This window comes from Providencia xihuensis (assembly GCF_041953405.1).
GTDB classification, from domain to species: domain Bacteria; phylum Pseudomonadota; class Gammaproteobacteria; order Enterobacterales; family Enterobacteriaceae; genus Providencia; species Providencia vermicola.
This window is the reverse complement of the sequence record NZ_CP169565.1, coordinates 2,479,873-2,537,543: the sequence shown is the minus strand read 5'-3', so window position 1 is coordinate 2,537,543 and position 57,671 is coordinate 2,479,873. Positions and strand designations below refer to the sequence as shown.

Here is a 57,671-nt window from a genome sequence, read left to right as displayed (position 1 = left end):
GATAAAGGCAGCGAATAACCGCTGCCTTTTATGTTCGATAACCTAATTCCGCTCAGTTGAACACAGAGGGAAGATTATTCGACTTCTAAGATACGGCAAGTATTAGTGCTTCCTACTGTACCCATCAGGTCACCTTGGGTCACGAGGACGATATCTCCACTCATTAAATAGCCGTTATCACGTAAGCGAGTGACGGCCTCAGCTGCAGCTTCAATACCATCAGTGTGTGTGCTACAGAAAACAGGGGTAACGCCGCGATACAATGAGCACTGGTTCAGTGTTTTTTCGTGACGTGACATAGCGAAAATAGGTAAGCCAGAACTGATGCGGGACATCATACGGGCGGTACGACCTGATTCAGTCATCGCAATAATTGCTTTTACCCCTTTCAGATGGTTAGCTGCGTACATCGTTGACATCGCGATGGCTTCTTCAGGGCTGCTAAATTCAGCATCTAAACGGTGTTTAGACACATTTAAACCAGGCATTTTTTCTGCGCCAAAACAAACTTGTGCCATGGCGGCAACGGTTTCTGCTGGGTACTGACCCGCGGCGGTTTCTGCGGATAACATCACCGCATCCGTGCCATCTAACACTGCATTCGCCACATCCATGACTTCTGCGCGTGTTGGCATTGGGTTTGTTATCATTGACTCCATCATTTGGGTTGCAGTGATAACGACACGGTTTAATTGACGTGAACGGCGGATTAGCTTTTTCTGGACAGCAACGAGTTCAGGATCACCAATTTCCACGCCTAAGTCACCACGAGCGACCATAACAACGTCAGAGGCAAGGATAACTTCATCCATAACTTGGTCATTTGCAACGGCTTCTGCACGCTCAACTTTCGCTACGATTTGGCATTCACAACCTGCGTCACGCGCTAAACGACGCGCATAATCTAAATCTTCCCCTGAACGTGGGAAAGAAACTGCTAAGTAGTCGACATTAATTTTAGCGGCAGTTTTGATATCTTCTTTATCTTTGTCTGTTAACGCTTCAGCAGAAAGGCCACCACCTAATTTATTGATACCTTTATTATTTGATAATTGGCCGCCAACGGTTACTTCCGTAAAGACTTGCAAACCTTGTACTTCACGGACTTTTAATTGAACACGCCCATCATCAAGTAGCAGGATATCACCAGGAACGACATCAGCAGGTAACCCTTTATAGTCGATGCCGACTTTTTGCTGGTCACCTTCACCTTTGCCTAAGTTTGCATCAAGAATGAATTTATCACCGATATTTAAGAATACTTTACCGTCTTTAAACGTAGAAACACGAATTTTAGGACCTTGCAAATCACCGAGGATCGCAACATGGCGACCTAAACGAGCGGCAATTTCACGCACTTTGTTAGCACGTAGCTGATGGTCTTCTGGAGTTCCGTGGGAGAAGTTAAGGCGAACAACATTGGCACCTGCATTGATAATTTTTTCGAGGTTATTATCACGATCAGTAGCTGGACCAAGAGTTGTAACAATTTTAGTTCTTCTAAGCCGTCTAGACATGTATGACTCCGTTGACCTGTAATGGTGTTGATAAAAGAGTGAAACCATTTCACTCCATTTCGAAACCTGTTTACTGCAAATAGGGATGCTGACACGAGCACAGCTATTATATACTGCAAATTTCTTAATGCTATCAGGTCTGTAAAACTATTAAAGTCCGATGAGCACAGAAAGACATTTTATCCTGTCAGTTTTAGCTTTAGACGTTATCAAACCGCGAATCGCGTAAGGCTTCTTTGACACGCTTCAAGTTATCTCTAAATTTTTCACCTCTTCTTAACGTAAATCCAGTTGTTAATACATCAACAACAGCAAGTTGCGCCATTCGAGAAACCATCGGCATGTATATATCAGTATCTTCAGGGACATCAATAATGATAGATAATGAAGCGGCTTGTGCCAGAGGGGCATTTTCTGAAGTGATAGCGATGACCGTTGCATCATTTTGTCGGGCTAATTGAGCCATCTCAACAAGGGCTTTTGTTCTCCCAGTATGGGAAATGAGCACAATGACGTCCCCTTCAGTACTATTCATACAGCTCATACGTTGCATGACAATATCATCAAAATACATGACAGGAATATTAAAGCGAAAAAACTTATTCATTGCATCGTGAGCGACGGCAGCGGATGCGCCGAAGCCAAAAAAACTAATTTTTCGTGCTTGGGTGAGTAAGTCAACAGCTCGATTAATTGCGCCGATGTCAAGCGTATGTTTCACATGATCAAGACCTGCCATCGCGGATTCAAAAATTTTGTGTGTATAGGTGTTTACTGTATCCGTTTCTTCTACATGTCGATTAACGTAGGGGGTGCCATTAGCCAAGTTTTGGGCGAGGCGAAGTTTGAAATCGGGAAACCCTTTGGTATCCATCTTCCGGCAAAATCGGTTAACTGTAGGTTCACTGACATCAGCTAATTGAGCAAGGGTTGCGATACTCAGATGAATAGCGCGCTGTGGCATCCCTAAAATCACTTCAGCCACTTTTTTCTCCGATTTGCTTAAAAAATCGAGGCTGGTTTTCATTTGTTCTAAAATATTCATAATAGCAAAAGCGCCTATTTCATCAAAAGGAGAAATTTTTCTGCCATCACGCTATGTTATGTTTCATTATAAGCTGGCTGTCGTGAGGCAATCACTTAGAGTGAAAATATACTATGTGCGGTAAGTAGGCTATCTGAATGCAGGTGATAAATGGCAGCTTTTTTGTAAACTTTGAAGCGTATCTAATTTTCACCTCAGTAAGTTGACCTCATTTTTTGTCATTTTATTACGGAAGCTGGCTCCTTTCAGTTTTCGTGTTAGTTTTACGGGTAGGATGACATAAAGTGTATAATGGCAGTTAAGAACAATGATATGCTGCTTTTTTCAGCATAAAAACTGTGATCAGTATCATGAAGATTTACTGAGCACTAGCAACAGGGTACATTAGCGGAATTAGGGCTAATTTTAACAAAATTACAATAAGGCCTATCCTAGTTAGGTCTTAGATTCCGCAAATTGAGGAGAACCAATATGGCGGTACATAATGCTGCTCAAGCTTGTGACTTAATTATTTTCGGTACCAAGGGAGATCTCGCGCGTCGTAAGCTGCTTCCTTCTTTATATCAGTTGGAAAAGGCGGGTTACATCCACCCTGACACACGAATTATCGGCGTAGGCCGTGCAGATTGGACACAAGCTGATTATGTCGAATTCGTTAAAGAAGCGTTAGACAAATTCTTAAAAGAAGAACTCGATTCAGCATTGTGGGAAAAACTCAGTGCCCGCTTAGATTTCTGTAATTTAGACGTTAACGAAACAGACAGTTTTGTGCGTTTAGCGGATATGCTAAAGCAAGATTCACACCCAGCTATTCATTACTTTGCCATGCCACCAAGCACATTCGGTGCAATGTGCCAAGGTCTTGGTCACGCAAAATTAAACAAAAAACCAAACCGTGTCGTGATGGAAAAACCATTAGGTACTGATTTGGAATCTTCTCAAGAAATCAATAATGAAGTAGCGAAATACTTTGACGAAAGCCAAGTTTATCGTATTGACCACTATTTAGGCAAAGAAACAGTTTTAAACCTGTTAGCGCTGCGTTTTGCAAACTCGTTGTTTATCAACAACTGGGATAATCGTACGATTGACCATGTGCAAATTACTGTTGCAGAAGAAGTTGGGATTGAAGGCCGTTGGGGCTATTTTGACCAAGCAGGTCAAATGCGCGATATGATTCAAAACCACTTACTGCAAATTCTGACGATGATTGCCATGTCGCCACCTGCCGATTTAACCACTGACCGTATTCGTGATGAAAAAGTCAAAGTGTTGCGTTCATTACGCCGTATTGACCATACCAATGTGCGTGAAAAAGCAGTGCGTGGGCAATACACCTCTGGTTTTGTTCAAGGTAAAAAAGTCCCTGGCTACCTCGAGGAAGAGGGGGCTAACAAGCAGAGTATGACGGAGTCATTCGTTGCGCTACGTGTGGATATCGACGATTGGCGTTGGGCGGGTGTGCCTTTCTATTTACGTACAGGTAAGCGCCTACCAGCAAAATGTTCAGAAGTGGTTGTGTACTTTAAAAAGCCTGCACTGAATATTTTCTCTGAAAGCTATCAAGATTTACCACAAAACAAACTGACTATCCGTTTGCAGCCAGATGAAGGGATTGATATCGAAATTATGAATAAGGCTCCAGGCCTTGATCATAAACACCGTTTGCAAACCACTAAATTGGACTTAAGTTTCTCTGAAACCTTTAATCAAACTCATCTAGCCGATGCCTATGAGCGTCTACTGCTTGAAGCAATGCGTGGTATCCAAGCGTTATTCGTACGTCGTGATGAAGTTGAAGAAGCATGGAAATTTGTTGATTCTATCATGGATGCATGGGCAATGGATAACGAAGCACCAAAACCATATCAAGCGGGAACCTGGGGGCCAATTGCTTCTGTTGCAATGATTGCTCGCGATGGCCGTTCTTGGAATGAATTTGAATAATTATAGGTAAAACAGTTATTCATTGCAGTTAAGCCTCATCTTGAAGTGACCCAATAAATTGGTCATCTTACAGGTGGGGCTTTTTTTTTGCATAAAAATCGACTTAATAAGGCACTATCATTGGGGTGTGGGTGATAGGGTCAGGCGTAATTAAACAATTGACATCAAATACTTGCTTAATTAATTGAGCGTTGACGATATCTTGAGGCTTGCCTTGGGCAACAATCGAGCCTTTTACCATGACCACGAGGTTGTCTGCATAACGGCAAGCCTGATTGAGGTCATGCAGTACGGTGACAATAGTACGGCCTTGTTGCTGGTTTAAACGCTGAAAAATATTGAGTAACTCTATTTGATAAGCAATATCAAGGTAGGTAGTTGGCTCATCTAACAGGATAATTTCTGTTTGCTGGGCGAGGATCATCGCAACCCAAACGCGCTGGCGTTGCCCTCCGGACAACGATTCGACAGGGGTATCAGCAAATTCAGTAATACCAGTCAGTTGCATCGCTTCAGTAACCGCGAGTTTATCTTCATTACGCCACTGGTGCATTAAGCTTTGATGAGGAAAGCGGCCTCTAGCCACTAAGTCCATGGCAGTGATACCTGATGGCGCTTGCATTGTTTGTGGTAACAAGGCTATTTGTTGAGCTAATGTTTTAGTCGAATAGGTTGACAATGGTTGCTGGTCAAGGGAAACATAGCCGGAGCGTGGCGTTAACAAACGGCATAAACTGCGCAGTAAAGTGGATTTACCACACCCATTAGGCCCAATGATGACAGTCACTTGGTTATCAGGGATTATTAATGATATATCATGGCAAATAGGGACGTCATGATAACCGAGCGTTAATGCATGGGTTTGTAACCGACTATTATTATTCATATAATTTCATTGTGCTATTAAAATAAGAGGTGCGTTTTACCTACACCTCTATTTGTTGACGTTAAAAGTAATTTTAGAAACGCAGTTCCATTGTTGCACCTAACATTCTAGGGCGTTGATAAATCGCGGTTTCAATGTTGTTATCTGGGATCAAAATACGTTTATCCGAGTCAAACAGGTTTTGGGCAAATACCGTCGCACGTCCCCACTTAAAGTCATAGCCTAATTGTAGGTTTGCAACCCAAAATGAGTCTATTTTGGATGTTTCATTGTTATTAGCTTGCGAGAAGTAATCACCAGAGAACTGCACATTACCACTGATATCAATGGATGGAGTTAATTGGTATTTTGCACCTACATTTGCAGTGTAATTAGGGGCGCGGGCGAGTTCTTTACCTTCGATTCCACTATTACCAAAGTCTTTAATATTGGTTCGCAATAAACCGAGTCCGGTATTGAGTTCTAATGATTCAACGGGCTGATAGGCAACGCTAAATTCGGCACCATAGGTTTCGACTTTCTTTGCATTACGAATCGTGGTCGAATTGGGCCCTAAATAAAAGGGTAATTGCATATCCTTGTAATCGTTGTAGAACAGGTTGGTCATGATTGATAGCTTGTTATCCAATAAGCTATTACGACCATACAAACTATAGTTCCACACGTATTCAGGGGAATATGTATAGGTGACGATTGGTTTTCCAAGGGTTACCCCTGCACCACCCCCGTTATAACCTCGTCCAATTGCGAACCCAACCGTCTGGTTTTGAGCGGGTTTCCATGCAAAATCGGCTTTGGGTAAGAAGGTGTTATAGGTTTCATCGAAGTCGATATATACCGCGGGGCTTCCACCTTTACGAGTATGCTGCTCTCGTTCAAATCGCCCTGATAAAGTAATATCAACTTCGGGAACTACTGCATAGGTGACAGACCCATAAGCGGAAGCAGTTTCTGTTTTATCATCAAAGTAACTGCCACCAAATAAATCGACAAACTCATCTTGTTTACCATGGAAATAGCGCACACCGACGATCCCATTGAGAATGTCGTTATCGGTTTTAAATCGCAGCATTGGTTCTAATTCAAATTCTTTGGCATCAATGTCTGCGCGCGGTGTTGGTGCTTTTGTTCGACGGTGGGTAGTGAACCCCGTATAGATTAGCGTATTTTCCCACGTTAAATTTTCATTGGCTTCCCATGAGGTATTCCAAATACCGCTGGTGGTTTTGCGCTCGATAACAGGTCGGAAACGAGAAGGGGCTTCTGGTGCTAAATTTTTCGCCATATTAGCTTCATTTTGTGGCGAACGGCTATCCATATGTGAGAATGTTAATTTACTTTTAAATTCAGGCATATCGAGGGGTTCGTATAATAATTTGCTACGAACGGTGGTTGACTCAATATCACGTGGATTACCGACGGGAGAGTAGCTATCCATTTTGGTAAAGCTTTCACGCTCTTGCTTTTCTACCGTAAAACGAAAAGCGAGTTTATCATCAATTAACGGCCCAGAAACCATGGCGGCAGTTTGTTGAAAACCTTGTTGGCCGAGGCCCCCTTTTACTGCACCTTCCCAATAAAATGTCGGGTCTAAAGTTTTGACTAAAATAGCCCCTGCAATGGCATTTCGCCCTTGTACGTAGCTTTGTGGGTCACGGAAAATTTCAACGCTGTCAACATCCCATAAAGACTGTGCACCATATCCAAATTCATTGTAAGTAAAGGAACGGCCATCGACAGAAAAATTAACTCGTGGCCGCGTGCCGGCAAGGAAGGCAATTGCACCCTGTGCAGGGCCTGAGCCGTCCACGCCTCGAATAGCGGGTAAGGCATTGCTGTTTCCGGTATCAACGATATTGGGTGTCATCTGCAACAGCGTATTGACATCGGCATTGGGGATAGCTTCAATTTGTTTAAAATCATACACAGTGACACTGGAACCAGTGTCATATATTGATTTATTCAGTTTTTCCCCTGTCACAATTAGTACGTCACTGTGGTTTTCACGCTTTTTATTGCTTTGCGAAGTCGATTCGGTATCAGCTGCATACGCTTGTGGAATAGCGACCCAAAGGGTACTAAATAAAGCAGCTTGTACCATCGTTGTTATTGATTTTCTTTTTATATTAATAGCTGGAACATCAGACATTAATCTTTTCCTTCATGCTATGAGCATGTAATAAGACGATTGATGAGATGCATTCACTACTTGCCAGTGACGAAAAATGAACTATTACCATTCCTAATAGCCCATTGAAATAGAAATAAAATTACGTAGTTTATTATTGTTAGTTTTATTATATATAATGATTATCATTACATAAACATAATAATAATCATTAATACTTAAAGATGTGAGCTGCGTGTTAATAACCAAAGCAAATATAACCCTCCAATGATCCCAGTCATTAATCCAACGGGTAGGGTTAAACCAAAAGGGAGTTGCTGAGAAAGGGTATCTGCACAAATTAGCAGCACAGCGCCCATCATGGCAGAACCGATAATAGGCAGTTGGCCTGAGTGGCTTAAACGGGTAATAAGTTGAGGGGCGGCTAAGGCAACAAAGGCAATTGGACCTGCACAGGCCGTAGCGACGGAGGCGAGCAGGACAGCACTGAAAATCATCATCCATCTTACCCGTGCGACATTGACACCAAGTTGCTGTGCCATATCATCACCCATTTCCATTAATGTGAGTGATTTTGCGTGTACCATAATGAAAGGTAACAAAATCAATAGGCCGATAAAAACAGGGTAAACATGTAGCCATGTGCGTGCATTTAACGAGCCAGCAAGCCACAGATTCGCAATCGTGGCATTATCAATATTGCCTTTCACTAATAATAACGCATTAAAAGCATGCAATATTGCCCCGACACCAATACCGGTTAGGATCAGTGTATAGCCTGACATCTTTCCCTGTTTTAGGGATAAAACATAGACGACTAAAGCAGTGGTTAATCCGCCAAAGATAGTTGAAAAGGCAATGGCAGGGACGCTGCCATTGAAAATGATAATTTGTAACAATGCGCCCGTTGCAGCCCCTGTTGTGAAGCCAATAACGTCGGGTGAACCTAAAACATTACGTGATATAGATTGAAATATCGCCCCGGAAACCCCAAGTGCAGCACCGACGCCGATAGCGGTTAATAACCTAGGTAAGCGAATATCCATGACGATTTTTTGTTGGATGGTGCCCTGTTCTTCACCCATTAAAATATTGATAAGGTTCGGTAACGCAATAGAGAATTTGCCTGTTGTGACAGCCCAAAATGAAAGCATAGTTATGATCAACAGTAATAAACCACATATCACCGTGTCTCTGGTGGAAATTACCCAAGAATAGCGGCGAAAATGCAGGGTTTTGAAGTTATTTTTGTTTTTCATAGCGTAATAATCCGCCAGCGTCTAACCAGATAAATAAAGAAAGGCCCGCCAATTAAAGAGATCATGATACCAGCACTGATTTCCCCAGGTGTGCCAATGATTCGGCCAGTACAATCGGCAATGAGCAGAATGGTCGCACCGAGTAACATTGACATTGGCAATATACGTCGGTAGTCACTACCAACCAGAGAGCGAGCAAAGTGAGGCGCAGTCAGTCCCAAAAAACTAATTGGCCCAACGGCAGCCGTTGCGCTCCCAGCGAGTAATACGATGGCTACGGCAGAAAGAAGCCAGACTCGGTTTTGGTTTGCGCCAAGAGAATGGCTTAGGTCATTACCTAAAATGACCACATCCAATGCTCTCGTCAGGGATAAGGCAATCGCACAACCTATCAAAACCAGACCGCTGATCGGAAAAAGGACATCAAAACCCCGACCTTGCAATGAACCGACAACCCAGTGGCGAAATTGGTCAAATACCTGTTCATCACTATTTACGGTCACCATGTGCGTGATAGCGAGCAAAACAATCGAGAGAGCAACACCGGACAACACCATCCGAATGGGGTTCAAGCCTTGGCGGACTCCGGCTAAAAGATACACAATTACGCCTGCGATACCCGCACCCAGTAGACCGAACCACATATAAATTGTCACATCGGTGATACCTGTGAATGCGATAACCAGAACGATAGCAACCATTGCCCCTGCGTTAATGCCAAACAGGCCCGGATCAGCTAAAGGGTTACGTGTTATTGCTTGCATTAGTGTCCCCGCGGCACCAAGAGCAATACCAATGACAATCGCAAGTAAGGTTCTAGGAAAACGCAGGTAGCGAACTAGCAAGTGTTCACTACTTGTGTTATCAAACTGAGTGAAAGCTTGCCAAGTCGTTGAAATAGCAACAGAACGGCTACCAACACCAAGGCTAATAATGGAAAAAGTGACTAATAATAAGCAGCAAATAACCACTGGCCATTTTAGGGAAGTTCGCGTTAATGGCATATCAGGACTCATGCTTTTTAAAACGTGCAACAATGTCATTAATTATTTCTTGCGCACTGTAATAATCAACACGGAATGAATTTGCACCTAGGCCATAAACTTGCTTATTTTTGACTGCATTGAGATTGGCGAGGATCGGGTCTGCCATAAAGTTTTGCGCTTCTTTATCGGTTCCACGTAATAAAAAAGTGGTTGGCGCATTCAGTTGGGTCAGGTGCTCATATTGTGCCCAAACAAAGTCAGAGACAGGTTTATCTTTCGGCTGCCATTCAGAAGGCGCACTTTCAATGCTAAACCCAAGTTGCTGCAGTAAGATGGCGTGAGGACTAGTTTTTAGCGAAACGGGGTTAACTGTTCCTGGGCCAAAATAGGCAATAATATTTGCTTCGCCATCAGGAAGCTGTAATTGGCTTTTACTTTCTTCGATAAATTTATCGAAACCCTCTAAGAGGTCGGTGGCGGCTTTTTCTTGCCCTGTAGCTTGCCCTAATTGCAGGGCAAGACTCTCCCAACCTTGTTTGCCATAATCTAATACAATCGTTGGTGCAATTTGTTGAAATTGTGAAACTTGTGGGTAAACAGTATCACCGCCATTTATGGACACGACAATTAAATCAGGTGCGACAGCATAGGCCATTTCCAAGTCCACACTGCCAGCAGACCATAACTTTTCAACGCCTTTTTGTTTTGCAATAGCGTCCCATTGTGCAAAAAATTGCCCGTTTGCCGTGGTGGAACTCGCTATCACTGGCGCATCAATGGCGAGCAATGTACCAGTGATTGAAACAGAGGCGGATAAAATACGCGTTGGTTTACTTTTTATTTCGACCATAGAACCATCCACACTGGTAAAGGTTCTAGGCCATGACTGGCTATCAGCGCCGACAAGGGCGGTTGCCGAAACGATGCTTGAAACACTCAGGGTAGAGAATAGTGTGATAGCGCAGACAAATGTTTTTAACATGGCAGTTTTCCAAACAAAACAGGCTGTTATTAATAGATTAAATATTGTTGTTAATGATAATCATAACCAATATCATTAACAACAAGTATTGAAGTGATCATTAAGGGAAAATGCGAGTGAGAACACAAAAAACGATTTGTATTGGCCTATCACTGTCACCAACTTGGGTAAGTACCCAAAGTGCCAAACAAGATCCTAACCAACGAGAAGCTATTCTGAACCCCAGTTATTATATTGCGCTATCCAAACGCGCAGAGGCGGCAAAACTGGATTTTTTATTTCGACCAGATGCCCAGTTTTTGAATATCGATAAAGGAAACCAAGCCCCAGCTTTTGGCGGAATAGACCCATCTTTATTGATAGCATCAATTGCGCATGCAACAAATCACATTGGTTTTGTTTCCACGATTTCGGCCTTATTTTACCCACCTTATATTGCTGCGAGACAGTTACAGTCTCTAAACTGGATAACTAATGGTCGAGTAGGTTGGAATATTGTCACTGCGCTCAAAGGTCAGCAAAATTTTGGCTTGAAAACGTTACCGGATTCAGAGGAGCGCTATGAAATTGCCAAAGAATTTACGGCTGTTGTTGAAGCTCTATGGGCAAGCCATCCCAATAGCCAACCAGATCAATATCAATCCAGTGAAAGTCGCTACAGCGGTTCATCTATCCAACAAATTAACCACCAAGGGCGCTATTTTAATGTGGAAGGCCCACTGAATATTCCTGCTTATTCGCAGCCTATTCCCTATTTTCAAGCGGGAGCATCACCTGCAGGGCGTGATTTTGCCGCTGCTGTTGCGGATGGTATTTTTGCCGCCACACCGGATATTGACTGTGCAATAGAATTTTATCAGGACATTCAGCGTCGTGTTGTAAGTGCAGGGCGGGAACCTAATGCGGTTAAGGTATTACCAGGTTTGAGTTTTTATTTAGCCGACAGTCGGGAAGAAGCTTATCGTTTGTTTGAACAAACTCACGCCAATGCGGACTCACGAACTAAATTCCGTTATATAGAATCATTAATTAATTTAGACCTAAGCCAGCTACCAATTGACACCGTGATCACGCCCGAAATGCTACCTGAAGGTACCGAAGCGCCATATAGCCAAACGCATGCTCAGTTATTAAGGCGTTATATTTGCCAGCACCAACCTACGATCCAAATGCTGTTATCCGCTCCAGAGGTCAATGGCTCTTCACATTGGCGGGTGATTGGTACGGTGAGTGATTTAGTTGATGAAATTGAGAGGTGGACAGACAAACAAGCTTGCGATGGTTTTATCGCTTTGCCATGTGGTTCAGAACAATCATTAACGTTATTTCTCGAACAAGTGGTCCCTAAATTAGTCGAAAAAGGGATATTCAGGGCAAATTACCAACAACAAACGTTATGGGAGCGCTTACAAAGTGTCGGGTGATGAAACCAATAGGCCTCAGATGAGGCCTATTGAGCATTACAATACGAGTTCACTGCGGCCAGTAGCAGCCATGTGGATAATCGCTTGTTCTATGCGTAAGCAGGCCATTTTTGCGGCGTCAGGAACGGATAACCCAGCTAATAGCTGCGCTGTAAGTTCTGCACCAAACAAATCACCCGTCCCTTTTGGTGTGACAGGGTAACGTTTGTGGCGGATCACTGCGACATCCCCTTTGGTGACACAAACGACCTCAATATTATCTTCATCGGGTTGGAAAGCACTGGTGATGATTACCCATTGTGTGTTCCCTTGCAATAAACTACGTGCAGCGGCTATTGCATCATCCAAGGTATCAACGTGTTTGCCACTTAAGGTCATGAGTTCGAATTTATTTGGAATAATCCCTGTCGCTAAAGGGATAACGTGATCACGATAAACTTCGGCAATTTCAGGGGGAATATAAAACCCGCTATCCTCATCGCCCATCACAGGGTCAACAATAACTGGCAGGTTTGGGAACGTTTCACGAACGCGAGCTAGCCAGTTAGCTAAGTCTTGTGCTTTCTCAGGTGAGCCCAAGTAGCCTGTTAAAATGGCCCTAACGGAATCTAAACTGCCGCGTTCAACAAAGCCGTTTAAATAGCCACGAAACCATTCACCGGGTAATTCGCCGCCATAACAAGTGGCATAATGAGGGGTATTGCTAAGAACAACAGTTGGAACCGCCGCGACGCGCAACCCTTGTTTTGTCAGTGCAGGGACGGCGATGCTGTTACCGACACTGCCATAAATCACTTGTGATTGAATGGATACAACATCATAAGGTAATGGTGTTGAATCCACGGCATTTTGAAAACTGTTAGAGGTAAGACTAAAGGTGCTCATGACGCTCTCTTAGATGTATGTCAATCATATAGCTACTATAAGAAGCTTGTTCAACTAGGTTGTCAATGTTAAAGATCAAATAGCACGGTGATGTAGTAATGAGAGAAGAAAAAGTGGTGAAATTATAATTTTTCATCAAAAAATTTCGATGGGAAATTTACCACAAACGCTTGGTTATTCGCCTGCTAGTCATTAATTCAAGGGTTAATTAGCATATTAATGAATAATTATGCATATTTTTATTCAATACAAAATGTGTTTATATTCATTGACTTAATAAAAATGGCATGCTAAAAATAGTGTGTAATCAACTATCAACATGAGGGTTCGGAGTAAATTGGGTGGATGTCCGCCTGATGAAAAGAATAAGATATCATGCTTAGCTCAACTAGCGGCAAGATCAGCAAGTCCCAAAAAAGAACGACACACAGGCTTTTCCTTTCAGCTATCCTTTCCAGTGAACACTACTGGTGTGGTGCATTATAGCGTCTCTCTCGATTATTCATTTCGCTGAATAAATTCAGCATCGTATTGTTTTTATTTGAATTTTCAACAACTGCGTTAACGCTTTTTGTTTGCATGATCTGTACAAAAAACAGGCTATGACGCGGCTGTACATAGAGAGATATTATAATGATTTATTGGATATTTTTAATATTAGCTATCGTAACTGAAGTTATTGGTACCTTATCAATGAAGCACGCCAGTGTGAGCGGCGATTTCACTGGCATGGTGGTCATGTACGTGATGATAGCCACTTCTTACATTCTTCTCGCCATCGCAGTGAAAAAAGTTGCATTAGGTGTTGCCTACGCTCTTTGGGAAGGTATCGGTATTTTGTTCATTACCACTTTTAGTGTTATGTGGTTTGGTGAAACATTATCACCTATGAAAATAGGTGGGTTGGTATTATTGATCACTGGTATTGGCCTGATTAAATCAGGAACCAAAAAAGCGACAGTTCGTGGATCGGCTCAAAAAGTAAAACAGGCCACTCAACATGCGGTCAACGCAGCTAAATCAAGTGCCTTAGTTGGACGCGAAGCTAAGTCGGAGGCGTAATATGGCCAGTCATTTTGAATGGTGGCATGCAGCGTTTTTGATCTTAGCGGTGATATTGGAAATTATAGCGAATATCTTGTTAAAAATGTCGAATGGCTTTAAACGATATTGGCTAGGGATACTCTCGCTGTTGGCCGTACTTGGGGCATTTAGCTCTCTTGCACAAGCAGTAAAAGGTATCGAGCTATCCATCGCTTATGCGCTCTGGGGAGCTTTCGGGATCATCGCGACAGTAGCAGCAGGGTGGATACTGTTTAATCAACGCCTGAATTATAAAGGCTGGGGTGGAATAGTGTTACTGTTGTTAGGAATGGTGTTGATTAAGATGTCTTAATGCGCGTCATATTTTGTGTTGTAGCATTGTTGGCTGCACTTGCTAACCCAAGTCACATACTATTGTATGCTCCTTGGGATTAGCGCGATTGCCGCTTAGCGACACCACAAACTATTTAGCGCATGAATGTGTGTAAATGTATCGCTGTTCGCACGGCGGATCTAACAAAAAAGGGCTAACCAAAAATGGTAGCCCTTTTTTCTATGAAGAAATTGACTTAGTCAATTGCCGCAACAACTTTGATTTCAACCTTGTACTCGGGTTTCATCAACAGAGCTTGAACAGTGCAACGAACGGGGGCGCTACCTGCAACAACCCATGCGTCCCATGCTTGGTTCATACCCGCAAAATCGGCTTTATCCGCTAGGAAAATAGTGGCATCTAGAATTTTACTTTTATCAGAGCCGACACGCTCTAACATCACATCAATCGCGGCAAGTGTGTTAGCGGTTTGAGCGATAATATCGGCATCCAAATTTTCGGGAACACTGGTGTAATAAATCACATTATTGTGAATAACAGCTTCCGACCAACGATTATCGGGGTCAATACGTTTAATAGTCATAATTATTCCTTATTATTTATTCTGTTCAAGAATAACAGCTTGCGAGCGGGATGAAAATCGCTTGATCACTGAAACTACAATTAGAACAGCACAGAGCCATAACTCATGGTAAAGTGAGCGTCTTATTTTTGCTAATGAATAGGTTTCTGTAGTGCGCGACGACTTTTCCTCTGACGGCTTTTTGGCTAAAACAATTTCAGGCTTTCAACCTCGCGCTGCACAAGTGACAATGTCTAATGCAGTCACTGAAGCTATTGAACAACAACAGGTTTTAGTTGCAGAAGCAGGGACTGGAACAGGGAAAACGTACGCGTATTTAGTGCCTGCGCTAAGAAGTGGCAAAAAAGTGATTGTTTCTACGGGCTCAAAAGCACTGCAAGACCAACTTTATCATCGTGACCTGCCAACCATTATTAATGCCATGAATTACACTGGGCGTACGGCTTTACTTAAAGGGCGCTCGAACTACTTGTGTTTAGAACGATTAGACCAGCAATCATTAGGTGGCGGGAGTTTAGAACCTGAAATTCTATCAGCCGTTGTGCGATTACGCAGTTGGTCTATCGAATCTGAGCTAGGTGATACCAGTACTTGCCATGACATTGCAGAAGACAGCCCTGTATGGCCTTTAGTGACTAGCACCAATGATAACTGCCTTGGCAGTGACTGCCCGCGTTATCAAGAATGCTTTGTGTTAAAAGCGCGTCGTAAAGCCTTAGAGGCGGATGTTGTGGTCGTTAACCATCACCTGTTTATGGCTGATCGCGTTGTTAAAGACACAGGTTTTGGCGAGTTGATCCCAGAAGCTGAAGTAATGATTTTCGACGAAGCCCACCAAATTCCTGATATTGCTAGTCAATATTTTGGCCAGCAGCTGAGTAGCCGCCAATTACTCGACCTTGCTCGCGATATGATAATGGCCTATCGCACGGAACTAAAAGACCAGGTTCAACTGCAAAAAAGTGCCGATAGGCTTACACAGAGTACTTTAGATTTCCGTTTAAATCTGGGGGAAAACAGTTTCCGTGGAAATCTGCGTGATTTGTTAAAGTTAAATGAAGTCCAACGAGCTCTAACACTACTCGATGATTCCTTGGAACTTTGCTATGAAGTAATCAAAACCTCGCTAGGACGTTCCCAAAGTTTAGACTCTATCTTTGAACGTGTTACCGTTTATCGTAATCGTTTGAATCGATTAAAAGATGTCACAATTCCAGGTTACAGTTATTGGTTTGAAAGTTATGGGCGTCACTTTTTATTGGCGTTAACGCCACTTACCGTTGCAGATAAATTCAGCGAAATGATAGCGGGTACGCCAGCGAGCTGGGTATTTACCTCTGCCACGCTGTCTGTGAATGAAAAATTGAGCCACTTTACTGACCGTTTAGGGCTCACTAAAGCGAAAACGTTGTTGTTAGCCAGCCCCTTTGATTACGAAAGCCAAACGATGTTGTGTGTCCCGCGTTTTTTACCTGAACCAAATCAACGGGGAATTGCACAGAAACTAGCAACAATGTTGCGGCCACTTATCGAGAAAAATCAGGGGCGCTGTTTTTTCCTCTGTACGTCTCACTTAATGATGCGAGAGCTGGCTGAGGAATTTAAAGCCTCGTTGACTTTACCCGTTATGGTGCAAGGCGAGAGCAGTAAAAACAAACTACTTGCACAGTTTATTGCGGCAGGCAATGCAGTCTTAGTCGCAACGAGTAGCTTCTGGGAAGGTGTCGATGTGCGCGGCGATGAGTTAACCTGTGTGATTATCGATAAACTGCCTTTTACTGCGCCTGATGACCCACTTTTAAGGGCTCGTATTGAGGATTGTGAGCTAAGAGGTGGTGATCCGTTTGCGGATGTGCAGTTACCAGATGCGGTGATCACGTTAAAACAAGGGGTGGGGCGTTTAATTCGTGATACCAGTGACTACGGTGTGATAGTGATTTGTGATAATCGCTTAGTAACGCGCCCTTATGGTGAAGTGTTTTTGCGTAGCTTACCGCCTTCGCCACGAACACGCAGTCTAACCAAAGCGATAAATTTTCTAGCAGAAAAAAGCGCGCTAGCAGCCGAGAAATAACTGTGTTTTTCTGCGATCCTATCGGCGGTTTATGCTACTATAAGCCGCATCTTTCAATTGAAATCTGTTAATTTGCCGGAGTTTAGGCATGTCGAGTCGTATTCTTGCTGTCGATACAGCAACTGAAGCCTGTTCCGTCGCACTATTATGTGGTGACGATATTATCTCACGTTTTGCTATTTCGCCTCGTGAACACACGCAAAAAGTTTTACCAATGGTAGAAGAAGTGTTAACTGAAGCGGGAGTCACTCTTAATCAACTGGATGCGTTAGCTTTTGGTCGCGGGCCAGGTAGTTTTACTGGAGTACGTATTGGGGTAGGTATCGCTCAAGGCTTAGCATTAGGGGCTGATTTACCAATGATTGGCGTGTCATCATTGATGGCGTTGGCGCAAGGTGTATTCCGCACAACCCGTCAATCAAACGTGCTGGTGGCGATAGATGCCCGTATGTCTGAAATCTATTGCGCGCAATATTCACGTACTGCTGAAGGTGTTTGGCAAGGCGAAGAAACGGAAGCTGTCTTATTACCTGATGATTTTAAACGTAAGTTTGCGGGTATTTCAGGGCAATGGAGTTATGCAGGCACAGGCTGGGAAGCATATCCATCCTTACTCAGTGGTGATGAACCCATTAAGAACAGCCAAATAACATTGCCTGATGCTCAAGACATGTTACCGATTGCAGCACAATTATGGCTTCAAGGTAAAACTATTGCTGTTGAAAATGTGGAACCGACCTATTTGCGTAATGAAGTGACGTGGAAAAAACTGCCAGGTCGTGAATGAGTCTAACAACGACATGATCAAAATAATAGGCTATTTTTTTAACAGATAGCCTTTTTTAATGCATAAAAAACACATCGAATCATTCATAAAGATAGGTTATGATTAATAAGTATCCTATTTATATCTATCCAATTTAACATATCGTGTCTTCTTTGCTACAGACTATTTTAAACCGTATGACCTGAATTTATACTGTTGCTAATCGGAGGTAGTCTATGAACATTGAATTGAACTGCCGTAATGTACTGAAAGGCCTTTTTGTTGCCAGTGTATTAACACTAACTGGGTGCGTTTCTATACCTGCATCAATCCAAGGGTCAGTTCAAAACCCCGCTGATAGCTTAACATCCATTCAAAATGCCCCTGAAATGTATATTGGTCAGGAAGCACGCTTTGGCGGTAAAGTCCTCGCAGTAGCGAATGAGCCTACACGGACACGTTTAGAAATTGCGGTGATGGCACTGAGCAAATACGATGCAGCACCAGAACTCAATGCGCCTTCAGTTGGGCGTATCTATGCCTATATTAACGGTTTTCGTGAGCCAAGTGACTTTACGAACCGCTATGTCACTGTTGTTGGGAAAGTGACGGGAGAGCAGCAAGGGAAAGTTGGGCAAGTTCCTTATAAATATGTCACCCTTGATGTTACAGGTTTTCAACGCTGGAATGTCGCACAAAGTGTGATGATCCCGCCATCAGGTCCATGGGGTTATGGTTATTATGGCGATCCGTACTACTATAACCACCCATGGGGTTATGGTTACGGCTACCCAGGTGGCCCCGCACAAGTCCATACTTATCTCACTGAATAACCAAGATATTCCCAAAGCTGGCATAGGGGTACAATATGCCAGCTTAATTCCCCCTTCAGGAAAAATAATAATAACGATGTGATAAATATAGTTGTTATTGTTGGCATTTCAGGTTTTCTCTTCAATAATGCACTTTATCTGTGGGAGAAAGATCTGTGTGTCCGCGAGAGAGAAAATGCAAAAAGTCTTCGTTGCTGGCGCAACAGGGTACTTAGGCCAGTACCTTGTTTGTGAATTGAAGCGCCAAGGGTATTGGGTTAGAGCATTAGTGAGAAATACAGGTCAGGTAAATTTAGTGGCGGCAGCGGATGATATCGTTGTAGGTCAAGTGACTGAGCCGACAACATAATGCATGATCCCTTTCGTTTATTATTTGTTTGGTGTTATCTATCGATTAGCATTAGATATAAATACGTAAAAAGTGATTCAAATAATATTTTATTCCTTATTCACCTATAATTCTGCGCTTACAAGCTGAATTGATTGCAGAATTTTCTGAACACACCTCCAAAATTTGCCAATATCAGTGTATAATTAGGCATAACTTATGCAGATTTACATCTGATTAACGAAATTTAAGAAAGCAGGGCGGCGTATGTCGCCTTGTTTTTTCTTGAAGGAACAAAATTTATTTAGTGATAGACCTCTCAACCTTGACATTGTCTGTTTTTCAAACTGGTACAATGAGTTAATAATTTGTTAAAGGAGATGTTGGGTATAATAACTTCACTAAATTTAGGAGCAACATTTTGGAAAAAATCTGGCTAAAAAATTACCCTGCTGATGTGCCGGAAGAAATCAATCCTGATCGCTTCGCTTCTTTAGCAGAGTTACTGGAAAACGCAGTTTCCCAATATGCCGATCAGCCTGCATTCATTAATATGGGGGCAGTGATGACGTATCGGAAATTAGAAGAAAGAAGCCGCGCTTTTGCTGCCTACTTACAAAATGGGCTTGGTCTTAAAAAGGGTGACCGCGTTGCCTTAATGATGCCTAACTTATTACAATACCCAATTGCTTTATTTGGAATATTGCGTGCGGGTATGGTTGTTGTGAATGTTAATCCACTCTATACCCCTAGGGAGTTAGAACACCAGCTTAATGATAGCGGCACAACTGCGATTGTGATTGTCTCGAACTTCGCCTCTACTCTTGAAAAGATCGTTTATAACACCAAAGTTAAACACGTGATTTTAACCCGTATGGGGGATCAACTTTCACGGCCGAAAGCGACGATTGTGGATTTTGTCGTTAAATACGTAAAACGCTTAGTACCAAAATACAATTTACCCGATGCCATCTCGTTCCGTCGTGCTATGCATTACGGTTATCGGATGCAATATATTAAACCCAATATTGCAGGCAGTGATTTAGCCTTCTTGCAATATACTGGGGGAACTACAGGGGTGGCTAAAGGGGCGATGCTAACTCATCGCAATATGTTAGCAAATCTAGAACAAGCAAGAGCGGCGTATGGTCCTGTATTGAAATTTGGTGCGGAATTCGTGGTGACTGCATTACCGCTGTACCATGTTTTTGCTCTTACAGTAAATTGCTTGCTTTTCATCAATGTGGGTGGAGTTAATTTATTAATCACCAATCCGCGGGACGTACCTGATACAGTCAAACAGCTTGGTCGTTATCCTATCACATCAATTACTGGGGTTAATACACTCTTTAATGCTTGGATCCATAATGAAGAGTTTCAAAAGTTGGACTTCTCGCGCTTAAGATTATCGGTCGGCGGTGGAATGCCAGTGCAAAAGGCTGTGGCTGAAAAATGGCAAAAGCTGACAGGTAAACATCTTCTTGAAGGTTATGGCTTAACAGAATGTTCTCCGCTAGTTACGGGGAATCCATATAATCTCACGGCATATAGTGGTAGTATTGGCTTACCCGTTCCATCCACGGATGTGAAATTTCTTAATGATGAAGGTCAAGAGGTTCCGCTGGGTGAGCCTGGCGAAATGTGGGTAAAAGGCCCTCAGGTGATGAAAGGTTATTGGAATCGTCCTGACTCTACCGCTGAGGCGATAATTGATGGCTGGATAGCCACGGGCGACATCGCAGAAATGGATAGTGAAGGTTATATCCGCATTGTTGATCGTAAAAAAGATATGATCATCGTGTCGGGTTTTAATGTTTATCCAAATGAAATTGAAGATGTTATTGCAACTCACCCTGACGTCATTGAATGTGCGGCGATTGGCGTACCAAGTGAAAGCACAGGGGAAGCAGTGAAAGTTTTCGTTGTCACGAAAAATGCGAATTTGACGGGGGATGAACTAAAAACATTTTGCCGTCGCTCATTAACGGCGTATAAAGTCCCTAAAATATTTGAGTTTCGTGATGAATTGCCTAAATCAAACGTTGGGAAAATTCTCCGTAAAGATTTGCGTGATGAAGAAAAATTGAAAAGAAATAAGTCACCTGCTTAAAAGTGATTTAGAATGTATAAACATAACGAATAGATGACGCCGGTTTATACCGGCGTCTCTGTAATGAAAATAGAAAAAGAGAAACTTGTTTTGAATTATCGTTTAGTGACCACAGATAGCGAACTAGCCCAAATATGCCAAGACGCCAGTGATGCACCCTGGCTTGCATTGGATACCGAGTTTGTTCGTACAAGAACATATTATCCTCAATTAGGTTTGCTACAGTTGTATGATGGGAAGCAAGTTTCATTGATTGACCCACTCTCAATATCTGATTTCAGCCCTTTTAAAGCGCTGTTAACTGATCCAAATCAGCTTAAATTCTTGCACGCAGGGAGTGAAGACCTTGAAGTGTTTATGCATGATTTTGACTGCGTACCCGAACCGATGATTGATACCCAAGTGGTTGCAGCTTTTCTGGGCTATCCAATTTCATGTGGGTTTGCTTCATTGGTCGCAGAACATCTTGGCATTGAGCTGGACAAAAGTGAATCACGGACAGATTGGTTAGCGCGGCCGCTAAGTGAGAAACAATGTGACTATGCAACCGCGGATGTGCTGTATTTACTGCCATTAGCTGAAATTCTTATGCAGAAGGTCACGGAGTCAGGGTATTTAGAAGATGCTAAAGACGAATGCCAGCGTGTGGTTGCCCGTCGCCAAAAACTGCTGAAACCCGAAAGAGCCTACTTAAACATTCACAATGCGTGCCAGTTACGTGATGAGCAACTGGCATGCTTGCAATTACTTGCCGATTGGCGTTTGAACCAAGCTAAAGCACGGGATATGGCGATTAATTTTGTCGTAAAAGAAGAACATCTATGGAAAGTTGCACGTTTCCTACCGACCACTCTTGGCGAGCTAGATAGCCTTGGTTTGACGGGGCAAGAGATTCGTTGTCACGGTAAGCGTTTGCTAAGCATAGTTGAGCAAGCTAAGAAGCTTGATCCAAGCCTATACCCAGCACCAGTGGCGAATATTACCGAACAAAGCCAATATAAAAATGTCTTTAAAGAAATTAAAGCAGTGGTTAAAGATATCGCTGAAAATGAAAAGTTTAATGCAGAGCTATTAGCATCGAGGCGACAAATAAATCAGCTACTATCTATTCATTGGGGAATTAAATCTTCCTCCACGCCACCTGAATTATTGACAGGCTGGCGCGGTCGATTACTGGCAGAGCCCATAGCTAAATTACTGGCAAGCGTATAGCGTATCAAGGTACAAGAAGGGCGCTTCTTGTACCTAATCATTAGAATAACCAAGTCTATTTTACTCAACTTTATTTTTATGTTTATTATTCCTCAATGAACTTGTAAAAAAACCACCGCATTTACTCATAAATATAATCATTCCATTTTCATCTAATAATTGTAATTACTCTTAAAAATTCAATTAACACTTTATTTAAGCCTCAACAAATAAAGTTACGCGTTGTAGGACTATTGATTAACCCTCTAAAAATAAAAAGATTATTTTGCTTTATGGCCTAATAATATAATTTTGAATTATATCCCCCGCATTTGTAAATGAAAATCATTTTCATATACTGAATCTCGAATATTAAAGGAAAGAATAATCTTTTATTTAATGTGTTTTTTAACCGCGTTATTTAATTCACACTTCAGTTGAAAAAGGATTCACAAATGAAGAAATTATCATTAATTACCGCCGCTGTATCTTTCTCTGTATTTTCTGTTGGTGTTATGGCTGAAACGGTATCAAATCAGAGTTTAGATTATGAAGATGGCCTAACAAATATTATTGTCGATAAAACTCAATCAACTATGGGGCCTCATGCTGGCAGTATTGGCGCACCGGGTATCGGTTCTCGCTTTATGAGAGAAGGCAAAACAATTTCATTTTCAGGCTTAAAAAACTTAGTAACGCAAAAGCCAGATAACGTTTATATTTTGGAAAGCGGCGGTAGCCCACATGGCGGAATGGGCAAATTCCAATTTAGCCAGGTTGCAGATGCCGAGGTATATTTTGGTGACTGGTCACAAACTGGTTTAGCGGATGATGCAATGCACACGGTTTATTTCTCCGGTGCGAATGCAACAACAGAAGTCCCAACCAGTGGCCAAGCGACTTATACCATAGCAGGTGTTAACCAGTTTGCGGGTGAAGCAAAACAGACAGGTTGGTTTAATGCTAATTTTGCGGATAAGTCATATACAGGTGCATTAGAAGGAACGAATAACCACTCCATGATGGGGGCCATTGAAGAAGATGGTAAATTTAGCGGTACTGCCATTGCCAATGAAACACATCATGGTAACAGCATGGGACAATTCTTTGGTGATAATGCAGAACAAGTGGCCGGTATTCTTTCTTATGACAACAATCGTGAATTAGATACGGCATTTGGTGGCCAGAAAGACTAATAATTACTGAAAATATAATTGGATAAAAAAAAGTAGGCAAAAGTAATTTTGTCTACTTTTTATTTTATCGAACAAATGGTGATTTCTTTATGTTAGCTTTTAATAAAAAAATATTTTCAATATGTATTATTTTATTGTTGCTCACTTTTCAATTTACTGCATTTGCAGAGCCAAAATTAAAAGAGGAACTTATTGGTATTTTAAATAGTTATAATAATAAAGAATATAAATTAGGAATAAATAATGTGAAAAATAGCAAAAAAAGCATCGACGAACTTGGTTTTATTCTTTATGATCTGGTTCATAAACACGAATTCGAAAAAATAGATGCTATTATCAATGGTTATATTAGTCATCAAAAACATGACAAAGAACTAGTAAAGTATATTTATTCTGAAAAGGCAATTTCAAAGAAAAAATATAGTGATGCTATTAAGCTATATAATGAAATCTTGGCTCGAAAACCTAATATGTTGCTAGTTGAATTAAAGCTCGCACGAGCATTGCTTTATGTTAAACATTATGAGTCGGCACTATCTTTATACCAAGGCGTACAAAATAAATACGGGGATAAAATATCAGGAAAACTCGCGGGTTATATTAATCGTCAAATAATAGATTTAAACAATAAAAATCATTGGCAAGGCACTATTAAATTTGGTTCGAGTTATGATTTTAATTTAAATGAAGCATCAAACAGCCGAGAAATACACTGTTTTCATGGTAAGTGTATGAATAGTACCAATCAATCTATCGCTGGTGGAAAATGGCACTATTATATTAAATCAGCAAAGCGTTTTCCTCTCGTGGGTAACCATTCAGGGCTATTATCATTGGGCGCCGTTGGGGTAGAACCGATGAAAACAGTCACGGTTAGAAAAATGAATATATTTGTTAGCGGGGGTTATCAATATGAGGACGCTAACGCCAAAGTCCGTATACAGCCTACAGCTGAGGTGAAGTGGCATGATAACCAATATTATAATTTAAGCCTAGGGGGGAAAATAGCGACAGAGTATACGCTAAATCACCAGGTGAGCTTTTTAGGTGATATCGATTATAAAAATAAAACTTACCCTTACGAGTATAGTTTCAATGATGGTGATAAATGGGTTTATTCAATTGTTGGTACCTATTTAATCAACCCTCGGCTAATCGCTTTTGGGGGCATTCATGGCGCCAATAGGGAAAAACAACGCAATAGTGATAGCTATTCACAGTATGGGGTCAGAGTTGGTTTTTTAAAAGTCACTGAATTGTGTGATTTACTTGTTGTGCTAGGTTACAAGCAAACAAATTTCAAACAGTTTGATGCATTTTTAAATGTAAAAAGAAAAGACCACAATGGATATTTAAATACCCAAATGACCTTTGATAATAACAAAGTATTAAGTTTTACGCCTTCAGTTTATTTCAGTAGCCAAGTGAATAAAAGTAAGGCGGATATTATTTATTCTTTTAAGCAAAGTGAAGTCGGTGTCAATTTCACCAAGAAATTTTAATTTTCACCGGAACAAATAATGAAAATAAAAACTGTGATAGCCATTAATATCGCGACAGGGTTATCTATTGGTAGTATTACACACCTAGTCTATGCACAACAAAGCGAAAACATCGGCTCTATTGTGGTAAATGATAAAGCGACCACTATCAAAGAGCGTGATAGAAAAGGGGCGGATGACCAATATGATAAAGACGAATCGAATATTTACATCAGTAAAGAAGAAATCGAACGCTATAAAGGCACCAACCCTGCAGATACCATAAACCATGCGGTAGGGGTGTACAGCGGTGATGCCCGTAATAGCGGGGCAATAGACCCCAATGTACGAGGGGTACAGGGGCAAGGGCGCGTCCCGGTAACTGTCGATGGCACAGAACAGGCTATCACTGTGTGGCGTGGCTACAACGGGGCGAATAACCGTAATTATATCGACCCAAATATGATTAGCAGCATTAAGGTCATGAAAAGCGCAACGCTAGACCGCGATGTGCGTACCTCTACAGGTGGTGGGGTGGCGATAACGACCCTAGGCATTGATGATGTTGTGGATAAATATGAGAAGTTTGGTTTTGATATTAAATTAGAAACATCGAGTAACTCCACAAAACCGAGGGTTAATCATTTAAACCACGGTATAGACTATCGCGATGATAAGCGACTATTGAGTACGCTAGACATGCAGAAGTTTCGTGGAATTTATTTTCAAGATCACGAAATGCTTGTTGATGCTCGTAGTAAAGGTAATGCCAATTTCTTTAATCTGCAAGATAACGCAGCGCGCATTGCCATTGGGACACGGCAAGAAAAGTTTGATTTGATGTTGGCATACAGCTACCGCAACCAAGGCAACTATTTTGCAGGGCGCCGTGGGGCGAATAAATTTTATGATGATATTATTACCTATGACCCTAATAACACAAATAAGGCGATAGACCCATATATACCCTTTGTTGCTAGGATTTACGGGCCAAATACAGAGGTGGCAAATACATCAAATGAAATGTCGACATGGCTGGCTAAATTAAATTTGATGCTACCTTATGCACAAGACTTATCCCTTGGTTATATGCATACATCAAGTCACTATGGCGAAATCATGCCATCGCAAATTCGTTATCATGATTTAGAAGGGAAAATTCCGCAATGGCCTTTAGCTAACTTGGCGTTAAATACTTTTTACGCCAATTATTCGTTCAAACCCGAGTCCATTGGTTGGGTTGATTTCCGATTAGGTTATTGGTTGACAAAAACTAATTTAAACACAAATACCGCAGGTGGCCAGCCTAGGGAACCAATGGAAAGGGATTGGAATTATGAATTTGGTCGAGATAAAAATGTGGCTAAAAATCCTGCTATTAATGGCACCTTAGTTGATGGGATTAAATTAAACCAACTTAACGATCGCTATGGTGTTTCATTATCCAATAAGTTTCAAATTACACCTGAATTTAAAGTGACTTTAATGGGAAGCTTAATTGATGAAACTATTGGTAGCCGTGAAGATATTTTTAATTCAGATTCTAGCCCAAAGGGGAACATGTTCCGTGCTATCCCTAGGGAAGGTAAGCGTCGGGAATATAATGGTATTATTCGGTTGGATTGGCAGCCTACTGATTGGTTAAGCCTGAATGCGGGGGCTCAATATATTAGTTACTGGTCAAGAGATTTATTAAAAGAGAGGCGCATCGCAGCTAAAGATGTAAATTATGCCCCCTATAGCCATATAACGGCGCGAAATTTTCGACTATCTCGTTTATTAAGTGAACAAGAGTACCAAACAGTACAACAGTATGTTGATGACAAAGGGAACACATTTAAAGATGTAAAAGGAAGATCTTATGATCGGCGAATTTTTATCGAAAAAGCACTAAAAATGAAAGCGAATTCATTAGAGAATGCTGGCTGTCGAAAGGATATAAATAGAAAAAAATCTGAGTTTAGAATTACAGAAAGAAACAATATAGTAAAATGGAAGGTGGATGAAAATAACCGGTTTATACGAAAAAATAACCCATTCTATAATGGCGAGATTGATTTAAAAGAAGAAATAATCGACCCCGTAACAGGCTTAAAAGCAAAAAAATACCGGACAACAGATATTATTAATAAAGGGTATGATGAATTGAGGTTTACAGACGAGCAAAAATTTAAAGCGCCGAAAAGAAATGAAGAATCAGCTTGGGCTCCGGCGTTAGGGGCCACAATTTACCTAACAGAGAACGACCGAATATTTGGGCGTTATTTAGAAACCGTTAGGATGCCAAGTATATTTGAAGACACGATTGGTTTTTCTGGAGGAAGAGAGCCGAATTACACGCCACCGGTTTATTTGCCAGAACGCAGCCATACGATAGAACTGGGGTATGTGCGTAATTTCCAAGATCTCGTTGCGGCAGAAAACCATGCCGACTTACGCATAAATTACTATAACACGGTTGTCACAAATGCATTTGATAGGAACTACAGGTTAGTCTTTACGCAGGTTGATAAACATAACACGGCCGGTCTGGAATTATTAGCGCGTTATGATAATGGCTGGGTATTTGGTGACTTAGGGGTAGATTACCGCTTAAAAAATGAAGTTTGCGATGAAGTCTCACTGGTAGCAATGGACCCCTATAACAAATTTGGTGGCCCAGAGTGTACAACAGCAGGGTTCCCCGGCGGCTATTTGCGTACTCAATTGCAACCTAAATATAGCATCCATGCCAACCTAGGTTTACGCTTCTTAGATGAACGTTTAGAAGTGGGTAGCCGTATGCGATATCACAGCAAAGCAAAAAATGAGGATGAAGCGGAAATGATAGATAAATATCCATACTCATATGCACCATTAAATAATAGCCCGATGAGTTGGAATGCGGTTTTTACCGCGGATGCTTATGTGAATTACCAGTTTAATAAAGACCTATCCCTTGAATTATTAGCCACAAATTTATTTGATGAATATTACATTGACCCATTAACCCGCAGTATGATGCCGGCCCCAGGTAGAACGATACGCTTCAATGTAGCTAGTCGCTTCTAAAAGGGATCCCCCTTCGTTGATGTAGTTATGTTGTGGCATTAACGAAGGGGCTATTAGGGATATTAAAATGATTACTTTACGTTTTAATTTTAAACTTGCAGTTATGGTTTCGCTATTATTTCATTTTGGTATTGTTTTTTATTGTTTAAGTGCAGAGAAAACACGTTTCGCACAAATTTATACGCCAATAAAAGCGGCGATAATCTCTTTTGCACTGACGCAAAATGTAATTGAAAAGCAAATAAATGATGTCACATTACATAATGAGCTAACAGGTGGATTGCTCTCAGAACCACAACAAAATGAAAATGCTGTAATTAAAGTTGCGAATAAAAAAAGCACGCACAGTGATGAAAATAAAGTTTCAGCAACTCAGAAAAAAAACATCGAGAAAAAAGATGAAAAACAACCAAATAAAAAGGTTATTAAGCAGCAAAAAGAACAGCAACAAAAAAGTGAAAAAAACGATGATGTAAAACAAGAGCAACAAGCAGGGCAAAATAACACGTTCTCTGATGCCGCAGGCGAACAGGGGGCACAAAATACGAGGGCGGTTGGGGACAGTATAAGTGCGAGTCACCAATCTTATATTGATAAATTACGCCGTGAAATAGAGCGCCATAAACGTTATCCCAGAAAAGCGAGAAATACCAATATTCAAGGAACGGTAGAGGTGAGTTTTACGCTAACGCCATTGGGGGAGATAACCAAGGTAAGTATTGCTAAATCCTCTATGCATACTCAACTCGACCAAGCAGCGTTAACGGCAGTAGCGAAGAGCAGTTCTGTTGGTATACCGCCAGAAGGCTTTAAAAAACAGGTTACATTAGCAATTAAATTCAAGCTATAAATTGCCGAAGCGTGGTGGTTTTCAACCTGAAAAGATGACTAATATTTGTGGCAAAGGTGAGCCCTGAGCCTATTGTTATATATTGGTAATAAACTATTGGTAATAAAAAGCAAGCCGCCATACGACATAGCGGCTTCTTTGCGAATTATTTTTCTGTTGTAGTCGTTTTAATTTCGTCACCTTCTGGTAGCGTAACGTTTAACTCAAGAACAGAAATATCATCGTCTTTTTGTTCAAATTGTACTGATAACATCTCAGGATCAACTTGGACATACTTGCAGATAACCTGCAAAATATCGCGTTTCATATCAGCAAGGTATGCGGGTTCGCTATCACCACGGCGGCGTTCCGCAACGATGATTTGTAATCGCTCTTTTGCGATATTCGCTGTCGTCTTTTTTCTCGACAGAAAGAAATCCAATAAAGCCATTATTTACCCCCCAAATAGGCGTTTTAAGAAGCCTTTTTTCTCTTCTTCAATGAAACGGATAGGGCGATCTTCACCTAAAATACGCGCGACACAGTCATCGTAAGCTTGGCCTGCTTCAGACTCTTTATCTAAAATAACAGGTTCACCTTGGTTAGATGAGCGCAAAACAGATTGATCTTCTGGAATAACCCCAATCAATGGAATGCAAAGGATTTCCAGCACATCTTCCATACTTAACATATCACCGCGGGTCACCCGCCCTGGGTTATAACGGGTCAGTAGAAGGTGTTCTTTTATTGGGTCTTGGCCTTTTTCTGCACGACGTGATTTAGAGGCTAAAATACCTAAAATGCGGTCTGAGTCACGAACTGAAGACACTTCTGGGTTGGTCGTAATAATGGCTTCGTCAGCAAAATACAGCGCCATTAATGCACCACTTTCAATACCTGCAGGTGAATCGCAGACAATAAAATCAAAACCAAGATTATCACCGAGCTCATCAAGAATCTTTTCCACGCCTTCACGGGTTAATGCGTCTTTATCACGCGTTTGTGAGGCAGGTAAAATAAACAGATTTTCGGTACGTTTGTCTTTAATTAAGGCTTGATTTAGCGTTGCATCACCTTGGATAACGTTGACGAAGTCATAGACAACTCGACGTTCACACCCCATGATGAGGTCAAGGTTACGTAGACCGATATCGAAATCGATTACGACAGTTTTTTTCCCTTTTTGTGCTAGGCCAGTTGCTATGGCCGCGCTTGAAGTGGTTTTACCAACACCACCTTTACCAGAAGTCACTACAATTATGCGTGCCATGAATAATTCCTTGTAAATAAGGTCTAATTTAAATATTCGATGTTAAGTTTGTTATCAACTAAACGAAGTTTAGCTGCTTTGGCGAGAAATTCAGCAGGGATTTGATCGCTCAGCCAATATTCACCTGCAATAGAGACTAACTCTGCTTGCAAATGCGTACAATAAATCTGACTTTCAATATCACCAGAAGCACCTGCTAAGGCACGACCGCGCATCACACCATATATATGAATATTACCATCTGCTAACAGTTCTGCACCTGCACTTACATTACTTGTGACGATAAGATCACTATTTGGTGCGTAAATACGTTGCCCAGAACGAACAGGGGTATTGATAATTCGAGTCTTACGATAAACGGGCTCATTTTGTACCGCGGCAACACTTGCCTCAGCCTGAATTTCAACAGGTTTCTGGCTTTTACCTTCACTTAATATTGGTAAGCCTGCTTCATTGGCTTTTTGGCGCAATAAAGGGTCTGTACACCCACTAACTCCAACAATACGTAACCCCGCAGAAACCACAGATTTATGTATGCTGTATAAATCTGCATGTGCAGTTAATTCCGCAATATTGATGACAACAGGGGCATTTTTAAAGAAATCAGGAGCCTGACTTACTTTTTCTTGCAGCGCTTTTTTGATGAGTTTAGGCTCTTCACTGTATAAGTGAATAACTGAAAGAGTAAAACTGCTGCCTTTAAGTTCTATTGGCGATTGTGGCATCTATCTAGACTCAGCAAATTAAAATTTCCGAAACAATCCTCGGGTGAAGATATTCTGTAAAACAATAGCATGTTATAGTTACTACATTCTTCAAGCAAGCTAATGAACTAAGAAAAAGAGTTAAATATAATGATTTGTGCAATTTATAGAAGCCCTAAGCGTGAACAAACCTATCTTTATGTTGAAAAGAAAGATGATTTTTCACGCGTTCCTGAAGAGTTATTAGCCCAATTTGGAACACCTCAATTTGCTATGGTGATTGCGTTAGACAAGCGCGAAAAGCTTGCTAATGCTGATTTATCACGAGTTAAGGCTGACTTACAAGAAGTTGGTTATTACTTACAATTTCCGCCTCCAGTGGAGGATCTGCTTTCAGAACATAAAGAGCTTAATATTTAAAGTAATTTAAGAAAAACCTGAAAAGCTTTGTGTGCTCTGGAGGATACAAATGAAACCAACGTTATTATATACATTAGTCGCTGGTTTGCTTTTAGCAAGTTGCTCAGCGAAACAACATGGAACGGTTGCGACTCAACCGATTACTGCGGAACAAAGTGCGGCGATTATCCAAGAAGTTGCTGCACTAGATAAAGCGTTTCCTATTGAGCAGCGTGAACCTTCGCAATTTCCTGCTTATGTGGAATTATTGAAAGAACATGCTATTGCTCAAGGGATCAAACCCGCCACGATCGAACGTGGTTTTGCAAATATTCATTTTATCGAACGAGTGGTAAAAGCGGATAAAGGGCAGCCAGAAAAAAGAGCAACGGTCACATTAGCAAGCTACCTGAAAAATGTCCTTCCGCAATCACGTATCAATGCGGGGTATGATAAGTATATTGAAAACAAGGCGCTGCTTGATTCAATTAGCCAAAAATATGGCGTTCCACCGCAATTTATTGTTTCCCTTTGGGGGCTTGAAAGTGGCTTTGGGCGCTCACAAGGAAAAGAAGACGTCATTTCAGCGCTCGCCACGTTATCTTTCGAGGGTCGCCGTGAAGCGCTTTTTAGCAAGCAATTGCTGGCAGCACTAGAGATAATGGATAAGGGGTATATCCCTGAAGACCAGCAATTAAAAGGCTCATGGGCTGGTGCGATGGGTCAGAGTCAGTTTATGCCAACATCCTATTTGTCTTATGCGGCAGATGGTGATGGCGATGGAAAGATGGATATTTGGAATAATAAAGCGGATGTTTTCGCCTCAATTGCCAATTATTTATCAACAGAAGGTTGGCAATCCCAATTACCATGGGGCTACCAAGTCAGTTTACCAGCGGACTTTGGCCGAGCTTTAGAAGGCGTTAAAGCAGAACAAGGCAAAACTGTCAGTGATTGGCAGCAATTAGGGGTTAAGTTACCTGCATTTGCACAACTATCGCCGGATGTAAAAACATGGGTTGTTATTCCGGATGATCCTGAAGGTAGAACATTTTTAGTGACAGAGAACTTTCGCACCATCATGCATTGGAATCGCTCATACTATTTTGCATTGAGTGTTAGCTTGATGGCCGATGGCATCGCTCAAAAAATACAATAACGATAATAGGAGTTACCCTTATGTATCAACATCGTGACTGGCAAGGTGCTTTACTTGATTTTCCAGCAAACAAAGTTGTTTGTGTAGGTAGTAACTATGCCAAGCATATCAAAGAGATGGGCTCAGCTGTACCCGAGGAGCCGGTTATCTTTATCAAACCTGAAACTGCACTTTGTGATATCACTCAATCGATTGTTATTCCAAAGGATTTGGGTGCTGTTCACCATGAAGTCGAAATGGCAATTTTGATTGGCATGCCATTAAAAAATGCGGACGAAGACCGTGTTTCTCGTGCAATTGCAGGTTATGCCGTTGCGCTGGACTTAACATTGCGTGATTTACAGGCAAAATTTAAGAAAGCGGGTCAGCCGTGGGAAAAAAGTAAAGCGTTCGATGGTTCTTGCCCAATTTCAGGGTTTATTCCAGTCAATAATCCAAGTGAATTGCAGAATGTTCAGTTATCACTGCAAATTAATGGGGAAATTCGCCAAGAAGGCTCAACGCGTGATATGATCACGCCGATTTTACCTCTTATTAGCTATATGTCCCGCTTCTTCACATTACGTGCAGGGGATGTCATTTTGACGGGGACCCCAGAAGGTGTCGGTCCATTGGCCTCTGGTGATATGTTAAAGCTATCGATTAATGACCACTCGCTGACAACTCGAGTTATTTAAGTATAGGATTGATAAGTATTATGTCGCAGTTCTGGCAGGTTAAGACACTAGATGAAATGACAGATGATGAATGGGAATCTTTGTGTGATGGATGTGGGCAATGTTGCTTACATAAATTAATGGATGAAGATACTGATGAAATCTATTTCACCAATGTGGCTTGCAACCAATTAAATTTGAAAACCTGCCAGTGCAAGCATTATGAAAATCGCTTTGAGTACGAGGCGGATTGCATCAAGCTCAACCGTTATAATTTAGAAACTTTTGAGTGGTTACCAACGACTTGTGCTTATCGTTTATTGCTTGAAGGAAAAAGCTTACCTGCTTGGCACCCGTTAAAAACAGGTTCCAAAGCTGCAATGCATAATGAAGGTGTGTCTGTGCGGCATATTGCCGTTAGGGAAATTGATGTGGTTGATTGGGAAGACCACATCATGAATAGACCAAAAGGTAGGGGTTAACGACTCCGATTTTTCGTTGAAAGTTAGTATTGCTTTTTACTTGATGGCAGAATTGCCGCCATCTACAAACAGCGCAGTTCCTGTCACAAAGCTTGACATTGAACTGGCTAAAAATAATGCGGCTGAAGCGATTTCTTCAGGCTCAGCCAATCTTTTCATAGCATGTAAATTAGCAGCCCAATCTCTTTGCTGTTGATCGCCAGCCATATCTGTATTTACACCGCCAGGTAATAGAGCATTTGCTCGAATATTTTGTGTGGCATAATCCGCAGTGATCCCTTTAGCCAAGGCAATTAAAGCAGTTTTCGCTACGCCATAGGCCGTCATATAAGGTAAAGCTGAGCTAGTTCCTACAAAGCTAGATGTAAAGACAAGTGATCCACCACCTGTTTTAATCATGGCAGGAATTTGGCTTTTCGCCCCCATAAATGCAGCGGTAATATTTGCATTTTGTACTTGAAACCATTCTTCTAACGTAAAGTCCGCTAAAGGTTTTAAAGTACCAACAGAGCCTGCATTATTTATTGCAATATCAAGCTTACCAAATTCATTAAGTGTTTTATCGATGATGGCACTATGCGTCTCTTCTACACAGATATCACCCACATGATAAATGACCTTACCGCTATATCCTTGTATTTCACTTACAATCTTGCGGAGGTTTTCTTCGCGTCTTGCAGTTAAACAGACAGATGCTCCATGTTTAGCAAATAGAAGGGCTGTCGATTTACCTATGCCAGAAGATGCTCCCGTAATAATTGCAACTTTGTTTTTTAATAACATCATGATGCTCCTTAGTTTATGTGTATAAACCATAACTTAGGTGAGACGATAGCAATCTCTGTTTCTTGCTTTATAATTTAATGATAGGAATTTAAATATGTAGAGAGAGATAGGACTATCTTTGATGAATACCTTTTTATGGTTTTCTTTAAATATATTCAATGATAGTTGGGCTAAATAGAAGGTCTAATGTGGTTGCTATTTTGGGAAAAGCGGCTCTTATTGCAGTTGAGACGATAGAGCCTTTCTTAGTTTTTAAATTATCACTATTGGTTTTATAGTCATTGTACAAATAGGGACGGAAAGAGAACTGCGTGCCTTTTTTCTATCGGATAACAGGCACGCAGTTTGTTAGAACGTTCAGATAAATAAACCTGTTTTTGCTGGTGTATTAAATATGGGAATAAATGATTCCAACACTCAGTGCTAGAATTGACCAAAACCCGATAAATAGAGTGTACTTCGTTATCATGGAGTTTACTCCTATTGTTTGATGTTAGTGTATCTACTTAATTTACTTTAAGTTAAATACACAAGTGAATAAGCTAACAAATTTTTACATCTATTACAATGTTGTATAAATTTACATTTAATTTTAAATTTATATAGTTAAAAGTACTTAATTAATTGTTATTATTCGTCAAATTTGCTAGATTTCTTGCTTATTTTCGATGAAATTATGAAATAACATGAAATCTATATATTCACTGCTTTGTTTATGCATCATCTCAGGATGTTCTTCGAATCCAACTTTTGAACCTAATAAGTCTACATGGCCAAAGCCGCATAAAGATTTGCGTACATCGGAGCAAAAGCGCATAGATAGAGAAGCAGTTCACGAACAACAACGCGCCGTTATGCGAGGGGAAAGACCAGACTACGGTGTTTTTGAACGTTACTAGTGGGGGGTATTGTTAAATATCCACGATTTTTTATAACTAGCTAACTTATATTGTTCTTATTGTTCCTGATAGGAGGTGAATTTTAATTATGTTCACCGTAAATGGTTTTTATTTATGATTACAACCTTCTTTCGCATACTCTGTTTTTTAATATTGATACTATTTGCGTTTGTACTTGGTGTCTCATTAAACCTTAATCCTCAATTGGATGTAACGGCTCAGGCTAAATTGATGGTGGCAAACTTTATGTATCAACCACAAGCGACAGAGTTTAGAAATGTGAAACTGTATGCAGCAGCTGCAGGCTCCCCTCATAATATAATAGGGAATGTGTGTGGTGAAGTATTCACCTTTAAAGATGAAGCACCTTACCAGTATGAAAAATTTATTATTCAAGTCGCAAAAGATAAAAATAAAAAGAATATTTTATCTTTTCCTTTATTTGATTTTGAAGGTGAGATGATCCCTGAAGCTGATTTTCAAAAAATTTGGCAACAACGTTGTGTGAATGAAATTCCAGTAATGGCACCATAACATTAATATAAAGGCGTAGTTTTTTATTCTCTAATTATAGGTATTAAAATGGAAGCATCCTTACCTGGACTTGATCTAATTACATTATTGGATATCCTTTTTTCTACATCACAGTTTCCTTTATTAGAAAGGTTTAGTCATCATGCATTAATGATTAATTATGCTTTTTAGCTAATCACTCATGATTGCCTTTAAATAGTTAGACTAATTTTTTAATATAATTTTAGTTATCAAATCTCGTCGAAAATAGTTTGTGGTGTTGTTAATACGCTGCGCATTTTTTGTTAAAATATAAAGTGTAATGGTAAGTATAAGCTTTGCTTTTATTTAGGTTGTTAGTTAACATATCCTAAATTAATGTAATCTAAGGGGAACAGAATGAAAACGTTTGGTGTCGTTTTAACGATTATTGGGCTCATTACTGCTTTTCTATCATATAATATGGATGTAAGTATACCTATCGTCTATGGTGAGAATATAAAAGATGCAGGCCTCGCATTTGATAGGCAAAATTACATTATTGGGAGTCTTGTTGTTGCTTGCTTAGGGATTTTAATTGTTATTTTTGATAATCGTAAGAAGAAATAATTTAGTTTAGGAATTTATTCATAACATAAGTTGTTTATAGTGCTTGGGCTAGGGCCGTAAATATATAGCCTGGTAATGTTTTTATGGGTCATTTTAAGAAGGCTCATTGAAGGAGTATTGGGATGTTGTTTTTCGTCGTGAGATGAATTGACTTAACTCAACCTAAATAAGGATGTGTATGAAAAAATACCTGGTCTTTTCAGCTTTAGTTTTAGTTGTGGGGTGTACCGCAAAAGAAGCGAATATGACAAAGCCGATTGGAATGGCTAATCCGGCTTCAGTTTATTGTGGGAAAATTGGTGGAACATCTGAAATTATTGATACTGGGGAAGGGCAAGTGGGTATTTGTACATTACCTTCAGGTGAGAAGATAGAAGAGTGGGCCTTATACCGCAGAGATCAACAATAAATTATCTAGCCTTTCTCCTAAAGCAAAAATCTGTTTTGGTTTTTGCTTTTCCTTAATCAAAAATAAATCATTTTTCACTCACCTTTTACTGTTATTGGCCGATAATAGTAGTGTCGTTATCTATTCGATAGTTATCATGAGTCTAGTATAAATTTTGTAGAGCATCTTAAGTGCTTCGATGGCAACATTTTTATCGTTTCATATGGCTTTTAATGTTGAACATGATCGAACTATCGTAAATTGTTGATGTAAAATATTTTTATGGGGCATTGTCTCATTATGTTCAAAAAACAATACTAAAATAGAGTTAGCTACTTTATGTTATGTAATAGGGGTAAAAATAGGTCTTATTGCACGAATCGAATATGTATAAAAACGATATGATGCAATTTAAGATAGGATATTGTTTATTTACTGGTCTTTTTTTGATGTGTTTAAGGTGGTTGATCACACTCTTACACACTACATGCGTAAATTAAGAATATTCTTAATGCTAAAAATGAAGGTTAATATCTTTTTTTGGGGAGGTGTTCGTTTTAAGAAATCATGATGGTTTTCATATGGTTATGAAATGCGAAAATTGATATAGAACAGTTTGTTTTTTATACTAACTAATGGCTTTTTTTATTCTATATCAAAAACAATGATAATTTTTTTTTACATTGTTTCTATTATTGATACTCTCATTAAGATGTATTACTTGTTTGTGCTGTTGAATGAATAAAGCATTTTATTGCGATTTTATTATTATTTTTCCATCTATTTTTTTTTAGCCTTCCATTTATATATTTCTATTTGAATTAAATTAGATTCAAATAATTCCTTAATTCATATGTATTAACTATTATTCTGTATAAATCTAATTACTGATATGATTAACCCTAAATACTCGTTTTAGGTGTTTTCTTGGGGTTAAGCATAATAATTCGCTATTATCATTTTTTAAATCTTTGAGAATGTAATCATTATCCTTATGAAGATACATTAAAATAATTTATATTTAATGTTCTGTTTACTATTCTAAATATGATGTGTCTGGATGATATTTTGCGATAAAAAGTATCCAAATGTAAGTCAAATGTCTTTTTTTTCACTATAAGTCAGAAAAACGTGTTTTATAAAAAACCATTTAAGTTTAAATTTAAATATTTAAATTCTGGAAAATTATTATAAATCACTTTTTTATCTAAAAATTGAACTTTTTACGTGTAAATCAGCGAAAACAACACATCAGATACCTCAATCAATAGATCATTTTCAATAGGTATCATCTATCAAATAATTTGATATGTAATGATAAAAACGATTTAATAAAATTTAAGTTATTATGTATCCTCTTTTCGAGATCATATAGAGCATATGATTATTAATTGAAAATAGGACTAATTAAGAAACATCTTTATTTGTATTAATGCAGAAGGTTTCAAAATGAAACATAAGCCTTAATATTCGTATATTTATTGTACGATAGGATTTTTGTTTTCATTTTTACCACTAAATAAAACAAAAACTTAATGAGTTCTTGTAAGTGTAAGAATAAAAATCTCATATTAGGAAATGAAAATGAAGAAAGTATTACTGACTGCAGTTGCAACAACAATTATCGGTTTATCAACAGCTAACGCTGCTGGTACAAACGTTGGCGGTGGCCAAGTTAACTTTCACGGTAAAGTGACTGATGTTTCTTGTACTGTTTCTGTTGACGGCCAAGGTAGCGATGCTAGCGTTTACTTAGCGCCAGTTTCATTAGCAGAAGTTCGTGACGGTGGTGCAGACGTTTTACTGAAAGCTAAGCCATTTGTTATTGATGTAACTAATTGTGTTGCTGCAGATGTGCAAGATAAAGCGAATGATGCAGCAATTGATAAAACATTATTAAATGTTAACTGGACTGGTGGTAACTTACTGCAAGGTGCATCTGGGAAATCAGAAGGTTACTTAGCAAATACTGAAAGCACAGGTGCTTCTAACATTCAATTAGCACTATCTGTTGATGATAGCGCTGACTTAACAGGTAAAATTATCCCTGGTAACCCAACACAGAAAAAAGTTACTGGTGATGTGACAAAAGTTGAGAATGGTGCTCGTTTCCAATATTACGTTGGTTATGCAACTTCTACACCTAAAACGGTAACGACAGGTGAAGTTAAAAGCTATGCTACTTATGAAATCACTTACCAATAAGAGATCAGTAAGTTAATTATTTATTTATTAGTGTTATTCCTATGACATTATTTGAATATTAAGTAAATATTACTTTAATAAGCGGTAGCTATACTGCCGCTTTTATTTTGAGGTTTAAATGAAAGCAATAGTTTTTATATTCTGCTTCATTTTCAGTATGCATTCATTTGCTAATAATATTATCGTCAATGGCACACGGTTTATTTACCCTGGAAATGAAAAAGAAATTACCGTGCAATTAAACAACACAGCGGATCGTCCTGCGATTGCACAAGCTTGGCTTGATACCGGTGATGCATCAGAAACGCCAGACACGATAAAAACACCTTTTCAAATTACACCGCCAATTTCACGTGTAGAGGCTAAAGGTGGCCAAACATTACGAATCAAATTAATGGATAAAGGAAGTATTCCTCAGGATAGAGAAAGTTTATGGTGGTTAAATATTTTAGACATTCCACCAGTGGCTAAAGGTAAGGAAGGTGATAATCAGAATGTATTGCAATTAGCGATCCGCTCTCGGTTTAAATTCTTTTATCGCCCCACAGGACTCGGTAGTCGTGAATTAGCGCCAGAACAACTTGTCATCAAATCAAGTGGTAAGAATATTATTATCGATAATCCGACTCCTTACTATATTACGGTTACAAAGATTTCAACAGATGGTAAGTCCGGCTTAAATGAAAAAACTGTTTTATTAGAGCCCAAAAGTCAAACAACGGTAGAATTAAAAAAAGTCGTAAGTTCAGGAAGTAACATCGTAATTAATAATATTAATGATTATGGATCAGATATTGCGGTGAAAACTACCGTTAAATAGGAATATATGATGAAACAGCGAGAGTTAATAAATAAATATAGCAATACGCTCTCTGTGACCTGCTTTGTCACTGCATGTATGGTACCTACATTTTATGCATGGAGTGAAGAAGATACAACCTATGAGTTTAATAGTGGTTTTATTATAGGTAGTAAAGAAGACGTTGATCTGGCGCGATTCAATTCTTCAGGAATTAGCCCTGGAAAATATTCAGTTGATGTTTACACAAATAACAACTGGAAGGGGCGCTATGATCTCAATTTTGAAGAGCAGAAAGATGGTCGATTAGCGGTGTGTTACACGCCAGCAATGCTTTCTGACTTTGGTATTAATACTGAAAAATTGAACCCAACACTTAACCAAGATAGTGACAGTTGCTTACCATTAAAAGATTGGAATAATGAAAAAGATGTTGTGGATATTTTCCACGCATCGACACTACGTTTAGATATTTCTGTTCCACAAATTTATGAGCAGCGAATTTCCCGTGGATATGTTTCTCCTCAGTTTTGGGAAACAGGGATCCCTGCATTGAATGTAAGCTATATGGCTAACTATTATGATAATCATACTAGTGGTTCTCAAGGAACTGATAACGCCAGCGCTTACCTTGGATTAAATGCTGGGTTAAGCTTTGATGGTTGGTTGTTCAAGCATATTGGCAACCTTAACTGGCAGCGCCATGATGGTACGAATTGGAATAGCAATCAAACTTACTTACAAAAACCTATTGCAGGATTAAAATCAAAAGCGACTGCTGGGCAATTTTATACAGATGGCGATCTATTCGATAGTATCAGCTTACGTGGCGCAAAGCTGGCGACAGATGACAACATGTACCCTGATGGGATGTCAACATATGCGCCTGAAATTAGAGGTATAGCACAAAGTAATGCTTTGGTCACTGTCAGGCAAAATGGCTCTATTATTTACCAAACAACCGTCTCTCCAGGTCCTTTTAGCTTAACGGATGTTTATCCATCAGGTTATGGGAATGATTTGGTTGTAACAGTAAAAGAAGCTGATGGTAATGAAACGACTTTCAGTGTGCCATATTCATCGTTAGCGCAATTATTACGCCCAGGTTTCACTCGATATCAAGTTGCTAGTGGTAAAGCAGATGCTGATGGATTAAGAAATCGTCCCTTTATTATGCAGGGAACTATTCAGCATGGTTTGAATAATACATTTACACTTTATGGCGGTGTGACAGCATTTGATGACTACCAGGCTTATTTAGTTGGTACAGGTATCAATACTGGATTTGGTGCAGTTGCAGTTGACTTAACACAATCAAGAACTGCATTTAAATATAGAACCGAGAATGGGCAAAGCTATCGTTTAACATTTAGTCGTTTATTCACACAGACAGATACTAACCTAGTATTAGCTGCTTATCGATATTCAACAAAAGATTATTACAATATTAATAATGCATTGTATGCAATAGATAATGATAAACGTGGCGTAGAAAATACGCTAGGCCGCGAAAAGAATGGCTTTAGCTATACAATAAACCAAAACTTACCAGAAGGGTACGGTGGGATTTATTTTACTGGCCGTATCTCTAATTATTGGGATAAATCAGGAACTGAAGAGCAATATCAACTGAGTTATAACAATAATTATAACCGTCTCTCATATGGTATCGCGCTGATGAGAGTATATGCAGATAATACTAATAATAATAAAAAAGACGACCGTATAAGTTTAAATCTGAGTTATCCCCTGTATTTTGGCGAAAGCCAGAGTGCAACATTGACGTCAAATACAGTATTCAATAACGAAAAATTTGGTTCAACTCAAATTGGTGCGAGTGGTGCATTCGATAAAGAGAATAACTGGACTTATGGTATAAACACTTCGGTTGCAAATGGTGGTGAGAAAAATATTGGTTTGAATACGGGATACCGTACCTCACTCGTAAATACCAACGCTAACTATAGCCAAGGCCAGGGATACCGCCAATTTGGATTGGGTGCTAATGGTTCTATGGTTGTGCACTCGGGGGGAGTGACATTGACGCCTAATAGTTCAACAACATTAGCGTTAATTGAAGCAAAAGGTGCTGAAGGTGCATCCATTATGGGGGCGCCAGGAACTCGTGTAGATAGTAATGGTTACGCTATCGCACCTTATGTAAGAGCTTATCGTATTAACAATGTAGAAATCGACCCTAAGGGCAGCCCAGAAGATATTGTTTTCGAAAATACAACAAGCCAAGTTGTGCCTTATGAAGGCAGCGTAGTTAAAATTAAGTTTGGTACTAAAGTAGAAAAAAATATTGCATTTAATGTCGTAAGACCTGGCAATAAATCATTACCGTTCGGTGCTAATGTGACTGATAAAAATGGCGAGTCAATCGGTATTGTTGGGCAAGGAGGAACTGTGTTTATTAGCAGTGAAACCGCGAAAGAAGCATTCATTAAATGGGACAATGGCCAGTGTTCATTCTCTTTGGAAGCTGGAAACAGCAAGGAAAGTTTATGTCAATAACGAAACAATATCGTTTGTATATCGGAATTGGATTGCTTCTTACTGCAACTTATGCTTCTGCATATTGTAATCGTACTTCGACTCGTACATATGAACTTAATATGCAGATGGGACGGGTCGTGGTAGATCCTAATTTAAATGTTGGGGATACAATCGCTGAACAAACGTGGGATATGAGAGAAAACTCAAGTGCTATTTATGCATACTGTACTCGAAATACACCGATCTCAGCATTAGTTACTATGTCGAGTCTTGTTCCTGTAGGGAATAAAATTTATCAGACAAATGTTCCTGGAATTGGTATGAAATTTCACCGTGAAGGTGCGATAAGGATGACATACCCAGATACATTTTATGCACCAACATCAAGTAACTACTACTTAGCTGGGTCGAAGTTTATTTTAACTTTAGTGAAAACGGCTCCTGTTACAGGATCTGGTGTTATTGCGAGTGGTTACTATACCTCTTATGGGTATATTCCAAATAACAATCCATTTTTAGTAACGAAGTTAGATGCTGAAGCAATTACAATAGTTTCTCCTTCTTGCCAAGTAGAGGGGGGGAATGAAAAAAATGTTTATTTGGATCCAATTAAACGTTCTCAGCTCAATGGTGTAGGTACAACTGCAGGTGAGAAAAACTTTGATATTAGATTGATCTGTAGTGGTGGTGTTAGCTATTCTGGCTTTGCAAATGTGAATATGACTTTTAATGGTGATGTACCAGACAAGATGAATAACCGACAAGGTGTTTTGATTAATCAAATTAAGTCATCAAATGGAGCTGCTGGCGTCGGGGTACAGGTTTTAGAACGTAATACAAATAAACCACTTATATTTAATGACAAGTATAGAGTTGGAGTCTTAGCAGATCGACAAACAAAGTATCTTGATTTAAATTACAAGGCTCGATATTACCAATATGGCAGTTCAACTTCAGCTGGTGAAGTAAATTCAAAAATGGTATTTAATATCACTTATGATTAATTGAATAGGTTTTTTGAGGAATATTCAAGAAACTAATTAATATGTATTGAGTTTAAATTATTATAAAATGCCAGTTGTTATTATAACGACTGGCATTTTATTTAACTCAAACTATAAAAATAACATGGTGCTGATGCATCCATGTTATTTTTATAATTAATGACCATCTTAATAAAAATTTTTTAGGGACGGTTTTTGATTGGAGCAATGACACTTTCTGCTGTATATTTTAATTCTTGGCTAGTTTCATTAGATAGCTTGTTTTTATTTGATTTTGAACTAGTTGTATAACCATGAAAAAACCATTCGATTGGGCAATCCAAAACTTCAGCGATATCAACTAAATGGTTAATAGGTATTTTATTTATACCATTCTCATATCGAGATATTTGTTGCTGACTTAAATTTAATTTATTAGCTAAATCAGCGCCAGAAAGACCAAGTTCTTTTCTCCGGTTTTTTATTTTTATACCGATAATACTATGAATGTCCATATGACATCCTCGATTTTTGTGAAGGGTTATTATTTGATATTTTTAGTCAACTATTACGGGAATAGTATATTAAAAATTAAAGCGATTTGAAAGTTTTAATGCTCATAATTATGATAAAAATCTCTGTTTATAATAAAATAATTAAAGTCATTGTTTTTAGTGTGGGATATTTACGATATTAAAAGAAAAAGTTCACTTTTAATTGTTAATATAACCAATAAAATTAATGGCATTGGTGTTATCAAGTTATCATTATAATATTATTTCAACAATCTAATTCAGCGTGAATTTTAAATCATTGATTAAAATCAATGTATTAAGGTTTTATTAAAATTAAGTATTCAATTTTTTAAATGAGTTAATGTATGGATAATTCATTGTTAATATTCTGATCCTTAATATCTAATCTAGATAATTAAATATTGATTATACTCATTGATAAATAACATAATGTAATAAATGTTCGATAAGGTAGAGTATAAAAACTAAAAAACATCTTATATGATGTTTTTTGCAAAAGGGTCGTTACTCGGATCTTGATTCCATATATATTCCATTCTTAATGCAATGCTTTTAGCTATTTCAACACCATAAAAATCACTGACGATTTGTAGAGACATATCAATACCTGCACTGATACCAGAAGATGTATAAAACTTACCATCATGAACCCAACGTGCAAGCGGTTGCCATTTAACAAGATGATTTAGACTGGTTACCCATTCATAAGCAAGTTTGTTCGTTGTTGCTTTTACTCCATTTAACAGTGAGGTTTTTGCCAGTATGGCAGAACCTGTACAAACCGAAATGGCAGTATCTGCAAATTCAAACTGTGTTTTTACCCACTGGATATAATCTTCATCCATAGAAAGAGGGCGGGAGCCTTGCCCTCCAGGGATCAATATGTGCCGATAGGATGGAGTTGAAATCATGTGCGTATTAACAGTTACACCTTGAGAGCTTGTCATTGGCATTCCTGTTGGTGAAATAAAATCAATTTGGCAATGGTCGAGCCGACCAAATACTTCAACAGGCCCCATCACATCAAGGGTTTCAAATCGATCAAACAGGATAATAGCAATATTGTTTATAGGCATAGGGGATTGATTTCTTATTTTCAAAATAGGTATTCTGCCATAATGCTATTTTTTAGATTGGGATTTTGTGCACCAAACACTAAAGTGTCTAAAAACAAAAATTAATCCCAAAATATGTGCATTAACATATACTATTACTAAGGTTCTACTGGCGCTTATCACTATCCGTGAGGTGAAAAATGAAACTGTATATCTATGACCACTGCCCATTTTGCGTTAGAGCAAGAATGATTTTGGGCTTAAAAAATATTGCAGTAGAGCAAATCGTTCTGTTGGATAACGATCATGAGACACCCATCCGAATGATCGGTAAAAAAATGCTACCGATCTTAGAAAAAGATGACGGGAGCTATTTACCAGAAAGCCTAGACATTGTGCATTATATTGACCAGCTAAGTGAAAAAAAATACGCTACGGGGGTTTTATCACCACAAATTGAAACTTGGTCTAAAGCCGTATCTGGTGTCGTCTCTAAATTAGTGACTCCCCGTTTTGTCGAAACGGATTTCCCAGAAATAAGCACAAATGAAGCTAGAGCTGCATATAAAGAGAGAACGTCAAAATCCTATGGTGACTTGGCTGAATTTCGAAAAGAAACACATACTTTACTCGTCGAACTCGCACCTCAAATGTCATTATTAGATGTCTGGCTAGAAAACCGCGGCGAGACTATTGATATAAACGATTTTTATATCTTTCCTACGTTACGTAGCCTAAGTATTGTTGCTGGCTTAGCTTTCAGTAGCAATATCCGTAATTATATGGATAAAATGTCACATATCACGAAAGTGGACTTGTTGTTCGATAAGGCTAAGTAGTTTTGAATAGATATAGGTCTATAAAAGCCGTACCCATTTGAAATCACATTAATGAGTACGGTTTTGTATTTAGAATATGAGACTAATTGACGTAATCACGCAAGGAATACACTAATTTGTAATGTCCTTGAATTAAGACGAGTTGATTATTTTTTAAATTAATAGTCGCACCTTCTATAAGCATGCGTTTTAACATGGTATCCCATTTAGACAAATCTTCATCAACACATTCAAGTTCCGTCTTGGTCAGGTTTTTAACGGTGATATTAGCGTTATTAATATAGCCTAATCCATTAAAGTCATTACACATTGAGGCAGAAACAAACATCTTTTCTCCAAAAGCGATGTAAGGAACAGTTTGTTTTGCTTTAATGGGTTTACCGTCAACTTCAGTTAAAACATAGCGATGGTGAACTAAAGCATCTCGAATCGATTTATCGTCGTTCTTCGCATCGACTTGATGTGTTTGGCAAGCCGCTAATAATAAACCCAATAAGGTCAGTGGAATTAAACGTTTCATCAATCCAACGTCCAATTAAGCATTAACAATATTCGGGCAGGCTTTGCCATGGCTAACCTGATCAATATTGCTAAGAGTTGTTTGACTAATACTGGTTAAAGCCTCTTCAGTTAAAAATGCTTGATGGCCTGTAAATAATACATTGTGACAAGATGAAAGGCGGCGGAAAACGTCATCTTGAATCACATCATTAGATTTATCTTCAAAAAACAAATCACGTTCATTTTCATAGACATCCATGCCAAGTGAACCGATTTTTTGTGATTTCAATGCATTAATTGCGGCGACAGAGTCGACTAAGGCTCCTCGGCTTGTGTTGATGATCATGACCCCTTTTTTCATCTTACTGAAAGCGCTTTCATCGAGTAAATGATGGTTTTCAGGTGTTAAAGGGCAATGAAGAGAGATAACGTCTGATTGTTTATATAAAGTATCTAAATCAACATACTCTGCACCTAAGTCTAAAACTGCTTGGTTAGGGTAGGGATCGTGTGCAAGTAAGCGCATGCCAAAACCTTTTAAAATACGTAAAGTCGCTTGCCCAATTTTGCCCGTTCCGATGATCCCTGCGGTACGATTATGCATGTTAAAGCCAGTTAAACCCTCAAGCGAAAAGTTCGCATCACGGGTTCGTTGGTAAGCACGGTGGATCCGGCGGTTTAGGCACAGCATCATTCCAACCGCATGTTCTGCAACCGCTTCTGGCGAATAAGCTGGAACACGAACAACGTGAATTCCAAGCTCTTTTGCAGCTTCAAGATCAACATTATTAAACCCAGCGCAGCGTAAAGCTAAAATGTGAATATTTAAAGCTGCAAGCTCTTCTAAAACAGCACGATTGGCTTCATCATTAACAAAAATACACACTGCGTCAGCCCCCACAGCATTTTTGGCGGTTTGAACAGTTAATGGAAAATCAAAGTATTCAATACTAAAATTAAATTCTGAGCCTTGATTAACTTGCTCCATGTGCTTGCGATCATACTGTTTGGTACTATAAGAAACAATTTTCATCGAAGAGACTCCAATTTTTAGGAACCAATAAAAATAGTAGATAAAATAGTGTACCTACAAAAGATAAACTCAGAATAAGACAATTAAGTTTGTAAATCACCTAGAAATTAAGAAAATAGGTATCTGTTTACATATGAATATGGTTTATGCTTTTTAGACAACGAGTTAATGTAAAGATTGAATTAAAATTCAACAATCATGGTACTGAGCTAATCTCACAAGGACGAAGTTGATGCAGGTATTTAAAAGAGCTGGCAAAATTTTACTCTGGTTTTTCGGAGGGAGTGCTGTTCTCTTAGCTATATTATGGATAACAGTCGCACGCTGGCTTCCTGTTGTTGCTTCTCATTACTTACCAAAGCCACTTCAATTATCATTTTTAGATCCAAGAATGGCTCAGGGGCAATTACAGATCGCTGAGCTCAGTTTAACAGCAAAGAATTGCAAACTTGTTGATTTGCAAAATGCTCGTCTTTCTTTTTTCCCACTTCATTTAAATATAGATAATGTTAACGTTTCTACAGAGTGTATTAGCGCACTTGAATCGGATGAAATGGCATCTGGAGAACCGCTAAATATTGCTGAGCTGATTGACAAAATTCCTCTTTTTTCTATGGTCATAAATAATATCAATATCCAACCATGGGATGACTACCAGGGGAGTATTTGGTTACGCCGTTCAGATAAAAACATCCCTTTGCAGTTTGATTTTAGAGGAGATAATTTAAGATTATCCTCGCTGATTACTAAAGATAAACAGTTGGTGATCAGTGAGTTCTCGGCATTTTTACCAGAACAACAGCAAACAATAACATTAACAGGTGATGTTCAATTACCACTCATTGCAAGCCAACTTCCACAAAAAGGAATGTTGGAGGCCAATTTTAAATTATTAAGCCCTGAAAAACATTTACAAGCAAAATTAGCATGGCTAGATGAAAATGGAGTGTTAATTGTCACTGACACGGATATGCAAAAAACGGTACTGAATCTTCCATGGGCATTATCACCATCAATAGTTACCGTTTCACAAGGAAAATGGCAATGGGAAGAGGCAGGGATACCCATAGAAGGTGGTGTCAGCTTTCAAATTGAAAATTGGGAAAAACCATTAGGCGATATGATTTTTTCTGGCCGCTTGAATATGTTGACGCAGGCGAAGAAAGGTAAGGGGAATATTGTATTAACGCTACCAGAAACGCATCTTGATTTATTAAATACGGATGTTGATTTTAAGCTAAATGGGCAAGTTAAATATGATGATATGGTTCTTGATATTAATTTGCCTGCGAAAATTTCAGGACAATTAACCTCACCTAAAATCTCTTTACTATCAGGCTCATTATTAAGAGCTTATGGGCGAGCATCGCCAACGATCATGTTAAAAGAGATCCGTTTACCTTTGGCTGGAACATCTTTAAGCGAAGAAGGAATATCGGGAAGGCTACAGGCAATATTAAAAGTGCAAGAGCAATATTGGGGGGACTTTGATATTCACCTTGATGGTAAAGCCAATAAATTTACCCTTGATAATGGTAAGTGGTTTTGGAATTACTGGGGAAATGCCAAATTACCTTCATTAGCAGCACGTTGGGATATTAAGGGCAATGGTAGTTGGCAAGACTCATTAATTACCTTAAATAATCTGACAACAGGCTTCGATCAAATTAAATATGGTTTGTTATCGATGAGTGCCCCACGCTTAAAACTCACAAAGCCATTGCAGTGGCAAAGAGATGGGACAAAAGCTAGCTTTAATGGTGCATTACAATTAACCAGTAATCGAATGCAGTTTGGTGTCGAAAGTTATTTACCAAAAATAACAGTGAACGCGGATATTAAAGGAAAGTCACCTGCTGAATTTCAATTAAAAGGTGATTTAAGCACGCAAGATGTGGGGCCCATTGTTATTTTTGGGCGTTGGGATGGTGAGCGTTTAAGAGGGGAGGCACGCTGGCCAGAACAGTCTGTCACCGCATTTCAAACATTAATACCTGCCGATCTTGGACTCGAACTTAAGCAAGGTAAGTTATTCTCACAAGCGGCATTTTCAATTACCCCAGAGGATGGGTTTATTGCTGGTGGACATTGGCGTGTGGAAAATACAAGTCTTTGGTTAAAAGATGGTGAGTTATCTGGCTTAAATTTTGTATTACCATGGCGTTTAAAGCAAAGCACATGGACTTTTGGGGAAAAATCTCCCGTAGAATTGCGAATTAAAAAGCTCAACAACCTTTTTGAACTGACGGATATTAAAGCCGACTTAGTTGGAACTTATCCGCCAACAGATTCAGCACCACTGAAACTCACAAATGTTGGGTTTAAAATGTTGGGCGGTGATGTCTCTATGGACTTATTACGTTGGCCGCAAACGGATGCATCGACGATACGATTACATCAAATTGAACTGAGTCAATTATTTACCATACTAAAAGTATCTCAATTTGCCGTTTCAGGCAAAGTAAATGGTGAACTTCCGTTTTATTTGAATAATCCTGAGTGGATAGTCAAGCAAGGATGGGTAGAAAACAATGGTCCTTTAACCTTACGGTTAGATACACAATTTGTAGAATCTATTCAAAAAGATAATATTTCTGCGGGGTCTGCCATTGGCTGGTTACAGTATTTAGAAATAAAACGTAGCCGTACCGATGTGAATATCACTAATCTAGGGCAGCTAACGATGAAAACAATCCTTGAAGGCTTTAACGCTCAAGAAAAGAAAAAACGGGAGGTGCATTTAAACTACCAACATGAAGAAAATATTTTTCAGCTGTGGCGTAGTTTACGATTTGGTAGCTCTTTAGAAGAATGGCTTGAAAAGAACCTATGAAGGTTTAAGGAATAACGTGAGTACATTAAAAGTAAGTACAGTGATTATTATGGCTTTTTTCTTAGTGGCATGTTTGCGAGTAGAAGTTGCGACACCAGATAAGCCAATTAATATTAATATGAATGTGAAAATAGAGCACGAAATACAGATAAAAGCTGACAGACAAGTTGAAGAGTTACTCAAAGAAAACAGCGACTTATTCGGGGAGGTCAGCGATAAATGAGCCGAATAATAAAAGTATTAACTCTGTGTTCACTATTAAGTGTATTTTCAGCATTTTCACTTACGGTGGATGAAGCAAAAGAAAAAGGGGTTTTGGGTGAAACGCTATCAGGCTACTTAGCGGTAGTAAAAACTGAGAATGTTGAAGCCGTTAAATTAGCAGAACAAATTAATCGTGAACGGGAAAAAAAGTACAGCGAAATTGCGTCCAAAAATAACCTTAAAACCAATGAAGTCGCTCGAATAGCAGGGCAAAAACTAGTCGAAAGGGCGAACGCTGGGGAATATGTGCGAGGTATTAATGGTCAATGGCTAAAGAAAAAATAAAAATGCGCACTCAGAAAGTGCGCAAAGTATAACAAAATAACAAAGGTAGTTTAGGTTGTTTTGATGATTGATTTAGACAATAAGGCTATTAATGTGTTGTTGAGCTTGCTGGTGGGCTTTTTCGACTGAACCATTACCTAAAGCTGTGCCTTCGGCAAAAACAAATTCAATATCTTTAATACCCAGAAAATTTAAAAATAAAGTCATATAAGGCACCATGGTATCTGCTGGGGTATCTTTATATATTCCACCACGGCTGGTTAAGACAAATGCCCGTTTATTTTCCAGTAAACCGACAGAGCCTTGTTCGGTATATTTAAATGTATGGCCTGATCTCGCAATAAAATCAAAGTAATGCTTTAAGTGTGAGGGGATCGTAAAATTATACATTGGCGCAGCAATAACAATGACATCATGTGCTTTTATTTCTTCAATTAAGGAATTAGACAGGTCTAAATGTGCTTGTTGTTGCTCTGTTTTCGTGTCACTAGGGCCAAAAGCTGCTAAAATTTCACCATCAATGGCAGGGATTGGCTCATTGACGAGATCTCGAACAGTCACAGTGTCCTCAGGGTTCTTTTCTTGCCATTGTTGAATAAAGTAATCGGCTATTTTATTGCTTTGAGAATTGTCTGCCAGAATACTTGATTTTAATAGTAATACGTTACTCATTATGGTCCTTAAATTTATTGATGTTGCTTTACGTATAATCATACGTGATAGCTAACTGATTGATAGAAAGAAAATTAGACTGCCTTCTTCAAAAAAACTGATGGTATTATTTATGTAATAACAAGAACTAAAAAATAAAACGAAATATTGCTGCTATACGACGAAGTAAAAGGCCGTCGTGCATTGTACTTGATTAAAAATAAGGGTTTAAAGCGTGAAATCCATACTGATGGCATTAAATGCTGAAATAGGACAAACTTCACTGCGTGATCAGTGGTTACTGAAAAAAAGAATTCAAGGTATTGCAAAAATCCGTGATGAAAAATCACGTAATGCGGTACTCGATGTGATTAAAGCAGATATTGAATTAGCAAAACAAAAAGTTGCGATAAAAAAACTGAACCCACCTAAAATTGTCTATCCAGATAATCTTCCTGTTAGTCAAAAGAAAGACGTTATCTTGGATGCAATTAAGAAGCACCAAGTGGTGATTATTGCAGGTGAAACAGGATCAGGGAAAACAACACAGATCCCGAAAATTTGCCTCGAGCTTGGCCGCGGTCTCCAAGGTTTTATTGGTCATACTCAACCAAGACGGTTGGCGGCCCGTTCGGTTGCGACCCGTCTTGCTCATGAATTAGAGTGCGAGCTTGGTACTAATGTGGGTTATAAGGTACGTTTTAGTGACCAAGTGAGTGAAACAACTCAGGTCAAATTAATGACAGACGGTATTTTGCTGGCGGAATTACAAAATGATAAATTGCTCCTGCAATACGATACCATCATCATTGATGAGGCCCATGAAAGAAGTTTAAATATTGATTTTATTCTAGGCTATTTACGCCAATTATTACCAAAGCGGCCTGATTTAAAAGTTATCATTACTTCCGCAACCATTGATCCTGAACGTTTTTCTAAACACTTTAACCATGCTCCAATTGTCGAGGTTTCAGGGCGTACTTATCCGGTTGAGGTGCGTTATCGCCCTATAATTGGGGATGATAACGATAACGAACGTGACCAGATTGATGGGATCATTGATGCAGTAAATGAATTATCTGTTGAAGGTAATGGCGACATTTTAATTTTTATGAGTGGAGAGCGGGAAATTCGTGATACCGCAGATGCACTATCCAAATTGTCATTGCGTCATACGGAAATTTTACCTTTATTTGCAAGGTTATCTAATAGCGAGCAGAACCGAATTTTTCATCCTCATGGTGGCAGACGCATAATTTTAGCGACTAACGTTGCGGAAACATCACTCACAGTTCCAGGTATCAAGTATGTTATTGATACGGGTTATGCTCGAATTAGCCGTTATAGCTATCGAACTAAAGTCCAACGCTTACCCGTTGAAGCCATTTCACAAGCATCAGCCAACCAGCGTAAAGGGCGTTGTGGACGGGTTTCCGATGGTATTTGTATTCGATTATATTCAGAGGAAGACTTTCTTTCTCGCCCTGAATTTACCGATCCTGAAATTCTAAGAACTAATTTAGCTTCCGTTATTTTGCAAATGACCTCTATTGGGCTAGGGGATATTGCTGCATTTCCATTTGTTGAAGCACCAGATAAGCGCAATATTCAAGATGGTGTGAAGTTACTCGAAGAGCTCGGTGGTATTAAACCGCATAAACAAGTGGGTAAAGGCTATCAACTTACGGATATAGGCCGACAACTCGCGCAATTGCCCGTTGATCCTCGATTGGCGCGGATGGTGATTGAGGCGCGAAAACACGGTGCAGTACGTGAGACGATGGTTATTGTATCGGCGCTATCGATTCAAGACCCAAGAGAACGCCCATTAGATAAGCAGCAAGCTTCTGATGAAAAACACCGTCGCTTCCATGATAAGCAATCGGATTTTATGGCGTTTTTAAACCTTTGGGATTACCTCAAAGAGCAACAAACCCAGCTTTCGAATGCGCAATTTCGCAAAATGTGCCGCCAAGATTTTCTAAATTATTTACGCATTCGTGAATGGCAAGATCTTTATACCCAGTTACGTCAAGTAGTGAAAGAGCAAGGCTTTGCAATTAATAGTGTTGAAGCGGATTTTCGAGGGATCCATGTTTCATTATTATCGGGCCTGCTTTCTCATATTGGGCAAAAAGATGCAGATAAACATGAGTTTACTGGAGCAAGGAATGCGCGCTTTACTATTTTCCCAGGCTCTGGTTTGTTCAAAAAACCGCCTAAGTGGGCCATGGTTGCAGAGTTGGTTGAAACATCAAAATTATGGGGGCGTATTGCCGCCGCTATTGATGTTGAGTGGGTTGAGCCTCTAGCGGTGCACCTGACTAAGCATAACTATAGTGAACCACATTGGTCAAAATCAGAAGGCGCAGTGATGGCATCTGAAAAAGTGACATTATATGGTTTGCCAATTGTGGCATCACGGCAAGTGAATTATGGCAATATTGACCCGCTGCTTTGTCGTGAATTGTTTATCCGTCATGCCTTGGTTGAAGGGGATTGGTTAACACGTCATGCGTTCTTTAAAGAAAACCTGAAATTGCTGTCAGAAGTTGAAGATTTAGAACATAAATCTCGCCGCCGCGACATCCTTGTTGATGATGAAACCCTATTTGCCTTTTATGACCAACGTATTCCAAACGATGTGATTTCATCTCGTCATTTTGATAATTGGTGGAAAACAGCGTCAAAACAGCAAGCTGACTTGCTGAATTTTGAAAAGAGCATGTTAATCAAGGAAGATGCAGGCAATGTCTCCGCGCTTGATTACCCCAATTATTGGCATCAAGGTGATTTAAAATTCCGCTTAAGTTATCAGTTTGAACCTGGAACAGATGCGGATGGCGTGACGGTATATATTCCGTTAGCAATTTTAAATCAGGTGCAAAATAGTGGGTTTGACTGGCAGGTGCCAGGATTGCGTCACGAACTGATTGTCGCATTAATCAAATCATTGCCTAAGCCTATCAGACGAAATTTTGTTCCTGCTCCTAATTATGCATCAGCGTTTCTTGAGCGAGTAGCAGAGCCAGAAGGAAATGTATTAGATAAGCTAGAAAAAGAGCTACGACGGATGACTGGCGTTACGGTTGATCGTGATGCTTGGCAGCTTGACCAACTTCCTGCGCACTTAAAAATGACTTACCGCGTGATTGGTGAAAAAAATAAAACCATCGCAGAGGGGCAAGACCTTGATGTTCTAAAAAGCAGTTTAAAAGAAAAAGTACAAGAAACGCTTTCTGAAGTTGTTGATGATGGTATTGAGCAATCAGGATTACATATCTGGAGTTTTGGCGAACTACCACAACGCTATGAGCAAAAGAGGGGCGGTTATTCAGTGAAAGCCTACCCAGCGTTGGTTGATGAAAAAAGCAGTGTCGGTATTCGGGTGTTTGAAACGGAATTTGAGCAGCAACAAGCCATGTGGAGTGGTGTTCGTCGATTATTATTGCTTAATATTCCTTCTCCAATTAAATATCTCCATGAAAAATTACCCAATAAATCTAAATTAGGTTTGTATTTTAACCCTTATGGTAAGGTATTAGACCTTATTGACGATTGTATTGCTTGTGGGGTTGATCAACTGATCTCCAACTTTGGTGGTGCTGTATGGGATGAAGCGCAATTTGAGAAGCTTAAAGAGTTTGCTCGTGCAGAACTCAATGACGTTGTGGTCAATATTGCGAAGCAAGTTGAACAAATTCTAAGCGCGGTGTTTGCCATTAATAAACGTTTGAAAGGGCGGGTAGATTTTTCTATGGCACTAGCACTTTCTGATTTAAAAGCGCAAATGGGGAACCTAGTCTTTAAAGGATTTGTGACCGCACATGGCTGGAAGCGTTTACCTGATGTGCTACGTTATTTAAATGGCATTGAACGTCGCCTTGAAAAACTGGCTATTGACCCGAATCGTGATCGCGCACAAATGAGCAAAATTGAGCATGTGCAAAATATGTGGCAACAATGGCTAACGAAACTTTCACCTATTCAAAAAAATATACCAGAGGTGCAGGAAATTCGCTGGATGATTGAAGAATTACGTATAAGCCTATTTGCTCAACAATTAGGAACGCCATATCCAATTTCAGACAAACGTATCATTCAAACGATGGAAAGTTTGTCACAAAAACTCTAACGTATTTTTTAACTTGGATGAATAAAACCGCTTTGGGCTTATAGTCTAAAGCGGTTTTTTATGTCTAATCGCATATTACTGATATTTTAGTTACAACATACTATTTTTTGATAAAATTTATATACAATTGCGTAAGTACAACAGTTTTAGGTCACTAATCGTAAAATAGGAAACAGTGCATAATAAAGTAAGGATAGGCTGAGCGAATAGAAAACTCGATATAATACGGGGAGTTGTATTGAATGAAGGAAAGGAGGGCAGAGACCCTCCTTGATAGCCATCAAGCCACTAAGTAATAAAGGGCAGGAAGGGATGCACCCATGATAGCGAACGCCATAGTGGTTTCAATGGCCTTTAATGGAGCCTTACAAGACTGTTGTTGACGTGCATAGAAAAACACCAAGATTCCTGGAGCATATAACACAACGGATAGCATAAGATTGATTAACCCAGAGGCATATAATAACCATAGGCCGTAAACACTTGCAACGAACCCAACCATTAATAATGCTTTGCTGTGCCTTTCAAATGCGACTTTCATTAAGAATGCACCGACTAGAAAATACGGTACTAAAATCATTTCTGAGGCAATTGTCAGTAATGTATTGTAATTACTGCCACTGAGCCAAATTAAGACCAAAGAAAGCTGTACCGCGCCATTCGTTAGCCATAAAGATGAAGAAGGGGCATCATTTTTATTTAGCCGATTGAAGACTTTAGGGAAAGATTGATATTGTGCTGCAATATAAGGTACCTCAGCAGCCATAATAGTCCAGCTAAGGTAAGCGCCACAAACTGAAATGATGAGACCTGCAGCGATAATGATATCGCCACTTGAACCAATCAAATTAACCATTAAAGTGGCCATTGATGGGTTTTTAATCTCTGCCAGTTCAGCGCGAGGCATTATACCGAGTGATAATAATGTAACAAGTATATAAATGATGAGTGCAGAGCTAACGGCGAATATCGTTGCTAAACCAACATCACGGCGGTTTCTCGCTCGAGCGGAAACCACAACAGCGCCTTCGATACCAATAAACACCCAAAGGGTAATTAACATGGTGTCTTTAACTTGTTCCCAAACAGGCATTTTTAGCTCAATCCCACTAAAATCGGCACTAAAAATGTCGAGTTTAAACGCAAAAAATGCTAAAACGATAAATAGCCCGAGGGGAACGAGTTTTGCCATGGTGGCTAATTTATTAATACCTGCAGCGGTTTGTACGCCTCGTAGGACTAAATAATGAACAAACCACAGCAAGATAGATTCACCAATCAATGCCTGCCATGTATTCCCATCACCAAAAATGATGTTATCAGGGGTGTCGGTGAAAAAGCTGATCGCAGCAAAAACGATAACCAAGTAAGAGACATTGGCCACAACGGCACAAAGCCAATATCCCCACGCGGAACAGAACCCAACAAGTTCACCAAAGCCGACTTTTGCATAGGTAAAAATGCCACCATCAAGATCAGGACGAATGCGCGATAGTAATAAAAGGGCAAATGCGAGAAATAAGATACCAACGCCTGTAATAGACCAACCAATGATTAATGCCAGTGGGCTCGCCACTTCAGCCATATTCTGAGGAAGACTAAATACACCCGCACCAACCATTGAGCTAAGAACAAGGGCGGTTAATGCAGTAAGGCTTAATGTATTTTTCAAAGTAAATCCTGAATGTTCAACAATCAAAAGTTAAAATGACGTTAAAACGCCATTACAGTAATGAGTTTAACTAACAGCGTACAATAATCTAGAGAGATTGACTGCCATAATTTGAGTGGTGGATTCTACGAATGAAATGGCCGATATGCAATGGGAAAATATGCATTTTATCAGGTGATTTATTCACTTTTTCGTTAATCCTGAAAAAGCACGGTAAGAAATGAGATAAAGAGAGGGGCTGAGCTGTAATTATGGGCGAAAAAAACCAGCCTAGTGATTTAGGCTGGTTTTTAGAAGAGTACACTATTTATTATTTAAATAGGTCGGCGCTAATGGTTACGCTTCCGCCATTAGATTGCCATTCTCTTGTAATATGGAAATATTTAGCACCTTTAGCTTCAGCACGTTTCGCAATTTGATAACGTACTTCAGGAGTATTGGTGTAGTAACCAGAGAATGTAATTGAGTCAAATGGAACCATCTGCGCAGCAGCTGTTTTATTAACTTCTTCAATTACATAACCACTTGGTAACGTTACGCTAGTACGCCCTGGTTGGCTACTTGATGTTTCAAAGAAACGACCAACAGCAGTTGTTGGTTCTTCTGATGAAGCAACCCCTGGGATACGCACTTTTTT

At 39.5% G+C, this 57,671-nt stretch carries 51 protein-coding genes (1 of these 51 running past the window's edge); 31 read left to right on the top strand and 20 right to left on the bottom strand.

Going from position 1 to position 57,671, the window contains the following annotated elements:
* Positions 1-74: 74 nt before the first annotated feature.
* Positions 75-1,517 carry a pyruvate kinase gene (pyk, locus tag ACE2AL_RS11290; RefSeq protein WP_206084183.1) on the bottom strand — a complete coding sequence of 481 codons (1,443 nt, stop codon included), beginning with the start codon at positions 1,515-1,517 and terminating at the stop codon, positions 75-77.
* Between the two features lie 199 nt (positions 1,518-1,716).
* The gene (locus tag ACE2AL_RS11285) at positions 1,717-2,562 is read right to left on the bottom strand and encodes a MurR/RpiR family transcriptional regulator (protein ID WP_206084184.1); all 846 of its coding nucleotides are present in this window, start codon (positions 2,560-2,562) and stop codon (positions 1,717-1,719) included.
* Positions 2,563-3,033: 471 nt separating this feature from the next.
* On the opposite strand from ACE2AL_RS11285, the gene zwf reads away from it, so the two are divergent.
* Entirely contained in the window at positions 3,034-4,509 is a 1,476-nt protein-coding gene (gene zwf / locus ACE2AL_RS11280; protein ID WP_206084185.1) for a glucose-6-phosphate dehydrogenase, read from the top strand.
* 103 nt (positions 4,510-4,612) lie between these two features.
* On the opposite strand, the gene ACE2AL_RS11275 is transcribed toward zwf, so the two are convergent.
* The 5 genes from ACE2AL_RS11275 to fepB form a co-directional block, all read right to left on the bottom strand.
* On the bottom strand, positions 4,613-5,395 hold the full coding sequence (locus ACE2AL_RS11275) for an ABC transporter ATP-binding protein (protein ID WP_272538476.1): 783 nt from the start codon (positions 5,393-5,395) through the stop codon (positions 4,613-4,615).
* A gap of 73 nt (positions 5,396-5,468) precedes the next feature.
* Positions 5,469-7,544 carry a TonB-dependent receptor gene (locus ACE2AL_RS11270; RefSeq protein ID WP_206084187.1) on the bottom strand — a complete coding sequence of 692 codons (2,076 nt, stop codon included), beginning with the start codon at positions 7,542-7,544 and terminating at the stop codon, positions 5,469-5,471.
* Positions 7,545-7,741: 197 nt separating this feature from the next.
* The gene (locus ACE2AL_RS11265) at positions 7,742-8,782 is read right to left on the bottom strand and encodes a FecCD family ABC transporter permease (RefSeq protein WP_375083503.1); all 1,041 of its coding nucleotides are present in this window, start codon (positions 8,780-8,782) and stop codon (positions 7,742-7,744) included.
* Positions 8,779-9,825 carry a FecCD family ABC transporter permease gene (locus ACE2AL_RS11260; RefSeq protein ID WP_375083502.1) on the bottom strand — a complete coding sequence of 349 codons (1,047 nt, stop codon included), beginning with the start codon at positions 9,823-9,825 and terminating at the stop codon, positions 8,779-8,781. Before ACE2AL_RS11260 ends, ACE2AL_RS11265 begins: the two co-directional genes overlap by 4 nt.
* Positions 9,788-10,750 (bottom strand): Fe2+-enterobactin ABC transporter substrate-binding protein, encoded by a 963-nt coding sequence (gene fepB / locus ACE2AL_RS11255; protein ID WP_272680894.1) that lies wholly within the window; start codon positions 10,748-10,750, stop codon positions 9,788-9,790. Before fepB ends, ACE2AL_RS11260 begins: the two co-directional genes overlap by 38 nt.
* 116 nt (positions 10,751-10,866) lie before the next feature.
* On the opposite strand from fepB, the gene ACE2AL_RS11250 reads away from it, so the two are divergent.
* A complete protein-coding gene (locus tag ACE2AL_RS11250; RefSeq protein WP_272538473.1) occupies positions 10,867-12,174 on the top strand; it encodes an NtaA/DmoA family FMN-dependent monooxygenase in 1,308 nt (435 codons plus the stop codon).
* Between the two features lie 36 nt (positions 12,175-12,210).
* On the opposite strand, the gene pdxK is transcribed toward ACE2AL_RS11250, so the two are convergent.
* A complete protein-coding gene (gene pdxK, locus ACE2AL_RS11245; protein WP_272538472.1) occupies positions 12,211-13,059 on the bottom strand; it encodes a pyridoxine/pyridoxal/pyridoxamine kinase in 849 nt (282 codons plus the stop codon).
* 633 nt (positions 13,060-13,692) lie between these two features.
* On the opposite strand from pdxK, the gene mdtJ reads away from it, so the two are divergent.
* Together mdtJ and mdtI are read left to right on the top strand one after the other, a co-directional pair.
* Positions 13,693-14,121 (top strand): multidrug/spermidine efflux SMR transporter subunit MdtJ, encoded by a 429-nt coding sequence (mdtJ, locus tag ACE2AL_RS11240; protein ID WP_206084191.1) that lies wholly within the window; start codon positions 13,693-13,695, stop codon positions 14,119-14,121.
* A 1-nt stretch (position 14,122) separates the two neighbouring features.
* Complete coding sequence (gene mdtI, locus ACE2AL_RS11235; RefSeq protein ID WP_206084192.1) at positions 14,123-14,455, top strand: multidrug/spermidine efflux SMR transporter subunit MdtI; 333 nt, start codon at positions 14,123-14,125, stop codon at positions 14,453-14,455.
* A gap of 217 nt (positions 14,456-14,672) precedes the next feature.
* Here mdtI and ACE2AL_RS11230 read toward each other — a convergent pair whose 3' ends face one another.
* Entirely contained in the window at positions 14,673-15,020 is a 348-nt protein-coding gene (locus ACE2AL_RS11230) for a RidA family protein (protein WP_206084193.1), read from the bottom strand.
* Positions 15,021-15,171: 151 nt separating this feature from the next.
* Between ACE2AL_RS11230 and ACE2AL_RS11225 the strand changes: the two genes are divergently transcribed.
* The 10 genes from ACE2AL_RS11225 to ACE2AL_RS11180 all read left to right on the top strand — a co-directional run bounded on the left by ACE2AL_RS11225 (position 15,172) and on the right by ACE2AL_RS11180 (position 28,900).
* Positions 15,172-17,094, top strand: coding sequence for an ATP-dependent DNA helicase (locus tag ACE2AL_RS11225; protein WP_206084194.1), 1,923 nt, complete (start codon positions 15,172-15,174; stop codon positions 17,092-17,094).
* An 88-nt stretch (positions 17,095-17,182) separates the two neighbouring features.
* The gene (gene tsaB / locus ACE2AL_RS11220; RefSeq protein WP_272516289.1) at positions 17,183-17,881 is read left to right on the top strand and encodes a tRNA (adenosine(37)-N6)-threonylcarbamoyltransferase complex dimerization subunit type 1 TsaB; all 699 of its coding nucleotides are present in this window, start codon (positions 17,183-17,185) and stop codon (positions 17,879-17,881) included.
* A gap of 215 nt (positions 17,882-18,096) precedes the next feature.
* On the top strand, positions 18,097-18,693 hold the full coding sequence (locus tag ACE2AL_RS11215) for a Slp family lipoprotein (protein ID WP_206084196.1): 597 nt from the start codon (positions 18,097-18,099) through the stop codon (positions 18,691-18,693).
* A 175-nt stretch (positions 18,694-18,868) separates the two neighbouring features.
* Entirely contained in the window at positions 18,869-19,042 is a 174-nt protein-coding gene (locus ACE2AL_RS11210; protein WP_206084197.1) for an NAD(P)H-binding protein, read from the top strand.
* Between the two features lie 400 nt (positions 19,043-19,442).
* The gene (fadD, locus tag ACE2AL_RS11205; RefSeq protein ID WP_206084198.1) at positions 19,443-21,131 is read left to right on the top strand and encodes a long-chain-fatty-acid--CoA ligase FadD; all 1,689 of its coding nucleotides are present in this window, start codon (positions 19,443-19,445) and stop codon (positions 21,129-21,131) included.
* 90 nt (positions 21,132-21,221) lie between these two features.
* Positions 21,222-22,343, top strand: coding sequence for a ribonuclease D (gene rnd, locus ACE2AL_RS11200; protein WP_272538519.1), 1,122 nt, complete (start codon positions 21,222-21,224; stop codon positions 22,341-22,343).
* Between the two features lie 434 nt (positions 22,344-22,777).
* The gene (locus tag ACE2AL_RS11195) at positions 22,778-23,518 is read left to right on the top strand and encodes a Slam-dependent surface lipoprotein (protein ID WP_375083501.1); all 741 of its coding nucleotides are present in this window, start codon (positions 22,778-22,780) and stop codon (positions 23,516-23,518) included.
* 89 nt (positions 23,519-23,607) lie between these two features.
* Entirely contained in the window at positions 23,608-25,020 is a 1,413-nt protein-coding gene (locus tag ACE2AL_RS11190) for a surface lipoprotein assembly modifier (protein WP_375083500.1), read from the top strand.
* A gap of 18 nt (positions 25,021-25,038) precedes the next feature.
* The gene (locus ACE2AL_RS11185) at positions 25,039-28,050 is read left to right on the top strand and encodes a TonB-dependent receptor domain-containing protein (RefSeq protein WP_375083499.1); all 3,012 of its coding nucleotides are present in this window, start codon (positions 25,039-25,041) and stop codon (positions 28,048-28,050) included.
* Positions 28,051-28,117: 67 nt separating this feature from the next.
* Positions 28,118-28,900, top strand: coding sequence for an energy transducer TonB (locus ACE2AL_RS11180; RefSeq protein ID WP_349415168.1), 783 nt, complete (start codon positions 28,118-28,120; stop codon positions 28,898-28,900).
* A gap of 145 nt (positions 28,901-29,045) precedes the next feature.
* Here ACE2AL_RS11180 and minE read toward each other — a convergent pair whose 3' ends face one another.
* Genes minE through minC form a run of 3 tightly spaced genes read right to left on the bottom strand, consistent with a single transcriptional unit; the run spans position 29,046 to position 30,874 of the window.
* Positions 29,046-29,330 (bottom strand): cell division topological specificity factor MinE, encoded by a 285-nt coding sequence (gene minE, locus ACE2AL_RS11175; RefSeq protein ID WP_206084203.1) that lies wholly within the window; start codon positions 29,328-29,330, stop codon positions 29,046-29,048.
* Positions 29,331-29,333: 3 nt separating this feature from the next.
* Entirely contained in the window at positions 29,334-30,149 is an 816-nt protein-coding gene (gene minD / locus ACE2AL_RS11170) for a septum site-determining protein MinD (protein ID WP_206084204.1), read from the bottom strand.
* A 23-nt stretch (positions 30,150-30,172) separates the two neighbouring features.
* On the bottom strand, positions 30,173-30,874 hold the full coding sequence (gene minC / locus ACE2AL_RS11165) for a septum site-determining protein MinC (protein ID WP_206084205.1): 702 nt from the start codon (positions 30,872-30,874) through the stop codon (positions 30,173-30,175).
* 129 nt (positions 30,875-31,003) lie between these two features.
* Here minC and ACE2AL_RS11160 point away from each other — a divergent pair, with 129 nt between their 5' ends.
* From ACE2AL_RS11160 to ACE2AL_RS11145, 4 genes are read left to right on the top strand one after another with little or no spacing between them, the layout of a single operon-like run.
* Positions 31,004-31,273, top strand: coding sequence for a YcgL domain-containing protein (locus tag ACE2AL_RS11160; protein ID WP_206084206.1), 270 nt, complete (start codon positions 31,004-31,006; stop codon positions 31,271-31,273).
* Positions 31,274-31,322: 49 nt separating this feature from the next.
* Positions 31,323-32,411, top strand: a complete 1,089-nt coding sequence (locus ACE2AL_RS11155) for a lytic transglycosylase domain-containing protein (protein ID WP_206084207.1) — start codon at positions 31,323-31,325, stop codon at positions 32,409-32,411.
* A gap of 20 nt (positions 32,412-32,431) precedes the next feature.
* A complete protein-coding gene (locus ACE2AL_RS11150; RefSeq protein WP_375083498.1) occupies positions 32,432-33,088 on the top strand; it encodes a fumarylacetoacetate hydrolase family protein in 657 nt (218 codons plus the stop codon).
* A 20-nt stretch (positions 33,089-33,108) separates the two neighbouring features.
* The gene (locus ACE2AL_RS11145; RefSeq protein ID WP_206084209.1) at positions 33,109-33,549 is read left to right on the top strand and encodes a YcgN family cysteine cluster protein; all 441 of its coding nucleotides are present in this window, start codon (positions 33,109-33,111) and stop codon (positions 33,547-33,549) included.
* A 36-nt stretch (positions 33,550-33,585) separates the two neighbouring features.
* Here ACE2AL_RS11145 and ACE2AL_RS11140 read toward each other — a convergent pair whose 3' ends face one another.
* Positions 33,586-34,335 carry an SDR family oxidoreductase gene (locus ACE2AL_RS11140; RefSeq protein ID WP_272573650.1) on the bottom strand — a complete coding sequence of 250 codons (750 nt, stop codon included), beginning with the start codon at positions 34,333-34,335 and terminating at the stop codon, positions 33,586-33,588.
* A gap of 686 nt (positions 34,336-35,021) precedes the next feature.
* Between ACE2AL_RS11140 and ACE2AL_RS11135 the strand changes: the two genes are divergently transcribed.
* The 8 genes from ACE2AL_RS11135 to ACE2AL_RS11100 all read left to right on the top strand — a co-directional run bounded on the left by ACE2AL_RS11135 (position 35,022) and on the right by ACE2AL_RS11100 (position 43,251).
* On the top strand, positions 35,022-35,234 hold the full coding sequence (locus ACE2AL_RS11135; RefSeq protein WP_206084211.1) for an AAA family ATPase: 213 nt from the start codon (positions 35,022-35,024) through the stop codon (positions 35,232-35,234).
* A 114-nt stretch (positions 35,235-35,348) separates the two neighbouring features.
* Positions 35,349-35,768, top strand: coding sequence for a hypothetical protein (locus ACE2AL_RS11130; protein ID WP_272573649.1), 420 nt, complete (start codon positions 35,349-35,351; stop codon positions 35,766-35,768).
* A gap of 378 nt (positions 35,769-36,146) precedes the next feature.
* Positions 36,147-36,356, top strand: a complete 210-nt coding sequence (locus ACE2AL_RS11125) for a hypothetical protein (RefSeq protein WP_206084213.1) — start codon at positions 36,147-36,149, stop codon at positions 36,354-36,356.
* Positions 36,357-36,534: 178 nt separating this feature from the next.
* On the top strand, positions 36,535-36,765 hold the full coding sequence (locus ACE2AL_RS11120; RefSeq protein ID WP_206084214.1) for a DUF333 domain-containing protein: 231 nt from the start codon (positions 36,535-36,537) through the stop codon (positions 36,763-36,765).
* Positions 36,766-38,328: 1,563 nt separating this feature from the next.
* Positions 38,329-38,949 (top strand): fimbrial protein, encoded by a 621-nt coding sequence (locus ACE2AL_RS11115; RefSeq protein ID WP_206084215.1) that lies wholly within the window; start codon positions 38,329-38,331, stop codon positions 38,947-38,949.
* A gap of 118 nt (positions 38,950-39,067) precedes the next feature.
* Complete coding sequence (locus ACE2AL_RS11110; protein ID WP_206084216.1) at positions 39,068-39,769, top strand: molecular chaperone; 702 nt, start codon at positions 39,068-39,070, stop codon at positions 39,767-39,769.
* A 9-nt stretch (positions 39,770-39,778) separates the two neighbouring features.
* Complete coding sequence (locus ACE2AL_RS11105; RefSeq protein ID WP_306803666.1) at positions 39,779-42,265, top strand: fimbria/pilus outer membrane usher protein; 2,487 nt, start codon at positions 39,779-39,781, stop codon at positions 42,263-42,265.
* Positions 42,256-43,251, top strand: coding sequence for a fimbrial protein (locus tag ACE2AL_RS11100; RefSeq protein ID WP_206084218.1), 996 nt, complete (start codon positions 42,256-42,258; stop codon positions 43,249-43,251). The genes ACE2AL_RS11105 and ACE2AL_RS11100 overlap by 10 nt, the downstream gene beginning before the upstream one ends.
* A gap of 182 nt (positions 43,252-43,433) precedes the next feature.
* On the opposite strand, the gene ACE2AL_RS11095 is transcribed toward ACE2AL_RS11100, so the two are convergent.
* Both ACE2AL_RS11095 and ACE2AL_RS11090 read right to left on the bottom strand, forming a co-directional pair.
* Entirely contained in the window at positions 43,434-43,745 is a 312-nt protein-coding gene (locus tag ACE2AL_RS11095; RefSeq protein WP_206084219.1) for a helix-turn-helix domain-containing protein, read from the bottom strand.
* Positions 43,746-44,242: 497 nt separating this feature from the next.
* Positions 44,243-44,842, bottom strand: a complete 600-nt coding sequence (locus tag ACE2AL_RS11090) for a DJ-1/PfpI family protein (protein ID WP_206084220.1) — start codon at positions 44,840-44,842, stop codon at positions 44,243-44,245.
* Between the two features lie 179 nt (positions 44,843-45,021).
* Here ACE2AL_RS11090 and grxB point away from each other — a divergent pair, with 179 nt between their 5' ends.
* The gene (gene grxB / locus ACE2AL_RS11085) at positions 45,022-45,660 is read left to right on the top strand and encodes a glutaredoxin 2 (RefSeq protein WP_206084221.1); all 639 of its coding nucleotides are present in this window, start codon (positions 45,022-45,024) and stop codon (positions 45,658-45,660) included.
* 82 nt (positions 45,661-45,742) lie between these two features.
* Here the strand turns inward: grxB and ACE2AL_RS11080 are convergent, their stop codons facing one another.
* Both ACE2AL_RS11080 and ACE2AL_RS11075 read right to left on the bottom strand, forming a co-directional pair.
* Positions 45,743-46,180: an META domain-containing protein gene (locus tag ACE2AL_RS11080; RefSeq protein ID WP_206084222.1), complete on the bottom strand. Its 438-nt coding sequence runs from the start codon at positions 46,178-46,180 to the stop codon at positions 45,743-45,745.
* Between the two features lie 15 nt (positions 46,181-46,195).
* Positions 46,196-47,194, bottom strand: coding sequence for a 2-hydroxyacid dehydrogenase (locus ACE2AL_RS11075; protein WP_206084223.1), 999 nt, complete (start codon positions 47,192-47,194; stop codon positions 46,196-46,198).
* Between the two features lie 232 nt (positions 47,195-47,426).
* On the opposite strand from ACE2AL_RS11075, the gene ACE2AL_RS11070 reads away from it, so the two are divergent.
* Genes ACE2AL_RS11070 through ACE2AL_RS11060 form a run of 3 tightly spaced genes read left to right on the top strand, consistent with a single transcriptional unit; the run spans position 47,427 to position 50,576 of the window.
* Complete coding sequence (locus ACE2AL_RS11070; RefSeq protein WP_353169379.1) at positions 47,427-50,027, top strand: YdbH family protein; 2,601 nt, start codon at positions 47,427-47,429, stop codon at positions 50,025-50,027.
* Positions 50,028-50,076: 49 nt separating this feature from the next.
* Positions 50,077-50,250, top strand: coding sequence for a YnbE family lipoprotein (locus ACE2AL_RS11065; protein ID WP_206084422.1), 174 nt, complete (start codon positions 50,077-50,079; stop codon positions 50,248-50,250).
* Positions 50,247-50,576, top strand: coding sequence for a YdbL family protein (locus ACE2AL_RS11060; RefSeq protein ID WP_206084225.1), 330 nt, complete (start codon positions 50,247-50,249; stop codon positions 50,574-50,576). The genes ACE2AL_RS11065 and ACE2AL_RS11060 overlap by 4 nt, the downstream gene beginning before the upstream one ends.
* 72 nt (positions 50,577-50,648) lie before the next feature.
* Here the strand turns inward: ACE2AL_RS11060 and ACE2AL_RS11055 are convergent, their stop codons facing one another.
* Positions 50,649-51,248 carry an FMN-dependent NADH-azoreductase gene (locus tag ACE2AL_RS11055; protein WP_375083497.1) on the bottom strand — a complete coding sequence of 200 codons (600 nt, stop codon included), beginning with the start codon at positions 51,246-51,248 and terminating at the stop codon, positions 50,649-50,651.
* 229 nt (positions 51,249-51,477) lie between these two features.
* Here ACE2AL_RS11055 and hrpA point away from each other — a divergent pair, with 229 nt between their 5' ends.
* Positions 51,478-55,362 carry an ATP-dependent RNA helicase HrpA gene (gene hrpA, locus ACE2AL_RS11050; protein ID WP_375084307.1) on the top strand — a complete coding sequence of 1,295 codons (3,885 nt, stop codon included), beginning with the start codon at positions 51,478-51,480 and terminating at the stop codon, positions 55,360-55,362.
* A 280-nt stretch (positions 55,363-55,642) separates the two neighbouring features.
* Here the strand turns inward: hrpA and ACE2AL_RS11045 are convergent, their stop codons facing one another.
* Positions 55,643-57,034, bottom strand: a complete 1,392-nt coding sequence (locus ACE2AL_RS11045; protein ID WP_272573639.1) for an amino acid permease — start codon at positions 57,032-57,034, stop codon at positions 55,643-55,645.
* 310 nt (positions 57,035-57,344) lie between these two features.
* Positions 57,345-57,671, bottom strand: partial view of a DUF1471 family protein YdgH gene (gene ydgH / locus ACE2AL_RS11040; protein WP_206084228.1) — the end only. 624 nt of this gene lie beyond the right edge of the window; 327 of the gene's 951 nt are visible here — the last part of the coding sequence; its start codon lies beyond the right edge, outside the window — the gene reads right to left on this strand; its stop codon occupies positions 57,345-57,347.

Bases quoted from the DNA above. Each gene is read 5' to 3' on its own strand.
- ACE2AL_RS11190 (WP_375083500.1), top strand. From the start codon at position 23,608: ATGTTAGCTTTTAATAAAAAAATATTTTCAATATGTATTATTTTATTG.
- fepB (WP_272680894.1), bottom strand. From the start codon at position 10,750: ATGTTAAAAACATTTGTCTGCGCTATCACACTATTCTCTACCCTGAGT.
- ACE2AL_RS11055 (WP_375083497.1), bottom strand. From the start codon at position 51,248: ATGAGTAACGTATTACTATTAAAATCAAGTATTCTGGCAGACAATTCT.
- ACE2AL_RS11270 (WP_206084187.1), bottom strand. From the start codon at position 7,544: ATGTCTGATGTTCCAGCTATTAATATAAAAAGAAAATCAATAACAACG.
- ACE2AL_RS11130 (WP_272573649.1), top strand. From the start codon at position 35,349: ATGATTACAACCTTCTTTCGCATACTCTGTTTTTTAATATTGATACTA.
- ACE2AL_RS11265 (WP_375083503.1), bottom strand. From the start codon at position 8,782: ATGAAAAACAAAAATAACTTCAAAACCCTGCATTTTCGCCGCTATTCT.
- ACE2AL_RS11150 (WP_375083498.1), top strand. From the start codon at position 32,432: ATGTATCAACATCGTGACTGGCAAGGTGCTTTACTTGATTTTCCAGCA.
- ACE2AL_RS11185 (WP_375083499.1), top strand. From the start codon at position 25,039: ATGAAAATAAAAACTGTGATAGCCATTAATATCGCGACAGGGTTATCT.
- ACE2AL_RS11075 (WP_206084223.1), bottom strand. From the start codon at position 47,194: ATGAAAATTGTTTCTTATAGTACCAAACAGTATGATCGCAAGCACATG.
- ACE2AL_RS11160 (WP_206084206.1), top strand. From the start codon at position 31,004: ATGATTTGTGCAATTTATAGAAGCCCTAAGCGTGAACAAACCTATCTT.
- ACE2AL_RS11275 (WP_272538476.1), bottom strand. From the start codon at position 5,395: ATGAATAATAATAGTCGGTTACAAACCCATGCATTAACGCTCGGTTAT.
- ACE2AL_RS11260 (WP_375083502.1), bottom strand. From the start codon at position 9,825: ATGACATTGTTGCACGTTTTAAAAAGCATGAGTCCTGATATGCCATTA.
- tsaB (WP_272516289.1), top strand. From the start codon at position 17,183: ATGTCGAGTCGTATTCTTGCTGTCGATACAGCAACTGAAGCCTGTTCC.
- ACE2AL_RS11115 (WP_206084215.1), top strand. From the start codon at position 38,329: ATGAAGAAAGTATTACTGACTGCAGTTGCAACAACAATTATCGGTTTA.
- ACE2AL_RS11060 (WP_206084225.1), top strand. From the start codon at position 50,247: ATGAGCCGAATAATAAAAGTATTAACTCTGTGTTCACTATTAAGTGTA.
- zwf (WP_206084185.1), top strand. From the start codon at position 3,034: ATGGCGGTACATAATGCTGCTCAAGCTTGTGACTTAATTATTTTCGGT.
- ACE2AL_RS11080 (WP_206084222.1), bottom strand. From the start codon at position 46,180: ATGAAACGTTTAATTCCACTGACCTTATTGGGTTTATTATTAGCGGCT.
- ACE2AL_RS11285 (WP_206084184.1), bottom strand. From the start codon at position 2,562: ATGAATATTTTAGAACAAATGAAAACCAGCCTCGATTTTTTAAGCAAA.
- grxB (WP_206084221.1), top strand. From the start codon at position 45,022: ATGAAACTGTATATCTATGACCACTGCCCATTTTGCGTTAGAGCAAGA.
- mdtJ (WP_206084191.1), top strand. From the start codon at position 13,693: ATGATTTATTGGATATTTTTAATATTAGCTATCGTAACTGAAGTTATT.
- hrpA (WP_375084307.1), top strand. From the start codon at position 51,478: ATGGCATTAAATGCTGAAATAGGACAAACTTCACTGCGTGATCAGTGG.
- ACE2AL_RS11110 (WP_206084216.1), top strand. From the start codon at position 39,068: ATGAAAGCAATAGTTTTTATATTCTGCTTCATTTTCAGTATGCATTCA.
- ACE2AL_RS11180 (WP_349415168.1), top strand. From the start codon at position 28,118: ATGATTACTTTACGTTTTAATTTTAAACTTGCAGTTATGGTTTCGCTA.
- ACE2AL_RS11090 (WP_206084220.1), bottom strand. From the start codon at position 44,842: ATGCCTATAAACAATATTGCTATTATCCTGTTTGATCGATTTGAAACC.
- ACE2AL_RS11215 (WP_206084196.1), top strand. From the start codon at position 18,097: ATGAACATTGAATTGAACTGCCGTAATGTACTGAAAGGCCTTTTTGTT.
- pdxK (WP_272538472.1), bottom strand. From the start codon at position 13,059: ATGAGCACCTTTAGTCTTACCTCTAACAGTTTTCAAAATGCCGTGGAT.
- ACE2AL_RS11095 (WP_206084219.1), bottom strand. From the start codon at position 43,745: ATGGACATTCATAGTATTATCGGTATAAAAATAAAAAACCGGAGAAAA.
- ACE2AL_RS11230 (WP_206084193.1), bottom strand. From the start codon at position 15,020: ATGACTATTAAACGTATTGACCCCGATAATCGTTGGTCGGAAGCTGTT.
- ACE2AL_RS11125 (WP_206084213.1), top strand. From the start codon at position 36,147: ATGAAAACGTTTGGTGTCGTTTTAACGATTATTGGGCTCATTACTGCT.
- ACE2AL_RS11195 (WP_375083501.1), top strand. From the start codon at position 22,778: ATGAAGAAATTATCATTAATTACCGCCGCTGTATCTTTCTCTGTATTT.
- mdtI (WP_206084192.1), top strand. From the start codon at position 14,123: ATGGCCAGTCATTTTGAATGGTGGCATGCAGCGTTTTTGATCTTAGCG.
- pyk (WP_206084183.1), bottom strand. From the start codon at position 1,517: ATGTCTAGACGGCTTAGAAGAACTAAAATTGTTACAACTCTTGGTCCA.
- ACE2AL_RS11100 (WP_206084218.1), top strand. From the start codon at position 42,256: ATGTCAATAACGAAACAATATCGTTTGTATATCGGAATTGGATTGCTT.
- ACE2AL_RS11070 (WP_353169379.1), top strand. From the start codon at position 47,427: ATGCAGGTATTTAAAAGAGCTGGCAAAATTTTACTCTGGTTTTTCGGA.
- ACE2AL_RS11135 (WP_206084211.1), top strand. From the start codon at position 35,022: ATGAAATCTATATATTCACTGCTTTGTTTATGCATCATCTCAGGATGT.
- ACE2AL_RS11120 (WP_206084214.1), top strand. From the start codon at position 36,535: ATGAAAAAATACCTGGTCTTTTCAGCTTTAGTTTTAGTTGTGGGGTGT.
- minD (WP_206084204.1), bottom strand. From the start codon at position 30,149: ATGGCACGCATAATTGTAGTGACTTCTGGTAAAGGTGGTGTTGGTAAA.
- ACE2AL_RS11065 (WP_206084422.1), top strand. From the start codon at position 50,077: ATGGCTTTTTTCTTAGTGGCATGTTTGCGAGTAGAAGTTGCGACACCA.
- ACE2AL_RS11145 (WP_206084209.1), top strand. From the start codon at position 33,109: ATGTCGCAGTTCTGGCAGGTTAAGACACTAGATGAAATGACAGATGAT.
- ACE2AL_RS11155 (WP_206084207.1), top strand. From the start codon at position 31,323: ATGAAACCAACGTTATTATATACATTAGTCGCTGGTTTGCTTTTAGCA.
- minC (WP_206084205.1), bottom strand. From the start codon at position 30,874: ATGCCACAATCGCCAATAGAACTTAAAGGCAGCAGTTTTACTCTTTCA.
- minE (WP_206084203.1), bottom strand. From the start codon at position 29,330: ATGGCTTTATTGGATTTCTTTCTGTCGAGAAAAAAGACGACAGCGAAT.
- ACE2AL_RS11105 (WP_306803666.1), top strand. From the start codon at position 39,779: ATGAAACAGCGAGAGTTAATAAATAAATATAGCAATACGCTCTCTGTG.
- ACE2AL_RS11140 (WP_272573650.1), bottom strand. From the start codon at position 34,335: ATGATGTTATTAAAAAACAAAGTTGCAATTATTACGGGAGCATCTTCT.
- ACE2AL_RS11210 (WP_206084197.1), top strand. From the start codon at position 18,869: ATGCAAAAAGTCTTCGTTGCTGGCGCAACAGGGTACTTAGGCCAGTAC.